At 33.5% G+C, this 57,671-nt stretch carries 51 protein-coding genes (2 of these 51 running past the window's edge); 38 read left to right on the forward strand and 13 right to left on the reverse strand.

Annotated features, from left to right (window positions below):
- From fabG to BKM63_RS17955, 5 genes are all read left to right on the forward strand, one after another.
- Nucleotides 1–173, forward strand: partial view of a 3-oxoacyl-[acyl-carrier-protein] reductase gene (gene fabG, locus BKM63_RS17935; RefSeq protein WP_071637930.1) — the final stretch only. 574 nt of this gene lie to the left of the window's left edge; the window shows 173 of its 747 coding nt (coding positions 575–747); its start codon lies beyond the left edge, outside the window; the stop codon is at nucleotides 171–173.
- Nucleotides 174–251: 78 nt separating this feature from the next.
- The gene (locus BKM63_RS17940; protein WP_071637931.1) at nucleotides 252–2,279 is read left to right on the forward strand and encodes a hypothetical protein; all 2,028 of its coding nucleotides are present in this window, start codon (nucleotides 252–254) and stop codon (nucleotides 2,277–2,279) included.
- A gap of 29 nt (nucleotides 2,280–2,308) precedes the next feature.
- Complete coding sequence (locus tag BKM63_RS17945; protein WP_071637932.1) at nucleotides 2,309–2,812, forward strand: tetratricopeptide repeat protein; 504 nt, start codon at nucleotides 2,309–2,311, stop codon at nucleotides 2,810–2,812.
- An 11-nt stretch (nucleotides 2,813–2,823) separates the two neighbouring features.
- Nucleotides 2,824–3,720 (forward strand): LysR family transcriptional regulator, encoded by an 897-nt coding sequence (locus tag BKM63_RS17950; protein WP_071637933.1) that lies wholly within the window; start codon nucleotides 2,824–2,826, stop codon nucleotides 3,718–3,720.
- Nucleotides 3,721–3,791: 71 nt separating this feature from the next.
- The gene (locus BKM63_RS17955) at nucleotides 3,792–4,757 is read left to right on the forward strand and encodes a YeiH family protein (protein ID WP_071637934.1); all 966 of its coding nucleotides are present in this window, start codon (nucleotides 3,792–3,794) and stop codon (nucleotides 4,755–4,757) included.
- A 178-nt stretch (nucleotides 4,758–4,935) separates the two neighbouring features.
- On the opposite strand, the gene BKM63_RS17960 is transcribed toward BKM63_RS17955, so the two are convergent.
- Nucleotides 4,936–5,883, reverse strand: a complete 948-nt coding sequence (locus BKM63_RS17960; RefSeq protein ID WP_071637935.1) for a hypothetical protein — start codon at nucleotides 5,881–5,883, stop codon at nucleotides 4,936–4,938.
- A gap of 282 nt (nucleotides 5,884–6,165) precedes the next feature.
- Between BKM63_RS17960 and BKM63_RS17965 the strand changes: the two genes are divergently transcribed.
- Nucleotides 6,166–7,179: a glycoside hydrolase gene (locus BKM63_RS17965; protein ID WP_071637936.1), complete on the forward strand. Its 1,014-nt coding sequence runs from the start codon at nucleotides 6,166–6,168 to the stop codon at nucleotides 7,177–7,179.
- A 180-nt stretch (nucleotides 7,180–7,359) separates the two neighbouring features.
- Nucleotides 7,360–8,358 carry a zinc dependent phospholipase C family protein gene (locus tag BKM63_RS17970; protein WP_071637937.1) on the forward strand — a complete coding sequence of 333 codons (999 nt, stop codon included), beginning with the start codon at nucleotides 7,360–7,362 and terminating at the stop codon, nucleotides 8,356–8,358.
- 207 nt (nucleotides 8,359–8,565) lie between these two features.
- On the opposite strand, the gene BKM63_RS17975 is transcribed toward BKM63_RS17970, so the two are convergent.
- Nucleotides 8,566–10,656 (reverse strand): LTA synthase family protein, encoded by a 2,091-nt coding sequence (locus BKM63_RS17975; protein ID WP_071637938.1) that lies wholly within the window; start codon nucleotides 10,654–10,656, stop codon nucleotides 8,566–8,568.
- 314 nt (nucleotides 10,657–10,970) lie between these two features.
- On the opposite strand from BKM63_RS17975, the gene BKM63_RS17980 reads away from it, so the two are divergent.
- From BKM63_RS17980 to BKM63_RS18030, 11 genes are all read left to right on the forward strand, one after another.
- Nucleotides 10,971–11,636, forward strand: a complete 666-nt coding sequence (locus tag BKM63_RS17980) for a response regulator transcription factor (RefSeq protein WP_071637939.1) — start codon at nucleotides 10,971–10,973, stop codon at nucleotides 11,634–11,636.
- A gap of 3 nt (nucleotides 11,637–11,639) precedes the next feature.
- The gene (locus BKM63_RS17985; RefSeq protein ID WP_071637940.1) at nucleotides 11,640–13,037 is read left to right on the forward strand and encodes a HAMP domain-containing sensor histidine kinase; all 1,398 of its coding nucleotides are present in this window, start codon (nucleotides 11,640–11,642) and stop codon (nucleotides 13,035–13,037) included.
- Between the two features lie 309 nt (nucleotides 13,038–13,346).
- Entirely contained in the window at nucleotides 13,347–14,204 is an 858-nt protein-coding gene (hisG, locus tag BKM63_RS17990; RefSeq protein ID WP_071637941.1) for an ATP phosphoribosyltransferase, read from the forward strand.
- Between the two features lie 104 nt (nucleotides 14,205–14,308).
- A complete protein-coding gene (hisD, locus tag BKM63_RS17995) occupies nucleotides 14,309–15,592 on the forward strand; it encodes a histidinol dehydrogenase (protein WP_071637942.1) in 1,284 nt (427 codons plus the stop codon).
- 84 nt (nucleotides 15,593–15,676) lie between these two features.
- Nucleotides 15,677–16,726, forward strand: coding sequence for a histidinol-phosphate transaminase (gene hisC, locus BKM63_RS18000; RefSeq protein WP_071637943.1), 1,050 nt, complete (start codon nucleotides 15,677–15,679; stop codon nucleotides 16,724–16,726).
- Nucleotides 16,727–17,079: 353 nt separating this feature from the next.
- Nucleotides 17,080–18,216: a bifunctional histidinol-phosphatase/imidazoleglycerol-phosphate dehydratase HisB gene (gene hisB, locus BKM63_RS18005; protein WP_071637944.1), complete on the forward strand. Its 1,137-nt coding sequence runs from the start codon at nucleotides 17,080–17,082 to the stop codon at nucleotides 18,214–18,216.
- Nucleotides 18,217–18,285: 69 nt separating this feature from the next.
- Nucleotides 18,286–18,876 (forward strand): imidazole glycerol phosphate synthase subunit HisH, encoded by a 591-nt coding sequence (hisH, locus tag BKM63_RS18010; protein ID WP_071637945.1) that lies wholly within the window; start codon nucleotides 18,286–18,288, stop codon nucleotides 18,874–18,876.
- 89 nt (nucleotides 18,877–18,965) lie between these two features.
- Nucleotides 18,966–19,694 carry a 1-(5-phosphoribosyl)-5-[(5-phosphoribosylamino)methylideneamino]imidazole-4-carboxamide isomerase gene (gene hisA, locus BKM63_RS18015; protein WP_071637946.1) on the forward strand — a complete coding sequence of 243 codons (729 nt, stop codon included), beginning with the start codon at nucleotides 18,966–18,968 and terminating at the stop codon, nucleotides 19,692–19,694.
- Between the two features lie 81 nt (nucleotides 19,695–19,775).
- Nucleotides 19,776–20,531, forward strand: coding sequence for an imidazole glycerol phosphate synthase subunit HisF (hisF, locus tag BKM63_RS18020; RefSeq protein ID WP_071637947.1), 756 nt, complete (start codon nucleotides 19,776–19,778; stop codon nucleotides 20,529–20,531).
- A gap of 93 nt (nucleotides 20,532–20,624) precedes the next feature.
- On the forward strand, nucleotides 20,625–21,221 hold the full coding sequence (gene hisIE / locus BKM63_RS18025; RefSeq protein ID WP_071637948.1) for a bifunctional phosphoribosyl-AMP cyclohydrolase/phosphoribosyl-ATP diphosphatase HisIE: 597 nt from the start codon (nucleotides 20,625–20,627) through the stop codon (nucleotides 21,219–21,221).
- 106 nt (nucleotides 21,222–21,327) lie between these two features.
- Nucleotides 21,328–21,933 (forward strand): hypothetical protein, encoded by a 606-nt coding sequence (locus BKM63_RS18030; RefSeq protein ID WP_123907092.1) that lies wholly within the window; start codon nucleotides 21,328–21,330, stop codon nucleotides 21,931–21,933.
- Between the two features lie 172 nt (nucleotides 21,934–22,105).
- Here BKM63_RS18030 and BKM63_RS18035 read toward each other — a convergent pair whose 3' ends face one another.
- On the reverse strand, nucleotides 22,106–22,804 hold the full coding sequence (locus BKM63_RS18035) for a carbohydrate-binding family 9-like protein (protein WP_071637950.1): 699 nt from the start codon (nucleotides 22,802–22,804) through the stop codon (nucleotides 22,106–22,108).
- A 164-nt stretch (nucleotides 22,805–22,968) separates the two neighbouring features.
- Here BKM63_RS18035 and BKM63_RS18040 point away from each other — a divergent pair, with 164 nt between their 5' ends.
- Nucleotides 22,969–24,624 (forward strand): M1 family metallopeptidase, encoded by a 1,656-nt coding sequence (locus tag BKM63_RS18040; RefSeq protein WP_071637951.1) that lies wholly within the window; start codon nucleotides 22,969–22,971, stop codon nucleotides 24,622–24,624.
- Nucleotides 24,625–24,738: 114 nt separating this feature from the next.
- Here BKM63_RS18040 and BKM63_RS18045 read toward each other — a convergent pair whose 3' ends face one another.
- Nucleotides 24,739–26,283 (reverse strand): hypothetical protein, encoded by a 1,545-nt coding sequence (locus tag BKM63_RS18045; RefSeq protein ID WP_071637952.1) that lies wholly within the window; start codon nucleotides 26,281–26,283, stop codon nucleotides 24,739–24,741.
- A gap of 155 nt (nucleotides 26,284–26,438) precedes the next feature.
- Between BKM63_RS18045 and BKM63_RS18050 the strand changes: the two genes are divergently transcribed.
- The 7 genes from BKM63_RS18050 to acs all read left to right on the forward strand — a co-directional run bounded on the left by BKM63_RS18050 (nucleotide 26,439) and on the right by acs (nucleotide 37,092).
- Nucleotides 26,439–27,614 (forward strand): 2-isopropylmalate synthase, encoded by a 1,176-nt coding sequence (locus BKM63_RS18050; RefSeq protein WP_071637953.1) that lies wholly within the window; start codon nucleotides 26,439–26,441, stop codon nucleotides 27,612–27,614.
- A 90-nt stretch (nucleotides 27,615–27,704) separates the two neighbouring features.
- Complete coding sequence (gene leuB, locus BKM63_RS18055; protein WP_071637954.1) at nucleotides 27,705–28,823, forward strand: 3-isopropylmalate dehydrogenase; 1,119 nt, start codon at nucleotides 27,705–27,707, stop codon at nucleotides 28,821–28,823.
- Between the two features lie 268 nt (nucleotides 28,824–29,091).
- Nucleotides 29,092–30,765 (forward strand): dihydroxy-acid dehydratase, encoded by a 1,674-nt coding sequence (ilvD, locus tag BKM63_RS18060; RefSeq protein ID WP_071637955.1) that lies wholly within the window; start codon nucleotides 29,092–29,094, stop codon nucleotides 30,763–30,765.
- A gap of 62 nt (nucleotides 30,766–30,827) precedes the next feature.
- Nucleotides 30,828–32,525, forward strand: coding sequence for a biosynthetic-type acetolactate synthase large subunit (ilvB, locus tag BKM63_RS18065; protein WP_071637956.1), 1,698 nt, complete (start codon nucleotides 30,828–30,830; stop codon nucleotides 32,523–32,525).
- An 85-nt stretch (nucleotides 32,526–32,610) separates the two neighbouring features.
- Nucleotides 32,611–33,141, forward strand: coding sequence for an acetolactate synthase small subunit (gene ilvN / locus BKM63_RS18070; protein WP_071637957.1), 531 nt, complete (start codon nucleotides 32,611–32,613; stop codon nucleotides 33,139–33,141).
- A gap of 79 nt (nucleotides 33,142–33,220) precedes the next feature.
- Nucleotides 33,221–34,690, forward strand: a complete 1,470-nt coding sequence (gene ilvC, locus BKM63_RS18075) for a ketol-acid reductoisomerase (RefSeq protein ID WP_071637958.1) — start codon at nucleotides 33,221–33,223, stop codon at nucleotides 34,688–34,690.
- A gap of 491 nt (nucleotides 34,691–35,181) precedes the next feature.
- Nucleotides 35,182–37,092, forward strand: coding sequence for an acetate--CoA ligase (gene acs, locus BKM63_RS18080; protein WP_071638166.1), 1,911 nt, complete (start codon nucleotides 35,182–35,184; stop codon nucleotides 37,090–37,092).
- A gap of 116 nt (nucleotides 37,093–37,208) precedes the next feature.
- Here acs and BKM63_RS18085 read toward each other — a convergent pair whose 3' ends face one another.
- The 3 genes from BKM63_RS18085 to BKM63_RS18095 all read right to left on the reverse strand — a co-directional run bounded on the left by BKM63_RS18085 (nucleotide 37,209) and on the right by BKM63_RS18095 (nucleotide 40,929).
- Nucleotides 37,209–37,805 carry a 3'-5' exonuclease gene (locus BKM63_RS18085; protein ID WP_071637959.1) on the reverse strand — a complete coding sequence of 199 codons (597 nt, stop codon included), beginning with the start codon at nucleotides 37,803–37,805 and terminating at the stop codon, nucleotides 37,209–37,211.
- Between the two features lie 3 nt (nucleotides 37,806–37,808).
- Nucleotides 37,809–39,722, reverse strand: a complete 1,914-nt coding sequence (locus BKM63_RS18090) for a DUF294 nucleotidyltransferase-like domain-containing protein (RefSeq protein ID WP_071637960.1) — start codon at nucleotides 39,720–39,722, stop codon at nucleotides 37,809–37,811.
- 790 nt (nucleotides 39,723–40,512) lie between these two features.
- Nucleotides 40,513–40,929, reverse strand: a complete 417-nt coding sequence (locus tag BKM63_RS18095) for a hypothetical protein (RefSeq protein ID WP_071637961.1) — start codon at nucleotides 40,927–40,929, stop codon at nucleotides 40,513–40,515.
- A gap of 140 nt (nucleotides 40,930–41,069) precedes the next feature.
- Here BKM63_RS18095 and BKM63_RS18100 point away from each other — a divergent pair, with 140 nt between their 5' ends.
- A complete protein-coding gene (locus BKM63_RS18100; protein WP_071637962.1) occupies nucleotides 41,070–42,299 on the forward strand; it encodes a multidrug effflux MFS transporter in 1,230 nt (409 codons plus the stop codon).
- A 125-nt stretch (nucleotides 42,300–42,424) separates the two neighbouring features.
- Here BKM63_RS18100 and BKM63_RS18105 read toward each other — a convergent pair whose 3' ends face one another.
- The 4 genes from BKM63_RS18105 to BKM63_RS18120 form a co-directional block, all read right to left on the reverse strand.
- Nucleotides 42,425–43,693, reverse strand: a complete 1,269-nt coding sequence (locus BKM63_RS18105; RefSeq protein ID WP_071637963.1) for an NAD(P)/FAD-dependent oxidoreductase — start codon at nucleotides 43,691–43,693, stop codon at nucleotides 42,425–42,427.
- Nucleotides 43,694–43,775: 82 nt separating this feature from the next.
- The gene (locus BKM63_RS18110; protein ID WP_071637964.1) at nucleotides 43,776–45,110 is read right to left on the reverse strand and encodes a DEAD/DEAH box helicase; all 1,335 of its coding nucleotides are present in this window, start codon (nucleotides 45,108–45,110) and stop codon (nucleotides 43,776–43,778) included.
- A 170-nt stretch (nucleotides 45,111–45,280) separates the two neighbouring features.
- A complete protein-coding gene (locus BKM63_RS18115; protein ID WP_071637965.1) occupies nucleotides 45,281–46,819 on the reverse strand; it encodes a DEAD/DEAH box helicase in 1,539 nt (512 codons plus the stop codon).
- Nucleotides 46,820–46,927: 108 nt separating this feature from the next.
- Entirely contained in the window at nucleotides 46,928–47,461 is a 534-nt protein-coding gene (locus tag BKM63_RS18120; protein WP_071637966.1) for a DUF6155 family protein, read from the reverse strand.
- Nucleotides 47,462–47,564: 103 nt separating this feature from the next.
- Between BKM63_RS18120 and BKM63_RS18125 the strand changes: the two genes are divergently transcribed.
- Complete coding sequence (locus tag BKM63_RS18125; RefSeq protein ID WP_071637967.1) at nucleotides 47,565–47,858, forward strand: DUF3817 domain-containing protein; 294 nt, start codon at nucleotides 47,565–47,567, stop codon at nucleotides 47,856–47,858.
- Nucleotides 47,851–49,110 carry a mechanosensitive ion channel family protein gene (locus BKM63_RS18130; RefSeq protein WP_071637968.1) on the forward strand — a complete coding sequence of 420 codons (1,260 nt, stop codon included), beginning with the start codon at nucleotides 47,851–47,853 and terminating at the stop codon, nucleotides 49,108–49,110. The genes BKM63_RS18125 and BKM63_RS18130 overlap by 8 nt, the downstream gene beginning before the upstream one ends.
- A 180-nt stretch (nucleotides 49,111–49,290) precedes the next feature.
- On the opposite strand, the gene BKM63_RS18135 is transcribed toward BKM63_RS18130, so the two are convergent.
- Nucleotides 49,291–49,719 (reverse strand): hypothetical protein, encoded by a 429-nt coding sequence (locus BKM63_RS18135; RefSeq protein WP_071638167.1) that lies wholly within the window; start codon nucleotides 49,717–49,719, stop codon nucleotides 49,291–49,293.
- Between the two features lie 159 nt (nucleotides 49,720–49,878).
- Between BKM63_RS18135 and BKM63_RS18140 the strand changes: the two genes are divergently transcribed.
- The 3 genes from BKM63_RS18140 (at nucleotide 49,879) to BKM63_RS18150 (ending at nucleotide 51,949) form a co-directional block, all read left to right on the forward strand.
- A complete protein-coding gene (locus BKM63_RS18140; RefSeq protein WP_071637969.1) occupies nucleotides 49,879–50,286 on the forward strand; it encodes a glyoxalase in 408 nt (135 codons plus the stop codon).
- Nucleotides 50,287–50,323: 37 nt separating this feature from the next.
- Nucleotides 50,324–50,899, forward strand: coding sequence for a Crp/Fnr family transcriptional regulator (locus tag BKM63_RS18145; protein ID WP_071637970.1), 576 nt, complete (start codon nucleotides 50,324–50,326; stop codon nucleotides 50,897–50,899).
- A gap of 78 nt (nucleotides 50,900–50,977) precedes the next feature.
- On the forward strand, nucleotides 50,978–51,949 hold the full coding sequence (locus BKM63_RS18150; protein WP_071637971.1) for a quinone oxidoreductase family protein: 972 nt from the start codon (nucleotides 50,978–50,980) through the stop codon (nucleotides 51,947–51,949).
- Between the two features lie 160 nt (nucleotides 51,950–52,109).
- Here BKM63_RS18150 and BKM63_RS18155 read toward each other — a convergent pair whose 3' ends face one another.
- A complete protein-coding gene (locus tag BKM63_RS18155; protein WP_071637972.1) occupies nucleotides 52,110–54,086 on the reverse strand; it encodes an alpha-ketoacid dehydrogenase subunit alpha/beta in 1,977 nt (658 codons plus the stop codon).
- A 169-nt stretch (nucleotides 54,087–54,255) separates the two neighbouring features.
- On the opposite strand from BKM63_RS18155, the gene BKM63_RS18160 reads away from it, so the two are divergent.
- The 6 genes from BKM63_RS18160 to BKM63_RS18185 all read left to right on the forward strand — a co-directional run.
- On the forward strand, nucleotides 54,256–55,206 hold the full coding sequence (locus tag BKM63_RS18160) for an isopenicillin N synthase family dioxygenase (RefSeq protein ID WP_071637973.1): 951 nt from the start codon (nucleotides 54,256–54,258) through the stop codon (nucleotides 55,204–55,206).
- A 124-nt stretch (nucleotides 55,207–55,330) separates the two neighbouring features.
- Nucleotides 55,331–55,663 (forward strand): translation initiation factor, encoded by a 333-nt coding sequence (locus BKM63_RS18165; RefSeq protein WP_071637974.1) that lies wholly within the window; start codon nucleotides 55,331–55,333, stop codon nucleotides 55,661–55,663.
- Between the two features lie 109 nt (nucleotides 55,664–55,772).
- The gene (locus BKM63_RS18170) at nucleotides 55,773–56,642 is read left to right on the forward strand and encodes a nucleoside phosphorylase (protein ID WP_071637975.1); all 870 of its coding nucleotides are present in this window, start codon (nucleotides 55,773–55,775) and stop codon (nucleotides 56,640–56,642) included.
- Between the two features lie 47 nt (nucleotides 56,643–56,689).
- Complete coding sequence (locus BKM63_RS18175) at nucleotides 56,690–57,082, forward strand: VOC family protein (RefSeq protein ID WP_071637976.1); 393 nt, start codon at nucleotides 56,690–56,692, stop codon at nucleotides 57,080–57,082.
- Entirely contained in the window at nucleotides 57,082–57,555 is a 474-nt protein-coding gene (locus tag BKM63_RS18180; protein ID WP_071637977.1) for a DUF4265 domain-containing protein, read from the forward strand. Before BKM63_RS18175 ends, BKM63_RS18180 begins: the two co-directional genes overlap by 1 nt.
- Before the next feature lie 51 nt (nucleotides 57,556–57,606).
- Nucleotides 57,607–57,671 carry the beginning of a substrate-binding domain-containing protein gene (locus BKM63_RS18185; protein WP_071637978.1) on the forward strand. 787 nt of this gene lie beyond the right edge of the window, so only the first 65 of its 852 coding nucleotides appear in the window; its start codon is at nucleotides 57,607–57,609; its stop codon lies beyond the right edge, outside the window.

The following is a 57,671-nucleotide window of genomic DNA, read 5'->3' on the forward strand; positions in this document are numbered from 1 at the left end:
AAATGACTGCAAAATTATCTGAAGATGTAGTAAAAGGATGGAGAGAAGGAATTCCGTTGAAACGCGGCGGAACAACAGAAGATGTAGCAAATGCTTGTCTTTTCTTAGCTTCAGACATGAGTGCTTACATTACAGGACAAGTTCTTAATGTTTGTGGAGGAATGCTTACTTAATAAGTTGATTGTTAATGGTTTTTTGTTTATTGTTCTGCAACCAAAAACTATAAACTAAAAACTATAAACCAAATATATATGACTACAAACACGATTTTATTATTATTGCTTTCTTTAGTAATAGCGGGTGGTTTGTCGTATTTTCAATATTTTTTTAAAGCCAAAAACAAATCAAATCTGATTTGGTTTTTGGCTTTTTTACGTTTTCTGGCCATTTTCGGATTATTGGTTTTACTTATAAATCCGATAATTTCTAAAAGTTCGCTGGAAATTACAAAAACACCTTTGGCAATTGCCGTCGATAATTCGAGCTCTATTGCTGTTTTAAAATCAGATACGAAAGCTGTTGAGTTGTATCAAAAACTAATTTCAAACCCGGCGCTAAAAGAAAAGTTTGAAATTCAGTCTTATCAGTTTGATGCCGATTTTAAAACTTCAGATAAATTTGATTTTAAAGGAAAACAAACTAATTTAGACGAAGTTGCTAAAAACCTAAAAAGCATCAATAAAAACCTGACTTTCCCGACCGTTATTATTACCGACGGAAATCAGACTACAGGAAACGATTATGTATATCGCTTTGATCCTGTCAATAAAGTTTATCCTTTGGTTGTGGGAGATACAACCACTTTTCTTGATTTAAAAATAAATCAGTTAAACGTAAATAAATACGCTTTTCACAAAAATAAATTTCCTGTTGAAGTTTTTCTGCAGTACGCAGGAGATAAACCCATAACTGCTGATTTTACAATTTCACAGGGAAATTCGGTTGTGGCAAAAGAGAAAGTTTCTTTTTCGCCATCTAAAAAAACAGCCACTTTAAATTTGCTTTTGCCGGCAGATAAAGTAGGATTACAAATTTTTAAAGCATCTATTACTTCAGGTGCAAAAGAAAAAAACAGTTACAATAATATCAAGAATTTTGCCGTAGAGATAATCGACCAAAAATCGACTATCGCCATTGTTTCTTCTATAAATCATCCGGATATCGCCGCTTTAAAACGTGCAATAGAAGTTAATGCGCAGCGTAAAGTGATTTTAGTTAAACCAAATGATATTAGTCAGTTACAAGAAGCTTCGGTTTTGGTTTTATACCAGCCAAATACAGCTTTCAAATCAATTTTTGAAAACAATAAAGCAGCAGGAAGAAACACTTTTATCATTACCGGAAACAGCACCGATTTTAATTTTTTAAACCAGCAGCAGAGCAATTTGAACTTTAAAATGAGCGGACAAGTCGAAGATTATTTGTCTGAATTTCAATCCCAGTTTAATTTGTTTGCAATAGACAATATTGGTTTTGAAAATTTCCCGCCGTTGCAAAATCTATTCGGAACAATTACTGCAAACGGAAATGTATCGGTTTTGCTTTCGTCAAAAATTAGAAATGTCTCTACAAATGCTCCTTTATTGGCTTTCGCCGAAAATCAAGGAAAACGAACTGCTTTTCTTTTAGGAGAAAACAGCTGGAAATGGCGTTTGCAAAGTCATATCGACAATCAGTCATTTGAAAAATATGATGTTTTTATTGATAAAATCATTCAGTTTTTATCAACATCTGCTTCAAAAAAATCGTTGGTCGTAACACACGAAAGTTTTTATAATTCGGGAGAAGAAATTGTCATCAATGCACAATACTTCAATAAAAACTACGAGTTTGACGAAAAAGCAAGACTAACCATTACCGTTACTAATGTCGAAACCAAACAGGCTAAAAACTACGATTTATTAAAAGGAAATAATTCCTTTTCTGTAAACTTAGAAGGTCTGACAGCCGGAAAGTATAATTTTACAGTAAAAGAATTAAATTCGAACACCTCTTATTCAAGTCATTTTGAAATTTTAGATTTCGATATCGAAAAGCAATTTGTAAACCCTGATGTTTTAAAATTGAAACAATTGGCCTTACAAACCAACGGAAAAGCTTTCTTCGAAAATCAAGCAGATGATTTGATCAATACACTTTTAGAAAACAAAGAATACAAATCGATCGAGAAAAATGTCGCAACCAAAACCCCAATTATAGACTGGGTTTGGTTATTGATTTTAATCGCTGTATTATTGACAACAGAATGGTTTGTTAGGAAATATAATGGGTTGCTTTAAAGGTTAACTGAAAAATATTTTAAATTGAAATGAAAAATGTTTTAAAATGGGCTTTGTTTTCTTTATTAATGTTTGGTTGTCAAGGAGATGATTATTATAATTTAGGTGTTTATGAGGCTAAAAGTGAGAACTACGAAAAATCAATTTATTATTTTTCAAAAGCAATAGATGAAAATCCTAATGATAATGAAGCTTACTTTAGTAGAGCCTATTCTCAGCAAAAAATAGGTGGTAAAGAACGAAATGTCATTTTGGATTACTCAAAATCTTTAGAATTAAATCCAAACGATTTTGAAGCTCATAATAATCGTGGTGCTGCATATATGAAAATCAAAGATTACAAAAATGCACTTTCTGATTATGAAAAGACTATTGAACTAAATCCTAATTATTCTCTTGCTTTTTATAATATGGGAAATTTATTTGTCCTAATTAATGATAAGAAAAATGCTTGTGAAAATTATAATAAAGCTCTTGAATTAGGATATAAGGCTGAAGATATAAAACTTAAGATAATGGCCAATTGTAAATAAAATTAAACACTATGGATTTCAGGCTAAAAGTATTTTACACCGTTGCGCTCCGCCTTAATTTTACTAAAGCGGCAACCGAATTGTATATTACACAGCCTGCGGTTTCTAAACATATTCAGGAACTCGAAGAAACCTATAAAACCAAGCTTTTTGAGCGAAATGGTTCTAAAATTGCACTGACTCCCGCTGGAGAAATTCTGCTAAAACACACAAAAGAAATTTTCGAAATTTATCGTGAAATAGATTTTGAAATGAGTTCTTTCATCAGTGAACGTCAGGGATTATTGAGGCTGGGAGCGAGCACTACCATTTCTCAATATATAATTTCTCCTGTTTTAGCCCGTTTTCATCAAAAGCAAAAAGATATCAAAGTCAATTTGCTAAACGGAAACACAGAACAAATCGAAAATGCTTTAATCAATAAAGAAATCGAAATTGGAATTGTCGAAGGGCAGTCCAAAAATCAATCTATAAAATATATTCCGTTTTTAAAAGACGAGCTGGTTTTAGTCTGCAGCAGCAGAAACCCTTTTGCAAAACAAAATGAAATTTCGGTAAACGACTTAAAATCAATGAAATTCATAACTCGCGAGCGGGGTTCAGGAACACTTGAAGTTATAGAATTTGCTCTTAAAAAAGCGGGATTAAAGTTTTCTGATTTACAAATAGAAATGCAGTTAGGAAGTACAGAAAGTATAAAATCGTATTTACTAAATTCAGATTGTTTTGCTTTTATGTCCATTCATGCTGTAAGTAAAGAATTGAAAAACAATGAATTAATTGTGTTAGATGTAGAGGCTTTATCTGTTGAAAGATATTTTTATATGATTACCTTAGTAGGAAAATCAGATCCGTTATCAGAATTGTTTATTCAAAATTTATCTTTTTACTATAACTTGAAGTTATAGTCGATTGTATTTTACGATTGGTAATTTCAATTTAAACGGCAGAACTTTGCAGTATAAATTATTAGAATATTTTGAAAACAAAACACCAATCATCGTCGCAGCTATTTGAAATTAATCAATACTTACAGCAAGTCATTTTTATTGGCATAATCTTTCTCTGTTTGTTATCGGTTATTTCACCTCCGGTTGCTTTATTACTTGGTGTTATAATGGTGAATGTTTTTGGAAATCCATTTGTAACGTTCAATCATAAAGCCATAACCATTTTATTGCAGTTTTCGGTTGTTGGTTTAGGTTTCGGAATGAATGCATCAAGTGCAGTTTCAGCAGGAAAAGAAGGATTTTTGCTAACCATTTTATCTATTTTCAGCACACTTATTTTTGGACTTCTTTTAGGAAAATGGTTTAACACCGAGAGAAAAACATCACATTTAATCTCATGCGGAACAGCTATCTGCGGTGGAAGCGCTATTGCAGCCATTTCTCCCATAATAAAATCTAACGAAAATCAGACTTCGATTGCATTGGGTGTCATCTTTATCCTAAACTCAATTGCTTTATTTGCTTTTCCTTTTATTGGCCATCAGCTTGATTTATCACAAAAAGATTTCGGATTATGGTGCGCTATTGCTATTCACGACACAAGTTCTGTAGTTGGTGCAGCAAATAAATACGGCGCCGAAGCTTTGCAGGTTGCCACAACGGTAAAATTAGCCAGAGCATTATGGATTATTCCAATTTCTCTTATTACAGCTTTAGTTTTTAAAAGTGAGTCTAAAAAAGTAAAAATTCCTTATTTCATTGGTTTATTTATCTTGGCAATGCTCTTGAATTCCTATGTTCCAAAAGTATCTATTGCAGCACCTTATATCGTAAATATTGCCAAAATTGGGTTAACCATAACTTTATTCCTAATTGGAGCAACATTAAACGTAAACACTTTAAAATCAGTGGGAGTAAAGCCGTTATTGCAAGGAATCTTTCTTTGGGTATTTATTGCCGCTTTAGGTTTGGTTTCAATACTTTACTTTAATTAAAATAACTCGTTGGTTTATAATAATAAGATAATCATTTAATACAGAGAGTATAAAAAGAAACAAGTTTATAACACATAGCTGACCTATATTTGTTTTAATAAGTGAAATGTCTTTTTGAGAGTACTAAATCTATGTTTCTATGTGTTTAAGATAATTGCACCCAACGGGTTAAAACAGTTTATTTTATGTTTGAAAACCTTACAATGGGTTTGTCAATCATTTTATAGAATTTACCTTTAAATGAAAAGCGTCTTTCAATTTCAAAATTAAATGATTTTTTAGTTTTGGCCATTGCAGCAATTTCTTCTGGAGGACTTACTTCAAAATCATCTTCAGCTTTTGCTGCTTTATCAAAAGATCCTTTGGTTTTAATAACAATATCTCTAAAATGTTTTTTCGTTCCATCATCAACGACGGTATAAGAACCAGACCATTTTAAACTCGCAGAATTGGTCAGCTGATAAGCAGGAACTTCCATTACTGGCTGATATTTACCATCAAAACCAGCAACGAGATATAAGTAACCTTCATAAGCACCGCCAGCACCGCCATTTACATGCAATAAAGTAAAAGCAAATTGATCCTCTCCAATTTGTAAAAGTTTAGGTTTAGGACATTGTGCAAATGCGCCAAAAGCAGTTACGGCAGGTTGAAAAGACCTCATTTCCCAAGTAGTACCATTTTTAGCAAATTTAGTTATACCGAGTAATCCGCCGGAAAAACGACCGGTTTGCAAACCATCTTCATCATGAACAGAATGATTAAATGCCAGTATTTTAAACTGATTTCCTTTAGAATCAACATAATCAATATTAGCCAGAAGTCTCGTAGCGACGCCTTGTTCATAAGGGAATAACTGATCGCCTTCGACACCATTTACATCTGTAAAAGCTGCAGGTTTACACGATTTACAATTCCAGCTTATAAAAGTATTATGATCTGAAAGGTTGTAAAGTTTGCCTGGAAACAATTGCTGCATTGTTTTTACAGCATCGAGGGGATCAGCTGTTTTCAGCGTTCTTTTTGGGTTTAATATAGTATCGCTTACATTTTTCAGCACTATATCTTGTGCATTGCAGACGGTTATAAAAAGAAATGAAAATAGTAAAGATTTGGTAAGGTTCATTTTGAAAGCAATATGGTATTTAAGCCAAATTTACATTCTTTTTCTTAAACTATTTGTACATATAATGTGTAAGTTTTTGAGAAAAAGCGTTTTGATATCGGATTGTTATTACTGTATGTTTTTAACAGTAATAGTAAAATAATTTGATTTTAAATGGTTCACAATGAATTATTTGTATTGTTATTTGATAAAATAGCATCGGTTTTATCTTACTTAAAGCTAAATATTTGCAAGGAAGTTTTTTCAAGGCCTTAAAATCTTCATTAACTAAAAAACTATCTTATGAAAAAACCACATTTTATTAAACAGAGTTTAAAATCAGTAAATGTTTTATTTTTAGCTGTAAGTGCTTCATTGTTTATAAGCTGCGAACAATCTGAATCAAATCAAAGCGATTCATCAGCAAAATTGACAATAGAAGAAACAACAGCAGTTTCAAAATCGAATTTAACTTCGAAAACGCCTTCTAGTTTTGGAGATATTGGAAACGGCGTAAATCTACAGCCTTCTTATTATAATGGAGGAAATTGCGATTTGGGCTGGAATTTAATGAAACAAAATACTAAGATTAAAACGGTTAGAATAGAAGTAGAGCCAGGTCAGGAAACAAATGCCAAAAGATGGATTTCTGAAGCAAAAGCAAATGGATTTACCGTAATTGTTTCGTATCATAAATCGAGTGTATTAGGTTCAGACAGTACAGCCGAACTAAATGCTGCAGCGACTTGGTGGAAAAATAATTACAGTTTTCTAGGAGGAAATTTTATCATTAATCTTACTAACGAGTGGGGAAGTCATAATATTACGCCATCAGCATTTGCAGCAGCTTACAACGCAGCTATAACCGAAGTTAGAAAAGTTTACAGCGGTACCATTATTATTGATATTCCGGGCTGGGGACAGGAAACAGCAACGGCTGCCTGCGCTGTAAAAGGCTGTTCTGCAGGACAGACAAAAATTAACGATACCAAAATTATTCTGTCGGCACATATTTATCCTGGTGCTTATAATCAGGCAAAAGGCAGATATGTAAATACTTCTGACATTGATGATCTGGCTTCATCAGGCAGACCTTGTATGATTGGAGAATTCGGAAACAGCGGTGGTTCAGGTGCGGACTGGTCTGGAATTGTAGATTATGCCAAAAACAAAGGCTGGACAATTTTAGGCTGGGCATGGAACGGCGACGGCGGTTCAATGAACATGATTACGCCGCAATTTCAGTCCTACACCAGCGGAAGTCCAAAGACTTATAATACAAGTTCTTATTTTAATGTTGTATACAATAAATTGTAATTAAATGCTTTTATGCCACAGATTTTAACCACGATCTCTCGATCAATAAAATCTGTGGTTGTAAAATTGATAGAATAACTCCAATTTTTCTACTGTTAATTAAATTAAGATAATCTTGACAGGTATTCTTTTAAATTATCCGTAAATAAGGTAAATTTGCATTTCAAATACAAAAACAAAATGAAAAATTACAAAATGAGACCAAAGTTGATCGCATTCTGCGCATTAATTATTGGTTTTTTTACCTTATCATGGGGAATTGTGGGTCACGAACGAATTAATAAAGCTGCCGTGATGGCTTTGCCAAAATCGCTTCAGGTTTTCTTTTACAATCATATCGATTTTATTACACAAGAAGCTTCTGTACCGGACATTCGTAAATATGCCTTAAATTATAAAGACGAAAATCCGAGACATTATTTCGATATGGAAAATTTTGGTTCTGCTGACAGTCTGCCAAAAACCATGGAAGAAGCAAAGAAAAAATACGATGATAAATTCCTAAACAACAACGGTATTTTACCTTGGTATATTGAAGACATGATGGTTAAGTTAACCAAAGCGTTTAAAGATAAAAACAGAGGTGAAATTTTATTTCTTGCCGCAGATTTAGGTCATTATATTGGTGATGCTCACATGCCTTTGCATACTTCTGCAAACCACGACGGACAATTGAGCGATCAAAAAGGGATTCACTCTCTTTGGGAAAGCAGACTTCCGGAGTTATTTGCTAAAAACTACAAGCTAAATGTTCCTGAAGCTCAATATTATCCTGATGTTCATAAAGCAACCTGGGATATGATTAATGACACGCACAGCTTAGTAAAACCGTTATTAGATATTGATAAAAAGCTAAGAACTGCTACTCCTGAAAATCAGGTTTTTAAAATGGATGCTGATGGAAAAGTATTAAAAAGCAAATACAATACGGCAGTTTTCTCTGATGAATATGCAAAAAAACTTCATCAGGATTTAAACGGAATGGTAGAAAGCCAAATGAAAAAAGCTATTACTGCAACTGCAAGTTTTTGGTATACTGCATGGGTAAATGCGGGTAAACCGGATTTAAGTGATTTAGATTCACCGGCAGTTACACAAAGAAACAATCAAGCTTTGAAAGATGATTTAAAATTGTTTCAAAACGGAGATTTATTCGGAATGAAAAATCAGAATGACTAAAAGGAGAGTTTTCAGTCTCAGTTTTTAGTTTTCAGATTGAAAATTAAACTTTATATAAAAGCCTCAAATTCATCTGAATTTGAGGCTTTTAATTTTATAATGTTCATTAATAAATGGCAGATTTAAATGGTATTAATAATTTGAAATACAGATGAAAAATTTGTTTAATTCAGCTAAATCTGCTCGCCATTTATCACATTTAAATCTTTATTTCTGATATTTCTTTTCCTTCAGCAAAAACGAAGCAGACTGATAATAAGAAATCGTTTCATTAACCAGGTTTGTTTTTTGTTTCTTTAAAGGTGTTTGATCATAATCAATTTGAAAATCTGATGAAACAGAATCTTTTGAATCTAATTTTAATGCAAATTGTTTTACCCCTTGTTTAGGTGACAAAATCGTTAAAACATTGTCTTTAATTAATCCCAAATCCTGATAAGTTGCAATAAAAGCCCTTGGTTTATAAGAAGGTTTTAAAACATCTTGTCCGAAAAATTTACTTTGATAATCAAAATGCAGCAATCCAAAAAGTGTTGGCATCAGGTCAATTTGAGACATGAGCTTATTGCATTTTTCAGGTTTTTGATTCGGAATATAAATAAAAGCCGGAATTCGGTATTTGTCTAGCGGCAGTTCTGTTTTTCCGGCACTTGAGGCACAATGATCCGCCACAATTACAAAAACAGTATTGTTAAACCAGGGCTGTTTACTAGCCATGCTGAAGAATTTTTTTAACGCATAATCTGTGTATTTTACGCCGCCGTCACGAGATTTTATATCACCCGGAATATCGATTTTATTATTCGGATATGTAAAGGGTCTGTGGTTGCTTACCGTCATAATATGATTAAAGAAAGGTTTGTTTTGTTTTCCTTCCGCATTCATTATTTTCACAGCCTTATTGTACATGTCCTCATCACAAACTCCCCAAACGTTAGAAAATGTGATTTCCTCTGGAGAAAAACTTGATTTGTCTACAATTTGGTAGCCATTTCCCGAATAAAAATCCTGCATGTTATCAAAAAAAGCATCGCCGCCGTACATAAATTTTACGTTATAACCTTTTTGCTTAAAGATTGCTCCGGTCGAAAATTTGTTTTTATTGTCTTCTCGCTTCACAACACTTTCGCCAGCTGTAGGCGGAAGACATAAGGTTACAGCTTCAAGTCCGCGTACAGTGCGGTTTCCAGCTGCATATAAATTGGTAAACAACAGACTTTTTTGAGCTAAACTATCCAAAAAAGGAGTTATGTTTTCTTGATTTCCATACGTTTTCATAAAATCGGCACTTAAGCTTTCAATTGTAATTAAAACTACATTTTTATGGCTTTCTGGAGAATCACAGATTATTTCCTGAGTAGTGCTTTTGCCTGATATACTTGGAAATTGTTCTTTTAAAATTGTAAAAGCTTCCTGAGTTGGGAGTGTTTTGTAAAACTTAAAGTAATCTAGTTTGTTATTTTGAAAAGCTAAGTAAAATTTATACAATCCGTTTGACTGCAGCTCGTTTACAAATAAATTTTTAGAGTTTTCAGTCTTTGCTAAAGTAGGAACAGCAAAAAGCGAAACTGCAAATAAAATGCTGTATATTAAAGTAATTTTTAGTTTTTCTTTTAAAGATGGAATTTCATCAATGTAACTCTTAGATTTTTGAACAATAAAATAAGTCACAATACCGCTAACCACAAACAGGGCTGAAAATAAGGGAACAACCGGATAAGACTGCATAATGTTTCCAATCACTTCATTAGTGTAAATCAAATAATTAACGGCAATGAAATTGTATTTTACACCAAATTCATTCCAAAAGAAATATTCGCTTAATCCGTTTTGAAGAATTAATAAAACGTATAAAAAAATTACAAAACTAAAAAGCCAGAATCTCAGTTTTCTTCTCCATTTTGGGAGTAACAGGAAAAGAGTAAAAAGAGCCGTTTTTATACCTATAAATATTAAAACAATTCGGGGTAATGCGCCTCCATATTCGTCGAGAATACTTTTTCCGGAAGCAACATACAAAAATAATACTGCCAGAAACCCCAGTATAATATAACCTGATGGCCTGCTATATTTAGAATCAGAGAGGAAAATGAGGTACAGCCAAAGAAAAATTCCTGCCAATACAAAAACGAAAGAATCTGAAATTAATCCAAGGATAAAAATCTTTAAACTCTCGAGAATTGTAAAAGAACTTTGCGTTATAGGATGAAAAATCAGGACAATTCTCAATATAAAACTTATCGAAAAATAGAAAATAGCCAAATTATAAAATGGAGAAAGCTTTTTGTAAAAAGTCATGATATTTTTATTTTATATAAATCAGAACACCTTTTAAGTCAAAAAAAGAATCAGAATTATTAGTTGTTTCAACGGTCTCACTAGCTGAAAAAAAGATAATTATGATGTTAGTTTTTTAAGAATTAACCACTTAGTGTTTTTATTCTCTGCAAAATTAAATCCGATTGATTAATTCGGGATTAAGTTCTGCTTTTACCTTACTTAGTGTTAACTTAATATTTACTTAAGATCAAATGTTTTTGTTTATTGAGATGATTTTGAGAGATTTCCAAGTTTGAAAATATTTATCTTTGACAAACTAAAAATAGAAAGAGATGCATATTTTGATAGTTGAAGATGAGTTGGGTATCGTTCAGTTTTTGCAGCAAGGTCTGCAGGAAGAAGGGTATTTGATTACTACTGCTAATGATGGTTCGAAAGGCTTTGAGTTAACGCAAAATCATAAGTTTGACTTGATTTTATTAGACTGGATGCTGCCTAAAATTAATGGTTTGGATTTGTGCAAAGCCATTAGAATTAAGGATCAGACCACTCCAATTATTTTTTTAACGGCAAAAGATACTGTACAGGAAACAATAGAAGGTCTAAAAGCAGGAGCCAACGACTATATTAAAAAGCCTTTTAGTTTTGAAGAGCTGGTAGAGCGTATTAAAATTCATTTCAGAAATAAAAAGAGCACTGAAAATCTGACACTTGGAGCGATTAAAATTGATTTGTCAAAACATATTGTACTTAAGAATGAAGAAGAAGTAATGTTGACACAAAGAGAATTTGAACTGTTAACTTATTTAATTAAAAATAAAGGAAAAGTCTGCACCAGAAATCAAATTTTAAAAGATGTTTGGGATATTAATTTTGAGTATGATACCGGTGTTATAGATGTGTTTATGAACGCAATTAGGAAAAAGCTAAAATTAAAAATCGAAGAAGATTATATAAAAACAATCCGCGGTATTGGTTATATCGCCAATGACTTGTAAACGATGCAGTTATCTTTTAAAAACAAAATTGCTTTAAACTACATTATCACAACCGGACTGCTGATATTGGTTGTTTTTTCAGTTATTTATTCTATAGTAAAACATACTGTTTACAGTCATATTGATGAAAATATTAAAGTTGAAATTCAAAATCATTTATCTGAAATTAAAGTTGAAAAGGGCAAGGTAATTTTAATTGATGAAGAAGAATGGAACGAACGCGAACACAATACGGTAGATGTAAATCCTGTTTTTGTGGAGTTTTTGGATTTAAACAAAAATATAATAGAAAAAGCTCCTAACCTTAAAACAGAAACCCTTGAATTTAAAGATTCTGTAGAAGATTATGAATTGTTTGATACCAAAATGGGAGATCACGCTATCAGGCAGATTCAGGTAGCGCTTCACGTTCAGAACAAACATATAGGATATATAATTGTTGCCATGTCACTCGCTGATTCTACAATGGTCTTGAATAATCTATTTGAGATAATGTGTTTGTCGTTTTTAGCCATTTTGGTACTGTTGTTTTTTATTGCTCGTTTCTTTGCCGGCCGAAGTATAAAACCAATAAATGCGATTATTAATACATCAAAAATTATTACAAAAGACAATCTAAAAGCGCGTATTCCATTACCAAAATCACGAGACGAATTGTATACGCTTTCTAAAACCATAAACAGTTTACTAAACCGAATTGAAGATGCAATAGAACGCGAAAAACAGTTTACTTCAGATGCTTCGCACGAACTTAGAACACCGCTAACTGTTATTAAAGGAACACTTGAGGTTTTAATACGTAAAACTCGAGATAGTAAAGAGTACGAAGATAAAATAAACTACTGTATAAACGAAGTAGATCATTTAAATTTACTTGTAGATCAGCTTCTTTTAATGGCTCGTTTTGAAAACCAAAAACAAAATATAGTTACAGAATCGGTTTATTTAAATGCACTTATTTTAGATGTTTTAACGTTGAATTCTGAGAAGATAAATGCTAAAAATATCAACATTAAGTTTGATGCCGAAACGGATTATTATATTGAGTCAGATAATTTTCTGGTCATTACTATTTTAAGAAATATTATTTCAAATGCTTTAAAATATACTTACAAAGACGGTGTCGTTTCTATTTGGCTTTCCAAAGAAAATGAAAAGACAATCTGTAAAATTTCAGATACGGGAATCGGAATTGCAAAACAAGATTTAGAAATGATTTTTAATCCCTTTTTTAGATCAAACTACACAGAACATCCCGAAATTAAAGGTGTTGGTTTAGGTTTGTCTATTGTTAAGAGAATTACAGAATTGCTTCATATTAAATTTAAAATTGAAAGCGAAATTGGTTTGGGAACGACAGTAATCCTAATTTTTAACGATAACATGAAAACGTTTTCGTGAATTTAAAAAAATCAACAAAAACGAGGCTTGAGCTTTTTTTTAACAATAAACTATCGTTAAGTTATATTAAAAATTGCTTTTTTATGAAATTAACTAGTATATTTGCAACCGAATCAAAGAATTATAAAATAAACCAAACAATGATTTCAAATCAATTACATCATCATCATTTTCATTATTGCTCTCAAGCGATGTGTTAATGGTATGCATGTAAATCATCATATTTTAAAACCCGTTTGAGTACATCAAACGGGTTTTTTAATTCCCAATTCTTTGTACTCAAACTATTAATCAGCAAAAAACTAAAAAATGAGTACTTTAAAAATTGCAATTCAAAAATCAGGTCGTTTAAACGAAGACAGCATTCAGATACTGAAAGACTGCGGTATTTCCATTAACAACGGAATCGATCAGTTAAAAGCCGAAGCTTCAAATTTTCCTCTCGAAGTTTTATATTTAAGAAATTCAGATATTCCTCAGTATTTAATAGACGGAGTTGTGGATCTGGCAATCGTTGGCGACAATCTTTTGGTAGAAAAAGGAAAAGAAATTGAAGTGGTGCAGCGATTAGGTTTTTCTAAATGCAAAGTTTCGGTAGCTGTTCCTAAAACTTTCGAATACAATTCGATACAAGACTTAGCGGGATTGAGAATTGCGACTTCTTATCCAAATACAGTTAACGAATATTTCAATTCTTTTGGGTTAAGTGTAGATATTCACCAAATCTCGGGTTCTGTAGAAATTGCGCCAAATATCGGCCTTGCAGATGCTATTGTCGATATCGTTTCCAGTGGCAGCACTTTATTTAAAAATAACTTAAAAGAAGTAGAAGTTATCCTGAAAAGTGAAGCAGTATTGGCTGTTTCTCCAAAAGTTTCTCCAGAAATTCAAAAGCACATTGATACCTTAAAATTCAGAATCCAGTCGGTTTTAAGAGCCAGAAATTCGAAATACATTTTGATGAACGTTCCAAACGACAAAATCGACGAAATTGGAAAAATCCTTCCGGTTTTAAGAAGTTTAACCGTTCTGCCATTGGCGCAGGAAGGCTGGAGCAGCGTGCACTCTGTTATCGATAAAGATACATTTTGGGATGTAATTGATAAGTTAAAAGAAGCCGGAGCAGAAGGAATTTTAGTTTGTCCAATTGAAAAAATGGTACTTTAATGCGCTTTGCGCGCTTTAGGCAATAAGCTTTAAGCTTTTGCCAGAGAAAATAAAGATAGTTCAAAAGCTTAAAGCCTACAGCTTATAGCATAAAGCATAAAAAAATGAATAAAATAGACAATCCAAAACCAGATACCTGGTCTGAAATATTAAAAAGACCAACTCAGACTATTGATGATATTGAGGTAACGGTAAAAGAAATTTTTAAAGAAGTACAGAAAAAAGGAGACGAAGCCGTAGCAAAATATACTTCAATTTTTGACGGAATTACTTTAGCGGATTATGAAGTTTCTTTAGAAGAAATAAACGAGGCAATTTCATTGATTCCAAATGAATTAAAAGAGGCTATTCAATTAGCAAAAGACAATATATATAAATTTCACAGCGCACAGAAAACGGAGAAAATTGAAGTTGAAACTATAGAAGGGGTAAACTGCTGGCAGGAAAAACGACCAATTCAAAAAATTGGTTTATACATTCCGGGTGGAACAGCACCTTTGTTTTCGACCGTTTTAATGCTTGCTGTACCTGCTGAGATCGCTGGCTGTAAAGAAATTGTTTTGTGTTCACCTCCGGATAAAACCGGAAAAATAAATCCGGCGATTTTATATGCCGCTAATTTGTGCGGTGTAACCAAGATTTTAAAAGTGGGCGGAATACAGGCAATTGCAGGAATGACCTTCGGAACAAAATCAATTCCGAAAGTATATAAAATTTTCGGACCAGGAAATCAGTTTGTAACCGTAGCAAAACAATTGGCTACTCAGTTTGGTGTTGCTATTGATATGCCGGCCGGACCTTCGGAATTATTAATTGTTGCTGATGATACTGCAGTTCCTGCTTTTGTTGCTTCAGATTTGTTGTCGCAGGCAGAACACGGAACAGACAGTCAGGTTATTTTGGTTTCGACTTCTAAAAAACTTATTGCCGAAGTTGAAAAGGAAATCCAGTCTCAGGTTGAAGTATTGCCAAGAAAAGCAATCGCTGAAAAAGCAATAGAAAATTCAAAATTAATTTATGTCGAAAACGACCAGACTGCATTGGATTTAATTAATGAATATGGTCCTGAGCACTTTATTATCTGCTCACAATATGATGATTTTTATTGCAACGGAATTGTAAATGCAGGTTCGGTTTTTATTGGAAATTATACTCCTGAAAGTGCTGGAGACTATGCTTCGGGAACCAATCATACTTTGCCGACAAACGGTTATGCGAAAAATTACAGCGGCGTAAACCTTGATAGTTTTATGAAATCGATGACTTTCCAAAAAATATCTAAAGAAGGAATTCAGAATATTGGTAAAGCGATTGAAGTTATGGCAGAAGCTGAAGGTTTACAGGCGCATAAAAATGCTGTTACTTTGAGATTGAAGAGTTTAGAGTAAAAGACAAAGGGAGAAGAAAGAGCAAAGAAGCAAGATTTTTTAAGTCTTCCATCTTAGTTCTTGTTTCTAAAAAAAATAAAGACAATGAGTACTTTCGATATAAATACAATAACACGTGAAAACGTAAAAACATTAAAGCCATATTCTTCAGCGAGAGATGAGTTTGAAGATTTTGATACTGCCGAAATGATTTTTTTGGATGCTAATGAAAATCCCTATCAAAATGGTGTGAATCGCTATCCGGATCCGCAGCAAAATTCGGTTAAAGCAATTTTAGCTAAAAATAACAACACAAAACAGAGTCAGATTTTGTTAGGAAACGGCAGTGACGAAGTTTTAGATTTGATTTTCAGAGCTTTCTGCGAACCAAAAACAGATAATATTATCACGTTGCCGCCAACTTACGGAATGTACAGCGTTTTAGCGAATATAAACGCGGTTGAAAACAGAGAAATATTACTCTCAAATGATTTCCAGCCCCAAGTTGAAAAGATTTTAGATACTGTTGATGCAAACACAAAAATCATCTTTTTATGTTCGCCAAATAACCCAACCGGACATTCTTTTTCTGATGAAAGTGTGGTAAAACTGCTTCAGAATTTTAAAGGGTTAGTGGTAATTGATGAAGCTTATATTGACTTTTCCGGCAAGGAAAGCTGGCTTACAGAGATTGACGAATATCCAAATTTGGTTATTACACAAACGCTTTCAAAAGCATACGGTTTAGCTGGAATTAGATTAGGAATCTGCTATGCTTCCGAAGCCGTAATTTCGGTTTTAAACAAAATCAAACCACCTTACAATGTAAACGAATTAACACAGCAAAGAGCAATAGAACGTTTAAAAGATTCAGATAAAATAAAACAAGAAATTACTTCTATTGTTGAACAAAGAGAAGAATTGCTTAAAGTATTACTTGAAGTTAATTTCGTGGAAAAAATTTACCCTACCGAAACTAATTTTGTATTGGTAAAAGTGGATGATGCCAATAAAAGATACGATCAGTTAATCGAAAAAGGAATTGTAATTCGAAACAGAACAACACAGCCATTATGCGAAAACTGCCTTCGTTTTACAATTGGAACAAAAGAAGAAAACGCTGTTTTGATTAAAGAATTGAAATTATTAAGCTAAAGTTTAACCACAAAGTTCGCAAAGAATTACACGAAGAACACAAAGTTTTTTGCCACAGATAAAACGATTTTTTCAAGCAGATTTTGCTGATAAAAGCAGATTTAATTTTGATTTTTAATAATGAATAAATCTGTGTGAATCTGCTCAAATCTTTAAAATCTGCGTGAAACAAAAATTAGCGAAAATTTCTGCAATTCGTGGCAAAAGAAAAATCTAAGATACCGGTTTGCGTGAGGGATAGAGGCGGTATCTCCCGATTTAGAAAAACAAGGCTTTTTAGCCGTAGTTTTTGTTAATCGGGAATATAGCCGAAAGCCCGACCCGGAGGGACACGCCCAAAATATAAATAAACTATGAAAAAAGTACTTTTTATCGATCGTGACGGAACGATTGTTTTAGAACCTGAAAATTATCAATTAGATGCTTTGGAAAAATTAGAATTTTATCCAAAAGCGTTTCAATATCTGGCTAAAATTGCAGCTGAATTAGATTATGAACTGGCAATGGTAACTAATCAGGACGGATTAGGAACGGATAGTTTTCCGGAAGATACGTTTTGGCCAACGCAGAATTTTATCCTGAAAGCTTTTGAAAATGAAGGTGTAGTGTTTGATGAAATTTTTGTAGACCGTTCTTTTCCAGAAGATAACGCACCAACCCGCAAGCCAAGAACCGGAATGCTGACCAAATATATTGACAATCCGGAATATGATTTGGCAAATTCTTTTGTTCTGGGTGATCGTTTAACTGATGTTGAATTGGCTAAAAATCTTGGTGCTAAAGCTATTTTCATGAACATGACTGATGGAATTGGCAGTAACGAAATATCGTCTAAACGTGAGGAATTAAACGATACTATCATTCTTCAAACTACAGATTGGAAACGTATTTATGAGTTTTTAAAATTAGAAGCACGTTCGGCTTCGATCACCAGAAAAACGAATGAAACAGATATTTACATCAACCTAAATCTTGACGGAACAGGAAAAAGCAAAATCGATACCGGAATTGCATTTTTCGACCACATGCTAGATCAAATTTCACGTCATGGTCAAATGGATTTGGAAATATTGGTAAAAGGCGATCTTGAAGTTGATGAACATCATACAATTGAAGATACCGCAATTGCACTTGGCGAAGTTTTTGCGAAAGCGCTGGGGAATAAATTAGGAATTGAGCGTTACGGTTTCTGTTTGCCAATGGACGATTGTCTGGCTCAGGCTGCAATTGATTTTGGAGGAAGAAACTGGCTGATTTGGGAAACCGAATTTAAACGTGAAATGGTGGGTAAAATGCCAACTGAAATGTTTTACCACTTTTTTAAATCGTTTACAGACGGGGCAAAAGCCAATTTAAACATCAAAGCAGAGGGCATCAACGAACATCACAAAATTGAAGCTATTTTTAAAGCTTTCGCAAAAGCGATAAAAGTAGCCGTAAAAAGAGATACTGAGAAAATGATTCTGCCTTCGACGAAAGGTATGTTGTAAAACGCTATAAGCTATAAGCAATAGGCATTAGGCCTAAAGCTTACGGCCTAAAGCTTAAAGCTTTTTTTAATGAAAATAGTAATTATAAATTACGGAGCAGGAAATATTCAGAGCATTATGTTTGCTATTGAAAGATTAGGTTTTAAAGCTGTTTTGAGCAATAATCCCGAAGAAATTCAGGCTGCTGATAAAGTGATTTTTCCGGGAGTGGGCGAGGCGAGTTCTGCGATGACAAAGCTTCGCGAAAGCGGATTAGACAGTTTGATTCCGAATTTGAAACAACCTGTTTTAGGAATTTGTCTGGGAATGCAGTTGATGTGCAACTCATCTGAAGAAGGAAATACTAAAGGTTTAGGAGTTTTTGATGTTGATGTTGTGAAATTTTCAAATCAGGTAAAAGTGCCGCAAATGGGATGGAATCAGATTTACAATTTAAAATCGGATTTGTTTAAAGGAATTGCTGAAAATGAGTTTATGTATTTGGTACATAGTTTCTACGTACCCAATTGCGATGAAGCCATAGCAACGACTAATTATGAATTAGAATATGCCTCGGCTTTGCAAAAAGATAATTTTTACGGAACACAATTTCACCCAGAGAAAAGCGGAGCTGTTGGCGAGAAGATACTAGAAAACTTTTTGAAGTTAAGCCTCAAATAATAAATCCTAATAAAAAATTAATTTAGAAATTCAGAGTTGCAAAGAAGACTTTATGACTTTAGATTTTTAAACTTTAAGACTAAAACAAAATGAGAATAATACCAGCCATAGATATCATTGACGGAAAATGCGTTCGTTTGTCCAAAGGTGATTATGATACGAAGATAATTTATAATGAAAATCCGCTGGAAGTGGCGAAATCATTTGAGGCGCACGGAATCGAATATTTGCATTTAGTAGATCTTGACGGTGCAAAATCGAGCAAAATTGTCAATTATAAAATCTTAGAACAAATTGCCTCGCAAACCAGTTTAAAAATTGATTTTGGAGGCGGATTAAAATCAGATGACGATTTGAGAATTGCATTTGAAAGCGGTGCAAACCAAATTACCGGCGGTAGTATTGCGGTAAAAAACAGAACGATTTTTGAAAAATGGATTTCAGAATACGGTTCAGATAAAATCATTTTGGGCGCTGACGCAAAAGATGAAAAAATAGCAGTTTCCGGCTGGTTAGAAGATTCAAACGAAGATTTGATTCCGTTTATCCAGGATTACCAAAGTAAAGGAATTCAGTATGTTATTTGTACCGATATTGCAAAAGACGGAATGCTTGAAGGTCCGAGTTTTGATCTTTACAGTAAAATTCTAGCCGAGGCAGATGGCGTAAAACTAATCGCTTCGGGAGGTATTTCTACCTTTGATGAATTGCCTAAATTAGCCGAATCAGGCTGTGAAGGAACAATCATAGGAAAAGCGATTTATGAAGGGAGAATTACTTTAAAACAGTTAGAGAATTATATTATTGGTAAAATGTAAAAAGTGAATTGTAGAATGAATGTTGTACGCTGTGCAGAAGAACATTTTACACCTTACATCTAACAATTAACAAAAAGAAAAATGTTAGCAAAAAGAATCATTCCTTGTTTGGATATAAAAAACGGAAGAACCGTAAAAGGTGTTAATTTCGTTGACTTGCGCGATGCGGGAGATCCTGTAGAACTGGCAGAAATTTACTCGGCTGAAGGCGCTGACGAATTGGTTTTTCTGGATATTTCGGCAACGGAAGAAAGACGTAAAACGCTGGTAAATATGGTGAGAAGCGTCGCAGAAAAAATCAATATTCCTTTTACAGTGGGCGGTGGGATTTCGTCTGTAGAAGATGTTGAAATTCTATTGAATAACGGTGCTGATAAAGTTTCAATTAATTCATCGGCAGTAAAAAATCCGCAATTGATTAATGATCTGGCTCAGAAATTTGGAAGCCAATGCGTAGTAGTTGCCATTGATGCTAAACAAATTAACGGCCAATGGATTGTACATTTGGTTGGAGGTAAAGTGCCTACAGAGCTTAATTTATTCGATTGGGCTGTAGAAGTAGCAGAACGCGGTGCCGGCGAAATATTATTTACCTCAATGGACAATGACGGAACGAAAAATGGTTTTGCAAACGAAGCTTTGGCTAAATTGTCAGCCTTAATCAATATCCCTATTATTGCCTCTGGCGGTGCCGGAAACATACAGCATTTTGTTGATTCTTTTAAAGAAGGAAAAGCAGATGCAGCTTTGGCAGCGAGCGTTTTTCACTTTAAAGAAATCGAAATCAAAGCTTTAAAAGAAGAATTGAGAAATAATGGTATTGAAGTAAGGCTTTAATAGAAACAAGAAGAAAGGCATTGTTTGATCTAAAATAACATGATATCAGAAATCTAAAATCTGAAATCTGAAATCAAAAATCTAAAATTAATTATGGAAATCGATATCAAAAGCGCACACGGATTAATTCCGGCTATAATTCAAGATTCAGAAACAAAAAATGTTTTGATGCTGGGTTATATGAATGAAGAATCGCTTCAAAAAACAATAGAAACGCAAAAAGTAACTTTTTTTAGTCGTTCCAAACAAAGACTTTGGACAAAAGGCGAGGAGAGTGGTAACTTTTTGAATCTGGTAAGTATTAAAAATGACTGCGATGGCGATACGCTTTTGATTCAGGCAAAACCGGTTGGACCAACATGCCACACTGGTGCTGATACTTGCTGGCAAGAGCCAAATGACGCGAATTACGGTTTTATTTCTCAATTAGAAAATACAATCAAAACCCGTAGAGAAAATGCTGATTCAGAAAAGAGTTACGTTGCTTCTCTATTTGAAAAAGGAATCAATAAAATTGCGCAAAAAGTAGGCGAAGAAGCTGTAGAAGTGGTTATTGAAGCCAAAGATGATAACGACGATTTATTCTTAAGTGAAAGTGCTGATTTATTATTTCATTATTTGATTTTATTGCAGGCAAAAGGCTTTCAATTAAATGATGTTGTGGAAGTTTTGAAAAAACGTCAGAAGTAAATAAAGGATTGCTTCAACCCAATCTTGTCAGACTGAGCGATCCCGAAGCCTCGGGATCGCTCAATCTGACAAAAAAAGTATTACTTTAGCTAAAAGCATAAGTCTTATGAAATTATTTGTATGCCTGTTTTTATTTTTGTTTCCAACTTTAAATTATGGATTCAAAAAACATGAATTGCCCTATTCAATTGTTATTGCAAAAGCAAATTTAATTGTTGATGGAACTATTTCTAAAGTTTCAAAAAATGAATACGAATTTACTATAAGTCAGTTTGTAAAAGGAAAATCAGGCTCAAAGATCAAGGTTTCAATTTGGAAAGAATGGATTTGTGATCCAAGAATTAAAGAGCTCAAAACTGGTCAAAGATTAATTTTGTTTCTAGAAAAAACGCCTTACGGTAATTTTAGTCCAATTAACGATAGCAGTGGAGAGATATACGTAGAAAATGACTCTTTTATAAATATATTTCTTCCAAAAGAGTTTACTAATCCTAAAGTTTTAAAAGAAGGAATTTCTATGTTTTTACAAACTTATAAAGTCTATGGCGATTTAAATGATAGGTTCTTACAAAATATTTATTTTCAATCCAGTAAATCTATATTTGAAATTTATAAAATGAAAGAAGATAATACAGCTTTTAAATTTTTGGCTGGTAATAGTGCGCTTTACCCTGAAGTCAAATATAATTTGATACCACAATTTATTAATTAAAGATTTAAAAAAAAAAGTACTTCACAAACCCAAGGTCCGTTTTATTGAATCACTTTGCAGGACTTCTCGCGAAGCCTCGGGATCGCTCAGTCTGACAATAATGACGATTAAACAATTAACCAAATAAACAGTTAACCAAATAAACGATTAACCAAATAAACGATTAAACCTCTTACTCCATAAACTCAAAAACAGCAAATTCCTTCGGTTGGTGAAAACCAAAATTCTTGCTTTTATAAGCTTGTAAAGCAAGGTATTCAGTTGTGTTACCGTAATCGATTCTAAAAGTATTTCCTTTCCATTTTATGCCTTTTTTTGGTTTAGAAAAATTAGCATTTTCGATTTTTTCCAGACTTGAAAAAGGGATTTTTATTTCGGTACAAAAGCCTTCGGCAGTTATTTTACTTACAGTTTCCAATCCGATAATATCAAGATTTAATGCCGTATTCCAGCCTCCACAATCAGGAGAAATACACTTTATCAGCATATCATAATTTGTAGAAAACGCATTGACTCCAATTTCGAGATAGTTTTTTCCATCACCGTCCGGATCAATAAAAATTTCTACTAAATCATCCGTATTAAAAATTGAAGAATCCTTTTTTTGATTAGAACCAATTATATTAGAATCTACAACTTTGTAAGCTATATATAGATTTTCGCCATTCCACGAAAGTGAAACCATGGTATTTTGTGTGGCTTTTTCAGCTGAATTATGAATTACAAACGGCCCCAGAAAAGGTGTTTTCCAATCTGATAAATCACCGTCAATTACAGGTTTTTCATTGATCTTGTAAACTGGAATTGTTTGTGAATATCCAAAAGAAGCATAAATGAATAAAACAAGTAATAAGGGCTGATATAATTTCATAAAAAGAGAATGGTTTTATCATGCTAAAATAGAGAACAATAATGGATTTTAACATACATTGTTTCGAATTGCATTTGTAAAATCAATAAAAACTTGATTCGAATGTTTACATTTGTTACCAGTTTTAATTCAATAAAAACCTGTTTATTTTATAATTCTAAACAATGAAAAAATACTTCGGAAGCATTTTTGCTGCTTTTTTAATTGGTTTTAGTGCCAATTCTCAAGGACTTCTCAGTAAGTCAGGAAAAGTTTTTACACATCAGGATACCTTACGCGGAAGCATCACAAAAGAAAGAGCGTGGTGGGATTTAAAATATTATCACTTGGATATAAAAGTTAATCCGAAAGAAAAAACAATTGCAGGATCAAATACTGTTCGTTATACTGTTTTGACAGAGAACAACAAAATGCAGATTGATTTGCAGGAGCCTATGCAGATTACTAAGGTTACGCAAAATGGTAAAGAATTAAAATTTGAAAGAGACGGCAATGCGTTTTTTATTACTTTAATTGAAAAACAAAAAGTTGGTGACACTAAAGAAGTTATTGTGTCATTTAACGGAAAACCAAGAGAAGCGGTTAACGCACCTTGGGATGGTGGAATCAGCTGGAAAAAAGATAAAAACGGAAAAGATTTTATTGCCTCATCTTGTCAGGGATTAGGCGCCAGCGTTTGGTGGCCAAACAAAGACCACATGTATGATGAAGTAGAAAATATGCTGATCAGCGTAAATGTTCCGGGAGATTTAACCGATGTTTCGAACGGAAGACTGCAAAGTGTTAAAAAAGAGAAAGACGGAACAAAAACCTTTAACTGGTATGTTTCCAACCCAATTAACAATTATGGCGTTAATATTAATATTGGGGATTACGTTAATTTTTCTGAGAAATTTAAAGGAGAAAAAGGCGATTTAGATTGTAATTATTATGTTTTGAGAGATAATTTGGCTTTAGCAAAAGAACATTTTAAAGATGCTCCAAAAATGCTGAAAGCTTTTGAAAACTGGTTTGGACCTTATCCGTTTTACGAAGACAGCTACAAATTGGTAGAAGTTCCTTACTTAGGAATGGAACACCAAAGTTCTGTAACCTATGGAAATCAATACAAACAAGGTTATTTAGGCCGCGATTTAAGCGGAACAGGCTGGGGATTGAAATTTGATTTTATCATTATTCATGAGTCGGGCCACGAATGGTTTGCAAATAATATTACGTACAAAGATATTGCAGATATGTGGGTTCACGAGAGTTTTACTAATTATTCTGAGAGTCTTTTTATTGAATATTACTACGGAAAAGATGCCGCTGCTGAATATGTAATTGGATGCAGAAAAAATATTCAAAATGATATTCCGATTATTGGTCATTATGATGTAAATAACGAAGGATCAGGAGATATGTATCCAAAAGGAGCAAATATGCTTCACATGATGCGCCAGATTATAAATGATGATGCAAAATGGAAATCAATCTTAAGAGGTTTAAATAAAACGTTTTATCACCAAACGGTTACAGGTAAACAGATTCAGGATTATATGAATGAGCAGTCCGGAATTAACTTTAATCGAGTTTATGCACAATACTTAAGCACAACTCAGATTCCGGTTTTTGAATATATGTTTAAAAATGGCACTTTTGGATATCACTGGACAAACTGTGTAGCTAAATTTGATATGCCGGTAAGAGTAAAATTAAACGGTGTTGAAACCTGGTTGAAACCCACTACAGAATGGCAGTCTGTAAAAACTACTAATGAAGATAGAAAAATAGAAGTTGATAAAGATTTTTATGTAACGACTTCTAATATTGTAGAATAAAATTTTTGAAAACCCCCATAAAAAATCCCAAATTCCAATTAACTGGAGTTTGGGATTTTTTATTTTTAGCTCTTTATTGGAATTTGGAATTTATCTATTAGAATCTATAAAGAATTATCGACTATTCAACTTCGCTTTTTCCTTAATTATATCAGCAATTTTTCTGTTTTCGATTTTACTTTCAAGCCATGAAATAATATCGAGGTACAAGAAAGCTCTTTTTTCGTAAGTATTCTTTTCCAGCTCCACAAAACGGGCATGCATTTTTTTGAATTCCTTTTTAATATCAGCCGGGTAAAAGTTGTTCAGGTTTCTTAAAAACTTGATTATTTCTTTTTGAACTTCGTGTAAGTCGTTCATTTTTAAAAGAAACTTATAAGTATTTTTAAGATGGTTTTCCAGGTAATAATCTTTTCCTAATTCATAATGGGCAATCAGTGATAAAAGTCTCGCAAAGCACATTAAATCTTCGCGCATCGTTAAGTTCTTATTATTAATGATTTTATCTAAATAATTGATGCATTCATTGTACTTTTCATTTCCAAAATAAATAGAAGCAATTTTATAGAAAAACAACATTTCATGATGTTCATCGAGATGCTCACTGTGCAGTTTTATTTTGTCAAGAATTTCCGGAATTAAATATTCGCTTTCGGCAAAAGTACCTTCCAGAATGTGAAGATTTAATTTATTGTTATAAACGTATAGAAATGATAGGGATGCAATGTTATCGTTTACCGGAAATTTAGGATCCTGAATGGTTTCTTCTAATAATGAAAGATATTTTTTAAAGTTCGAAGTATATTTCAACATATAAAGCGACTCCAAAAAGTAATGATTCCCTTTTAAGAAAAATACCGGATTCAAGTAAATCATATTTGGGTTATCATAAAAAAGCTGTACCCATTTATAGGCAAACTTATAACTTGCTAAAAAGTCCTGAACCAAGAAGCTTCGCCACAAATTAGCATTGTAGAACCAGTATTTTTCGCGGAAGCCAAATTTGCTTTCGTCTAATTTGGCGATATGTTTATTGAAGTAATCATCTATATATTTATATTCTTCATCACTTTTTACATAACCAGTTTTCAGCATTATTCCGTATAACTGCAGCGATAAGTTTGATAGTTTACTTGAAATTGTATTTCTATAGTTTAATTCTTTAGCCTGAATAACCAGTTCGTCAGCACGGCCTTGAATACTTCGGGTAATATACTGCGATTCTATCAGCTTTTCGAACTCGACGATTTCGTATGCCATATATTTTTCGTCATTTTCTAAAGCCTGTTGTTTTGTTTTGTCCAGAATCTTTAAACTCTGTTTGTACAAACCTTTATTATATAGAATAACCGCAAAATCTATTTGTTCCCGCAATTGATAACGAATATTCTGGCTGGGAATATTTAAGCGAATGCTTACCAGAATCTGCTTATACAAGTATGATTTTAAATTAGATAACTGTACTTTTTTGATGATACCGCTTTTCAGAATAAGCTTTTCATCGTAGGTTTCAGATTTATCTAAAATATTAAATAATTCAATGAATTTAGTATTCGAACTTGTCTCTAATCGGCTTGCAAAAATTTTAAACTGTCTTTTTTCAGATTTAGAAAGGGATTTTATTAAAACAAATAAGAAATCTTTTTGATGGTTAGCCATTGTAAAAAATAATAATATAACTTATTGATTATTAAATATTTAACTCGTTATAAATTGTGTTATGAACAGTATAATTTCATTAAAATGAATTTCGTACTGAAGAAGTACAACATATATTTGTTATCAAGATGTGAAATTACATTAAATAAATGAATATGAATAGAGAGAAAGTTCAAATTTTTGACACCACTTTACGCGACGGTGAACAAGTTCCAGGATGTAAGTTAGATACTAAACAAAAATTAGTTATCGCAGAACGACTAGACAAAATGGGAGTTGATGTTATCGAAGCCGGTTTTCCTGTGTCAAGTCCGGGCGATTTTTTATCGGTCTCTGAGATTTGTAAAATTGTAGAAAACGCAACCGTCTGCGGACTAACAAGAGCCGTGAAAAACGACATTGATGTTGCTGCAGCTGCTTTAAAGCATGCTAAGAAACCTAGAATCCATACCGGAATCGGAACTTCACAATCTCATATACTCCATAAATTAAATACCACTCCAGAAGATATTATTGCAAGAGCAAAATACGCTGTGGCACATGCAAAATCGTATGTAGAAGATGTTGAATTCTACGCAGAAGATGCAGGTAGAACAGATAATGCTTTCCTTGCAAAAGTTTGTGAAGAAGTAATTAAATCAGGGGCTACAGTATTAAATATTCCTGATACAACAGGATATTGTCTTCCGGAAGAATACGGAGCAAAAATTAAATATTTGAAAGAAAACGTAAAAGGAATCGAAAATGTAATCCTTTCATGTCACTGTCATAATGATTTAGGAATGGCAACTGCAAACTCAATTGCAGGAGCTATAAATGGTGCAAGACAAATTGAGTGTACTATTAATGGTATTGGAGAAAGAGCTGGGAATACAGCACTTGAAGAAGTGGTGATGATTTTCAAACAACATCCATACTTAAACCTAGACACAAACATTAATACAAGAGAATTAAACGAAATGAGCCGTTTGGTTTCTGAAAGTATGGGAATGATTGTGCAGCCAAACAAAGCAATTGTTGGAGCAAATGCTTTTGCACACAGTTCAGGAATTCATCAGGACGGTGTAATTAAAAACAGAGCAACTTACGAAATCATGGATCCGCTAGATGTGGGCGTAAACGAATCTTCTATCATTTTGACAGCAAGAAGCGGAAGAGCAGCATTGGCTTACCGTGCTAAAAAAGTAGGTTACGAATTAACAAAAGTACAATTAGATATTGTATATGTTGAGTTTTTGAAATTTGCAGATATCAAAAAAGAAGTGCTTGATGCTGATATTCATCAAATTATCGAAGCTTCTAAAATTGAAGGCGATTTAATCAGAAGCTAGTTAAAAAAGAGGATAGCAGAAAGAGAATAGAGGAAAGAGAATAGAAGAAAGAGAAAATTAAAGATTTAAATACATAAAGAACGAGACGTTATGAATTTGAAAATAGCTGTATTACCAGGAGATGGAATTGGACCGGAAGTAATTTCGCAGGCCAAAAAAGCATTATATGCTATAGGTGAGGTGTATAATCATGAATTTGTTTTTGAAGAAGCGCTCATGGGTGCGATTGCCATTGACAAAACAGGAAGCCCTCTCCCGGAACAGACTTTAAATCTTTGTTTAAATACTGATGCCGTTTTATTTGGTGCAATTGGAGATCCTAAGTACGATAACAACCCAAATGCGAAAGTTCGTCCGGAGCAGGGATTGTTGAAACTTCGTAAAGAATTAGGCTTGTTTGCCAACATTCGTCCTATTAAACCTTATAAGTCATTGGTTGAAGCATCTCCTTTAAAAAGAGAAATTATTGAAGGAGCAGATTTTACTATTTTCAGAGAATTAACAGGTGGCGCTTATTTTGGAGCTAAAACACTTAATGAAGAAGGAACACACGCTTCAGATTTATGTGAATATTCAGAAGAAGAAATTACCAGAATTGCACATTTAGCTTTTAAATCGGCACAAAACCGCCGCAAGAAGTTAACAATGGTTGACAAAGCAAATGTTTTGGAAACTTCAAGATTGTGGAGAAGAGTCGTTCAAAAAGTAGGAGAGAACTATCCGGATGTGATCTTAGACTTTTTGTTTGTAGATAACGCGGCAATGCAATTGATATTAAACCCAAAACAATTTGATGTGATTTTGACAGAAAATTTATTTGGAGATATTTTATCAGATGAAGCCAGCGTAATTACAGGTTCAATAGGTTTATTAGCATCGGCATCATTAGGAGAAAAAAATGCGCTTTTCGAACCAATTCACGGATCTTATCCTCAGGCAAAAGGAAAAAATATTGCCAATCCAATTGCTTCTATTTTATCAGCAGCAATGTTGTTGGAGCATTTCGGATTGTTCACAGAAGCAAATGTAATTTATCAGGCAATTGAAAAAGCGATTGAATATAAGGTAGTTACGGTTGATTTAAAACCAGATTCAAAATTTGGTACAAATGAAGTAGGAGAGTTTGTTTCTAATTTCATTTTTAGCAAAGATGACCTGTTATATTTCAATAATGACAATGTTTATATTGGTCAGTCAACAATAGTTTAGATTTTTTATTAAAATGATGAATTAAATAACAAGAAGTATTGAAAATGTTGAGATTTTATTTTTTTAGTTCTTAAAGTTTTTATACTTTTGTAACACTAAAAAAATAAAGGATGCAAATCTCAATTATTATTACTTCTGTCGTTGTTGTCAATGTGATTCACACATCTGCATCGGGAATGGTATAAATATAATTGAAAAACTATATTACAAACCTTCCAAATACTGGAAGGTTTTTTTTTGAATAAAAATTAAAAAAATAAATACAATAATGGAATTAAATAAGTACAGCAAAACCATCACTCAAGATCAAACGCAACCTGCAGCGCAAGCCATGTTGTACGGTATTGGTTTAACTGAAGAAGATTTGAAAAAAGCACAAGTGGGTATTGTGAGTATGGGTTACGATGGTAACACTTGCAACATGCATTTGAACGATTTAGCAAAAGATGTTAAAAAAGGTGTTTGGGATGCTGATCTGGTCGGACTTATTTTTAATACCATTGGTGTAAGTGACGGTATTTCTAACGGAACAGAGGGAATGCGTTATTCATTGGTTTCTCGTGATGTTATTGCAGATTCTATCGAGACTGTTGTGGGTGCACAATGGTATGATGGTATAATTGCAATTCCAGGCTGTGATAAAAATATGCCGGGAGCTTTAATTGCAATGGGAAGATTAAATCGTCCGGCAATGATGGTTTACGGAGGATCTATCCATTCTGGAAAATGGAAAGGAGAATCATTGAATATTGTTTCGGCTTTTGAAGCTTTAGGTAAAAAAGTGAGAAACGAAATTACTCCGGAAGATTTTAAAGGTGTGATTCAAAATTCCTGCCCTGGGCCTGGTGCTTGCGGCGGAATGTATACTGCCAATACCATGTCTTCTGCAATTGAAGCATTAGGAATGAGTCTGCCTTACAGTTCTTCAAATCCTGCTTTGAGTCAGGAAAAAAGAGACGAATGTGCAGCTGCGGGTGCGGCGATAAAAATTTTATTAGAAAAAGATATTAAGCCAAAAGATATCATGACTCGCAAAGCTTTTGAAAATGCTATTACCATTGTAGCAGTTTTAGGAGGTTCTACAAATGCGGTTATGCACTTAATTGCAATGGCACACTCTGTTGGCATCACAATTACTTTAGATGATTTTCAGGCAATTAATGACAGAACTCCGGTTTTGGCAGACATGAAACCAAGTGGTAAATATATGATGGAGGATATTCATGCAGTGGGAGGAATTCCGTCGGTAATGAAATATTTACTAAAAGTAGGGCTTATTCATGGAGATTGTTTGACAGTAACAGGAAAAACAGTAGCAGAAAATTTAGCTTCAACTCCAGATTTACAAGATGGGCAAGAAGTGATTCATGAAATTCAGAAAGCTTTAAAACCAACAGGAAATATTCAGGTTTTATACGGAAATCTTGCTTCTGAAGGTGCTGTAGCAAAAATCAGCGGAAAAGAAGGAGAGTATTTTGAAGGGCCTGCTGTAGTATTTGAAGGAGAATTTGAAGTAATTCCAGGACTTGAGGCCGGAAAAATAAAACCGGGCAGTGTAGTCGTCATCAGGTATTGTGGACCAAAAGGTGGTCCGGGGATGCCTGAAATGCTGAAACCTACATCTGCGATTATTGGAGCCGGATTAGGAAGCAGCTGTGCACTGATTACAGACGGCAGGTTCTCTGGAGGTTCACATGGCTTTGTCGTAGGACACATTACACCAGAGGCTTATGACGGCGGTGGTATTGCTTTAGTAAAAGATGGTGATTTAATCGCGATCGATGCTGTAAAAAATACAATCGACCTGAAGATTTCCGACGAAGAATTTGCAGCTAGAAAAGCGGCTTGGGTTCAACCGCCGTTGAAAGTTACAAAAGGAGTTTTGCTTAAATACGCAAGATCGGTTTCCAGCGCTTCTACAGGCTGTGTTACCGATAATTAATCGACAAAAAATGAATTTTGGAAATAATAATTTTTCTGAATTCTAAACAATAAAATTACCAAATGGGAACAATTAGAATATCAGGCGCTGAAGCCGTTATTAGATGCTTATTAGAAGAAGGAGTAGACTTAATCTATGGTTATCCGGGAGGAGCAATCATGCCTGTTTACGACGAATTATATAAATTTCAGGACCAGCTGCACCACGTTTTAGTTCGTCATGAACAAGGCGCAACGCACGCAGCTCAGGGATATGCGAGAGCAACAGGAAAAGTAGGAGTTGCTATTGCAACTTCTGGACCGGGGGCGACCAATCTGGTTACCGGAATTGCCGATGCTCAAATCGATTCGACTCCAATGGTTTGTATTACAGGTCAGGTTGGAAGACATTTATTAGGATCTGATGCATTTCAGGAAACAGATATTATCGGAATTTCAACTCCTGTAACAAAATGGAATTTCCAGGTTACGGAGGCTTCTCAAATTCCTGAAATTATAGCCAAAGCATTTTATATCGCGCGTTCTGGACGTCCAGGCCCTGTATTAATTGATATTACTAAAAACGCTCAGTTTGATGAGTTCGATTTTAGTTACGAAAAATGTACCGGAATCAGAAGTTATGTGCCAGTTCCAAAATTAAAGTTAGATAAAGTTGCCGAAGCTGCAGCATTGATTAACAGTGCCAAAAAACCTCTTATCGTTTTTGGTCAGGGAATCATTTTAGGTCAGGCTGAAGCTGAATTCAAAGCTTTACTTGAAAAATCAGGAATTCCGGCCGCATGGACTATTTTGGGACTTTCGGCTTTGCCAACAGATCATCCTTTGAATGTTGGGATGTTAGGAATGCACGGAAATTATGCACCTAACTTACTGACTAATGAGTGCGATGTTTTAATTGCTTTCGGAATGCGTTTTGATGATCGTGTTACAGGTAAATTAAGCACTTATGCAAAACAGGCAAAAGTTATTCACTTTGAGATTGATCCTGCGGAAGTTGATAAAAACGTTAAAACAGAAATCGCTGTTTTAGGCGATGTAAAAGAATCTCTGACGGCTTTATTGCCGTTAATTGATGCAAAATCTCACGATGCATGGCTTAATGAATTCAGAGAACTTCATAAAATAGAAATAGAATCTGTTATTAATGAAGAACTTAATCCAAGCAATGGCAAAGGTATTTCTATGGGAGAAACCATCGAAATGATTAATAAACACTCAAAAGGAGATGCTATTATCGTTTCAGATGTTGGCCAGCACCAAATGTTTGCGTGTCGTTATGCTAAATTTAATTCAACCAAAAGTAATATTACCTCGGGAGGATTAGGAACAATGGGATTTGCTCTTCCGGCTGCAATTGGAGCTAAAATGGGAAAACCAGAGCGCGAAGTTGTTGCAATTATTGGTGATGGCGGTTTCCAGATGACAATTCAGGAATTAGGAACTATTTTTCAAACTCAGGTACCGGTAAAAATTGTCATTCTAAACAATGAGTTTTTAGGAATGGTGCGTCAATGGCAGGAATTGTTCTTTGACAACAGATATGCATCTACAAAAATGATTAATCCAAATTTCACTGCAATTGCTGAAGGTTATCATATTAAATCTAAAAAAGTGACACAACGTGAAGATTTAGATGCTGCAGTTGCTGAAATGCTGGCTTCAAAAGATTCCTATTTCTTAGAGGTCATGGTAGAAAAGGAAAACAATGTTTTCCCAATGATTCCAACAGGAGCTTGTGTTTCAGAAATCAGATTAAGCTAAATTAAAGTTTCATGTTTCAAGTTTTTTGAGTTTCAAGTTGTAGAACCTGAAACCTGAAACTTGAAACAAAAAAAACTAAAAACAAATGGAAGATAAAACATTTACCATATCGGTATACTCAGAAAATAACGTGGGTTTGTTAAATAGAATATCAGGAATATTCTTAAAGCGTCACATTAACATATTAAGTCTAAACGTTTCAGAATCAGAAATAGAAAATGTTTCGAGATTTATCATTGTAGTAAATACAACTGAAAAATGGGTTCAGAATATCGTGGGTCAGATCGAAAAACAAATTGAAGTTATAAAAGCATTTTATCATACAGATGAAGAAACTATTTTTCTGGAAAATGCACTCTTTAAAATTGCTTCAAATTTGTTATTTGACGAGAAACAAATTCAAAATATTATCAAAGACAGTCAGTCTACGATTGTAACAGTTTCAAGGGATTTCTTTGTAATTTCAAAATCAGGAAGACGTTCTGAAATTGAAGAATTATACCAAAAGTTCAAACCGTACGGAATTATGCAGTTTGTTCGTTCGGGAAGAATTTCGGTTTCTAAACAAAAAATGGAGATTTCATCTCTATTAGAATCATTAACACAGAACAATTAAAAAACGATTTTTTAGAATCGTAATTATTTATAATATAATCAATTATTAAATTTCATTTCATTAAATATTTTAAAACAAAATGGCAAATTATTTCAACACACTACCACTTAGATTACAATTAGAGCAACTAGGAGTTTGCGAATTTATGGAGCAATCAGAATTTGCAGACGGAATTTCAGCATTAGCTGGAAAAAAAGTTGTTATCGTTGGATGTGGTGCACAAGGTTTGAATCAAGGTTTAAACATGAGAGATTCAGGTTTAGATATTTCTTATGCATTGCGTGCAGATGCAATTGCAGAAAAGAGAGCTTCATATAAAAATGCAACTGAAAATGGATTTAAAGTAGGTACTTATGAAGAATTAATTCCAACTGCTGATTTAGTTTGTAATCTTACTCCGGATAAACAACACACCGCTGTAGTTACTGCTATTATGCCATTAATGAAACAAGGATCTACTTTAGCATATTCTCATGGTTTCAATATTGTTGAAGAAGGAATGCAAATTCGTAAAGATATTACAGTTATTATGTGTGCTCCTAAATGTCCTGGTTCTGAGGTGCGTGAAGAGTACAAAAGAGGCTTTGGTGTTCCAACACTTATTGCAGTTCACCCTGAAAACGATCCAAACGGTTTTGGTTTAGATCAGGCAAAAGCTTATGCTGTAGCAACTGGCGGACACAAGGCGGGAGTTTTAAGATCATCTTTCGTTGCAGAGGTAAAATCAGATTTAATGGGTGAGCAGACTATTCTTTGCGGATTGCTGCAAACTGGATCTATTTTATGCTTTGATAAAATGGTTGAAAAAGGAATTGATCCTGCTTATGCTTCAAAATTAATTCAATACGGATGGGAAACTATCACAGAAGCTTTGAAACACGGAGGTATCACAAATATGATGGACCGTTTATCAAATCCTGCAAAAATTGAAGCTTATGAATTGGCAGAAGAATTAAAAGATATCATGCGTCCGTTATTCCAAAAACACCAGGATGATATTATTTCTGGCGAATTCTCGAGAACAATGATGATCGACTGGGCTAATGACGATGTAAACTTGCTAAAATGGAGGGCTGCAACAGGAGAAACTAATTTCGAAAAAACAGCACCGCAAGAAGCTCCAATCTCTGAGCAAGAATATTTTGACAATGGAGTTTTAATGATTGCAATGGTAAAAGCAGGTGTAGAATTGGCTTTTGAAACAATGACTGAGGCTGGAATTATCGAAGAATCAGCTTATTACGAGTCTTTACACGAATTGCCATTAATTGCAAACACAATTGCAAGAAAGAAATTATTCGAAATGAACCGTGTAATTTCTGATACGGCAGAATATGGCTGTTATTTATTTGACCATGCTTGTAAACCGTTATTAACTGAATTTATGAAAACTGTGGATACTAATATTATAGGAAAACCGTTTTCAACTTCAAATGGAGTAGATAATACAGTTTTAATTGCTGTTAACAAAGAAATTCGTCAGCACCCTATCGAAGAAGTAGGTGCTTGGTTAAGAGAGTCTATGACTGCAATGAAAAAAATTGGATAATAAATTTGTGAATTACCACACATTTAAATGAAGTGGAATTTGCTCTGTATCAATGTTTTGAATTTAATATTTTGAATTAGTAAGCACTTATTAAAAAATAGATATAGATGCATGTTGCATTCACTTAACTTCGTGAGGTTAGCAAGTTAAGTGAGGCTGATCCCTAAAAATGGGGTATACTTTTAGTATACTTGTTGAAATTTCTATTTTAATTAATAAAGATGCTGCTATTTTCAAAATAGATAAGTATTGTAATGCAGAATTACAAAATTAATTGTTATTGAAATTTGTTAAATAAAAAGGTGTGATAATTTGTTTGTCATGCCTTTTTTGTGATTTACATTTTTCTTTAAAACATGTTTTTTTAGAATAACTTTAAAAAAAACGTATATTTTATTTATTATATGTTTTTTTTTGACAAAATTTATGAATTAAATAATTTTAAGAATAGAAGCAGATTTAATACATTTATAAAAAAATTCCACAAAACTATGAGTTATTATAAAATTGAAAATTTAGAACAATATTTTAAACATTACAATAAGTCAATAAGAGAGCCGAGAAAATTTTGGGGGAAAATTGCTGAAGAAAATTTTACTTGGTATCAACAGTGGGAGAAAGTTGTTGATTTTAATATGGCCGATGCTGAAGTAAAATGGTTTACTGACGCAAAAGTTAACATTACCAAAAACTGTATCGATAGACACTTAAGCAAGAGAGGAGATAAAACGGCGATTATTTTTGAACCGAATGATCCATCTGAAAGTGAATTACATATAACTTACAACGAATTATATGAAAGGGTTTCTAAAATGGCGAACGTTTTGCGTGAGCAGGGAGTTCGTAAAGGAGACCGTGTTTGTATTTATTTACCAATGATTCCGGAATTGGCAGTTGCTGTATTGGCCTGCGCCAGAATTGGAGCAATTCACTCTGTGATTTTTGCCGGATTTTCTGCTTCTGCAGTTTCTGCAAGAATTAATGACTGTGAATGCAAAATGGTCATTACGTCTGATGGTGGTTACAGAGGAAACAAAACAATTGATTTAAAAGGAATTGTTGATGAAGCTTTAGATACTTGTCCATCTGTGACTAAAGTATTGGTTGTAAAAAGAACAAAAACTGAAGTTGCGATGAAAGAAGGCCGTGACATTTGGTTACAGCCTTTATTAGATGCGGCTTTAGATAACAGCGTTGCTGAAATTATGGATGCCGAAGATCCTTTGTTTATTTTATATACTTCAGGATCAACTGGTAAACCAAAAGGAATGGTTCATACTACCGCTGGATACATGGTTTATACAGCATATACATTCAAAAACGTTTTTAGTCACGAAGAAAATGATATTTTTTGGTGTACTGCTGATATTGGATGGATTACAGGGCATTCTTATATTTTATACGGACCATTGCTAAACGGTGGTACAACTGTAATTTTTGAAGGAGTTCCTTCTTATCCGGATTTTAGCCGTTTTTGGGAAATTATCGAAAAACATAAGATTACACAATTCTATACAGCGCCAACTGCAATTCGTTCATTAGCAAAAGAAAGTTTAGATTACATTCAAAAATATCCTTTGAAATCTCTAAAAGTTATCGGATCTGTTGGAGAACCAATCAACGAAGAAGCTTGGCACTGGTTTAATGATCACGTAGGAGATAAAAGATGTCCGGTGGTTGATACCTGGTGGCAGACAGAAACCGGTGGTATAATGATTTCGCCAATTGCTTTCGTTACGCCTACAAAACCAACTTATGCTACTTTGCCTTTGCCTGGAATTCAGCCAGTTTTAATGGATGAAAAGCGCAATGAAATCGAAGGAAATCAAGTTGTGGGTAGTTTATGTATTAAATTCCCATGGCCTGGAATTGCCAGAACAATCTGGGGAGACCATGATCGTTATAAAGATACCTATTTCTCTGCTTTCCCTGGAAAATACTTTACAGGAGACGGAGCATTAAGAGATGAAGTAGGATATTACAGAATTACGGGTAGAGTAGATGATGTTGTAATTGTTTCCGGGCATAATTTAGGAACTGCACCTATCGAGGACGCAATTAATGAACACCCTGCGGTGGCAGAATCTGCTATTGTTGGATTCCCGCATGATATTAAAGGAAATGCTTTATATGGTTATGTGATCCTGAAAGAAACTGGAGAAGTTAGAGACAGAAATAACTTAAGCAAAGAGATCAATCAATATATAGCAGATCATATTGGGCCAATTGCGAAATTAGATAAAATTCAATTCGTTTCAGGTTTGCCAAAAACACGTTCTGGAAAAATTATGCGTAGAATTTTACGTAAAATTGCAGAAGGAGATTTCTCTAATTTTGGAGATACATCAACACTTTTGAATCCGGAAATTGTAGAAGAAATTATGAAAGAAAGAATTTCTTAATTCAATTTATAAGCACAAAAAAATGCCTCTTATTAATTTAAGAGGCATTTTTTTTATAGTTTGTCATTTCGAGCAACAAGGAATCTTTGTGAGTAATTTGCTAAAGATTGTATAATCTATTTAATTCCTAATCTAGATTTCAGCTTTAAGAATAAAAGGCCAATTTTATAAGCATCTTCTGCAGATGAATTTCTGTCGCTTTTTGGGATTTTATAAATTTCGCACAAATCATTTAGAGAAAACTGTTTGTCATTAATATCTGTTAATTTGCGATACATAACATCAATATCCAAAGCTTCATTCTTTAGTCTTCCGCAGTCTAGTCTTTCTAAAGCAGCGTTTAACATTTCAATATCAAAATTGATATGATGACCAACTAAAACCGAATTACCAAGGAAATTAATAAATGCTTCTAAAGCCTCGGCTTCCGGCATTTTGGTCATTTTACTCTCTATGATAAATTCATTTGAAATACCGTTCTCTTCTAAAAATTTATACTGAAGTAAAACAGCTTCAAAATTTTCCTTAATTACAATACTGTCATCAATAACAGAAAAAGCGCCCAGAGATAAAATCACATCTTTATTAGGGTTCAATCCCGAAGTTTCGGTTGATAAAACCACAAATTTATTGGGTTTTGCTTCTAATTTAGTTAAGTAATCTTTCCAGAAATCCGGATATTCTTTATTGATATTTTTAAGCCAGTCTAGCATATTTTATGAGAATTGTGTAAGTTGAAATTTACTCTTAATTAGTTCCTCAAGGTCTTTCATCGGGGTCAAAGCATTTTTTAACTTCTCTTTGTCGGTCTTAGACATTTCTCTTAAATTGATATATTGTCCCGAGTCATCATTCTTTAAACCTTCGACAGTTCTGAATTTTGAAAGCGTTAGAAAAGCTTCGGCACAACTTAAATATATTTCGGCGTTTTTAGAATCGGTAATAGCTAATTGTTTGAATCTTAAGTAGGTATTTTTAATTCCTTTTATATTTGCACTTAAAATTAATAAACGGGCACTGTCAATTAATGGCATCAATGCGCGGGTTTTAATGTCAAATTTTCCTTTTTGAGGACCTTCTTCTTCAACAATGAATTTTTTGAAAAAACTCAAAGGAGAATTTCTTTTTAAAGCATCATTTCCTAAAAAGTCAAAGAATAAAGTATTGTTTACGGCATTCTTGAAGATAACATTTTCAATCACTTCTTCAATTTTTGGTTCACCAAAAACGATTTCATAATCGAAGAAAATACTGCTGAGATCATTGCTGTTTTCACCTGGAGTATTCATCCAGCTGTTGTATTGTTTTGTCCAGTCACTCAATGATTTACACCATAACATATTGCTTCCCATATGACCATTTGGACAATACTCGTAACCCACTTTTTCAAGTATGGCCGTAGTACGTTTTGCAAGTCTTAAAAAGTAATCTTTTACTTCTCTGTATTTTTCCGGAGCAACATCTTCAAAAATTAAAATACTGTCCTGATCAGTCAATAAAAGCTGTTCTTTTCTACCCTGACTTCCAATACTCAGCCAGGCAAATCTGGCAGGAGGGGAGCCTAAATCTAAAATAGACAATTCAACGGCACGTTTTATAATAGCCAGATTAATTTCGCTGGCAATATTGCTTACGTGGGATATAGGTATGTTTTTCTGAATCGAATTCTGAATCAAATCAGATAATCGATCACGAATTTGTTTTAAATCTTTTGGAAGCTGCGAACGTTTAATTTCTTTAATTAAAACACCTGGGTTACTGGCTTGAGCTACAATTAAATCGTGTTCAGAAATAATTCCTTTTACAGCAGATTTGCTTGTGCCGTCTTTTGTTACGCATAAGTGAGAAACGTTATGTTTCAGCATAAGAAGCTGGGCTTCGGCCAGGGAAACATTTTCAATTACGGTAACAACCGGTGATGACATAATTTTGTCAATCGTTTCAGTAATAGGATAGCGTCCGGTTGCAATTTTTGATGATAAATCAGCATTTGTAACGATTCCAATAGGGTTGTTTTTTTCTGTAACTACAATATTGTCTACCATAGATTCTGTCATCAAAATTGCAACATCTTTTACAATATGATGAGAATCAGTTGTTAATGGAGAATTATTATACGCCAGAGATTGGATATACTGAATTTCTGACTGCTGATCGATAAAATTATTATCAGAATCTAATTTTCCGTTAGAGCGAACATTATCTTTTGTATGTCTTGAATTTATAGCAAAACTCTCCAGTAAAAAGTTTAAAACATCCGAATTATTAGCTACAAATGGTCTAAAAACTGCAATAGGAATGGCGTAAATAATACTTTCTTCACGCGCTTTTGCAGTCATCATATAATTGTTTTTGGCAAAAAACGGGCGTAAACCAAAAACATCACCTTCATGACATTTATTAATAATCGTTTCCTCGGCATCAGCAATTGTGGTTAAATTAATAACACCAGAAGCCACGACATAAAAACTGTCGTGCAAAACATCATTAATTTGGAACAATACTGCATGTTTTTCTAAATTGATAACACGAATATTTGTAGCAATATCTGATAATTCCTGAAAGGTTAAATTATCAAACGGCGGGTATTCTTTTAAAAAATCTGCAATATGCTCAGCAATTGTATTCATATAATTGATAATTTTTTTAAAGTATCGAATGTAAAAATAATAAAATAAACTCTTAGAATGAAACCAACTTGACTAGAATCTAATTATTTTAAAGAAATGTTAAGATTTACTGAATTCAAGGCTTCAAAATATTTTTTTTACATTTTAAATTCCATATTTTATAAGGTTTAATTTCGTTTGTGATGTCATCAATAAAAGAGTATGAGCGTAATTCTTTTATCTCAATAAGTTTTGTTCGTAAGAAGCATATAATATAAAAAGAATTAGAGAAGAATGATTAAGCAGATATGTTTTTCTATAATTTCTATTTTACATAATATAAATTATAGTTCAAATGTGATTATGTGAAATTAGCAGACGCCCAGGCTTTATTTTTCGTATTCTCTTCAGTTCTATAGGAATTACTTAGGTTTGTCCCTTGTTCAGAAATCGCGTATTTCGAAAAATAATTTATTTTATTTCAAATATGAGATTTATGCGAATTCAAATTCGTAACATTTACAGCTTTAAATTTTCTCATATTTGATAAATAAAATTTTAGAATTTCAAATAATCGATTTATATGCAATAAAGATTATGTGATAATTTAATGTTTCAAATTTCTCGTATTTGAAAATTTATTTAATTTTTTTTCAAATATTGAATTTATAAAATCATCTGTGTATAATACGATGATTCAAATTTCGCGTATTTAGAATTTTTTTTATTTTTTTTCAAATAAACGGATTTTCGTTAAACCAAAAAAAAGCATCACGATGTGTGATGCTTTTTGTATATCAGATTTGATATTTTAGATTTTCTTTTGAAAAACAGATTTTCCGTTTAAAGAAACTTCAATGAGATCATTTTTTTCTGAAAAAGTTGTTCTGATAACATTTCCTTTAAAAACGGCAACATCACCGTAAACTTTTCCAGTTTCATCAGAAACATATTCAAATAATAGTTTTTTGTTATCTGGTTCAATTCCAAGTTTATAGCTTGAAAACTTTGTTCCTTTTAAATCGAATTGCTGCTGCGAATCGATAATTTTTCCATCAGCATAGAAATTCGTGATGGATTTGTTTAACGTAATGTCCGGATAATACTGGTTTACTTTGGTAAGCAATGCATATTGCTCAACATTTGCATCTTCTAATTTTGATGTAATTGTTTGTGCAAATGAAATTGTTGTAAAAACAAGAGCTAATAGTAAAGTGAATTTTTTCATAAATTTAATTTTTAAGTTAGTGTTTCAAAAGATCTTTAAAACTTCTATAATTACCGCTTTTATATTAAAAGTAATTATTATACTTAACAAGGTACTAAATATTTATCTTTGCACGAAATTAAAAGCAGTTTTTTAAGAAAATGACAACAAAAAAATATATTAAGCTCATTTTTATTTTGGGTTCTCTAACAGCACTTGGTCCTTTTTCAATCGACATGTATTTGCCTGGATTCTCTGGTATTGCGAAAGATTTAAATACTTCTGTTGCTAAAGTTTCAATGAGTTTATCGAGTTATTTTATTGGAATTTCTGCCGGACAATTACTTTACGGACCTTTACTAGACCGTTTCGGGCGCAAAAAGCCATTGTTTCTTGGTTTAATGGTTTACATTTTAGCTTCTCTAGGATGTGTTTATGTAGCTGATATTGATCAGTTTATACTATTGCGTTTTGTTCAGGCCATTGGAAGTTGTGCTGCTACAGTAGCCTCTGTAGCAATGGTTCGTGATTTGTTTCCTGTAAAAGATATTCCAAAAGTATTTTCTCTTTTGATGCTTGTTTTAGGACTTTCACCAATGCTGGCGCCTACAATTGGAGGTTATGTTACAGAAGATTATGGCTGGCACACGGTATTTTTGATATTAATGTTTATGGGAATTGCTATTCTAGTAGCGGCTCAAATTGGTCTGCCAAATAGCTACAAACCAGATACCTCAATATCATTAAAGCCAAAACCAATTATTTCAAACTTTTTAAAAGTACTTAAGGAGCCTCAGTTTTATACTTATGCATTTACCGGAGCAATCGCTTTTTCGGGATTATTTACTTATGTCGCGGCCTCACCTATCATTTTTATGGATATTTATCATGTTGATGCCAAAACTTATGGGTGGATTTTTGCTTTTATGTCGGTTAGTTTTATAGGCTCCAGTCAGTTAAATTCTGTTTTATTAAAGAAGTTTTCCAGTGAACAGATGATTTTTGGTGCCTTAATTCTACAATCTGTAGTGAGTATAATTTTTTTGGTACTTTCTCTAAATAATCTTTTAGGATTGTATGAAACTATAACACTTCTTTTTTTGTTTTTAGGCTGTTTAGGGATTTCAAATCCCAATACTGCTGGACTTACAATGGCTCCATTTGCCAAAAATGCCGGAAGTGCCTCTGCTTTGATGGGTGCTATTCAGTTGGGTTTAGGATCTTTGGCATCTTTTGCTGTTGGAATTTTTGTAAAAGATTCTACAGCGCCTATGGTTCTTATTATGACTGTAACAACTATTATTGCTTTTATAGTTTTGAATATCGGAAAGAGATTCATCAAAAATAAAGTAGAAATCAGTGCTGATGATGATATTGTGGTTGGGCACTAAATGGTTAAATTTCATTCTTTTAAAATTCTAAATTTGAAATTGTAATATATAAAAAGGCCAGAATTTATAAATTCTGGCCTTTTTATTGGAATTTGGAATTTAAAAAAAAATGAAAATTAATTTATTTACTCCATTTGTTGTTTTTTATCTGGTCTAATGATCATTCTTAAAGATTGGTCCCTTGCGAAATATGCGACCATCCAGTTCCAGAATGTATTTAATCTGTTTCTGTATGTAATTAAAGAAATTAAGTGGATAAACAACCAGATTACCCAGGCAAAGAAACCTTTAAAATGCCATTTCGGACTTGGTAAATCTACTACGGCTTTGTTTTTTCCAATAATTGCCATAGAACCTTTATCATTATAAGTAAATGGTTTCAATGGTTTATTTTGAGCCATTGCTTTAAAGTTTTTAGCCAAATTTAATCCTTGCTGAATAGCAACTTGTGCTACTTGCGGATGTCCGTCAGGGAAATTTTTATCTCCCGCTAAAATTGCAGTATCACCAATAGCATAGATGTTTTCTAAACCATTTACTTTATTATATTGATCGGTTGCCATTCTTCGGCCGCGACCGTAGCTTTCTTTTGGAATTCCGTCAAAAAGTTTAGCAGAAACTCCGGCAGCCCAAATTAAATTTTTAGTTTTAATCGTATCTCCGTTTTCAAAATATACTGTATCGTCAACGTAATCAGTTACACGAGTATGCAGTTTAACTACAACTCCAAGTTTTGTCAGCGCCTCGAGAGTGTCTTCTTGAGAAGCTTTGCTCATTGGTGCTAATAAAGCGTCACCGCCATCTACCAGGTAAACATTACTGGCAGAGGTTTCTAATTCCGGATATTCTTTCAAGAGTATATTTTTTCGCATTTCGGCAAACATACCAGAAACTTCTACTCCCGTAGGCCCTCCTCCGGCAACCACAATCGTTAATAATTTACGACGCTTACGGATGTCTTTTGTAATAGCGGCTTTTTCAAGGTTTTTAAGTAATGCATTTCGCATTTCGATGGCGTCATTTAAGGTTTTCATCGGAATGGCGTTTTTCATTACATTTTCCATACCAAAATAACTGGTTTCGGCACCAGTTGCAAAAACCAAATAATCGTATGTTAGTTCGCCGTTGTTCAGAATAATTTTATTTTCGGCAGGAACTACAGACTGCAGTTCGCCTAAACGAAACTGAAGATTCTTTTTGCCTGCAAAAAATTTTCTAAATGGATAACTAATGCTTGAAGGCTCTAAAAAAGCCGTTGCAACCTGATATATAAGAGGCGGGAAAAAATTATAATTGTTTTTGTCTACAAGGGTTACTTGTATATCTGGATGGTTTACGAGTTCTTTTGCGAGATTAATTCCCGCAAAACCACCTCCTATTATGACTATGTTCATATATGTTGTTTATTAAGTAGGATTATAAAATAATTCCTTATAAATATACAACTTTAATATGCAATGACAAATGTCATATTTACTACTTTTTGAATTTTTTAACAGGCTTTTCAGTAACCTCAATCTTATTTTGTAAGACGTAATTTGCTAACAATTTTTCAATCAATTCCTCTTTTGTAAGATGATGAAAAACGGTTTTTACTTTTGTTTTTAAATCAGTCGAAATATCATGATTGGGTTTTGTTTTGAAAATTTGTTTGGCCCATAAAAGAGTATTGTTTTCTTCAATACTCAATGCCGAAGGCTTTTGAAATTTGGTAAATTTAAGTCCTAATTCTCTTTCGAAATCAGCAATTTCAGCTACTTCTTCTTCCTGTAAGACCGTTAATGAAAGCCCCTTTGCTCCTGCTCTTGCCGTTCTTCCGCTTCGGTGAACGTAGGTTTCATAAGCATCTGGCAAATGGTAATTTACAACATACGAAATTTCTTTTACGTCGATTCCCCTCGCTGCTAAATCAGTGGCAACTAAGATATTAATATGTCCTTCTCTGAACTGCTCCATAATTCTGTCTCGAATTCCCTGCGATAAACTTCCGTGGATAGCTCCCGAAGAAAAACGGTTTATAGCCAGATTTTTTGCTAGTTTATTCACCGCAGCTTTTGTTTTGCAGAAAATAATACCGCGTTCGCCATCTTTTGAGTTTAGGAAATGCATCAAAACATCCAGTTTTTCAATTGGATCAACGACAATATATTCGTGGTCAATTCCTTCATTTCCAACAATTTCCATGCTGGCGCTAACCTGAACTACATTTTTGTTTAAGTAATTCTGAATCAATTGTTTTATAGTTCCCGGTAAAGTAGCTGAGAACAATAAAGTACGGTGTTTTTTAGGAAGTTCTGCTAAAATTTGATCCAGACTTTCTTTTAGAATAGAGACCATTTCATCGGCTTCGTCTAAAACTAAATACTGAGTTTGTTTTAAATCGACTGCTTTTCTTTCAACTAAATCCAATAAACGTCCTGGCGTGGCTACAATAATATGTGTCGGAGCTGTAAGTCGTTCAATTTGAGGTTTTATTGGAATTCCGCCGCAAGTTGCCGCGATAGAAATATTTGGAATATGTTTAGAGAAATCTTCTAAATTTCTAAAAATCTGATGTCCAAGCTCTCTTGTTGGAACTAAGATTACGGCCTGAACAAGGGGGGATTTGGTATCAATTAATTGTAGTAAAGGCAATCCAAATGCAGCAGTTTTTCCTGTTCCGGTTTTGGCTAAACCAACAACATCGTGGGTTTCAGACAATAAAAGCGGAATTGTTTTTTGTTGAATTTCAGTGGGTTCAACTATATTTAATTCGCCTAAAGCTTTTAAAATTGGCGCTGAAAGTCCTAATGTTGAGAATTGTTTAGACATGGTTTTGTTTTTTTGTTTCAGGTTTCATGTTTCAAGTTGCACAGAAGCCTTTTAAGTTTGACAAAAGGAGAAATCGCAATAAAATGCAATTTCTCCTTTTTAAAATATATTATGTTTAGATTCCAACAACTTGAAACATGAAACCTGAAACAATTAAAATTGGTGAATTATCAATCTGGTTCGTTCATGATTTTTTCACGATATTTTTTACCTACTAATAAGGTTAATCTTTGCTTGTAATCGTCAAGAAGCCACTCGCGGTAGTTTTTACTGCATTGGCTTAAACATTTTGCGTAACGCTTAATTCTGCATTCAATATCATCATCTAATTCTTTAGACAATGCTTTTGCTTCCTGCAGTGTTTCAGTATTGTCAACACACATTGCTGCGTGCTGCTCCAGTGATTTATCCAAAACAATTTTAGAACGTAAATTTTGTTTGATAGCCAGTTTATGTTCTTCATCTACATCAAAAGTAACATCGGCAGTTTTAGCAAATTTAGCTCTTAATTCAGCTGGCATGCTATATTTAAAGAACATTTCGATTTCGGTATCATCTCTAAGATTTTCCAGATAAAACTCAGGAGATTTAAAGATGTGCTGCCAGTTGACCGGCTCGCTCCATAATCCAAAACGAGCGGCATTGTTTCCTAAATCAATTACTGTAAACTCATCTTTACCAGGTAATTTACGAGATCCACGGCCAATCATTTGGTAATATAAAGTAAGCGATTTTGTTGCTCTGTTTAGAATAATAGTTTCGACAGTAGGCTCATCAAATCCAGTGGTTAAAATTCCAACCGAAGTTAAAATGGCATCCGGAGTTTTCTTAAACCATTGCAGGATATCTTTACGCTCTTCAGAACTGCTTGTATTGTCAAGGTGTCTGATGTCGTAACCGGCTTCTCTAAAAGTTTCATATACATATAATGAGGTATGAATACCGTTATTGAAAATCAAGGTTTTTTTACCCAAAGATCGTTCTGTATAAGCATGAAGCAATTTTTCCTGCATCATAGAATTGGTATACAAATCATCAGAAGATTTTACCGTATAATCTCCATTGATTCCCACTTTTAATGACGTTAATCCAACATCGTAGCTATAAGTGGTTGCCTTAGCCAGGAAACCTTTTTCAATCAATGAACCAATAGTATCACCCACGATAAGTTCGTCATAACTCTGGTGCATTGGTAATTTTATATTCGAACTCAAAGGTGTTGCTGTTACTCCTAAAATAAAAGCATTTTTGAATGAATTTAATAACTTTCTGAATGAATTGTAATGCGCCTCATCAATAATCACCAAACCAATGTTATCAAGATGTAATTTTTCATCATTGATACGGTTTTTTAAAGTTTCAACCATTGCCACGAAACAAGAATAATCATTCTGGTCCGGCAGTTCTTTTACTTTACTGTTGATTATTTTATTGCTTACGCCAAAACCTTTAAGCATTTTTGATGTTTGCTTGCAAAGTTCTATACGGTGTGTTAAAACAACCACTTTTTTGTCATTATTTGATAAATAACGACGCACAATTTCTGAGAAAATTACTGTTTTACCGCCTCCAGTTGGCAGCTGATACAATAAATGATGTTTCGGAGGAGCATTGTCTAAGCGGTCAAAAATGGCATCAATATCGCCTTTTTGGTATGCATAAAGTTCTTTTTTCTCTTCTCTTTCTATTTCTAAAGTGTTTTGAGACATTGTTTGTTTTTGGATTTTTGCAAAAATACACCGAAAAAACAGTTATTCATCTTATTTTAACCTAAAATAAATGTTTTTTTTAAATAAGATTTTTTATAGGAAGTGCTTTTAAAAGTCTATTTTGTCTAGAATTGCTTCAAAATCATGCCTGTTTTTCCATTTTTGCTGCAAAGTTTCTTGATAAACTGCCTCAACTCTTGCTTTAAATTCAGCTAAAATTCCGTTAGAAATTACAAAATTTACTGCTTGTTCAAATGAATTAAAAATGCTTTTGTAGAATAATTCCTGCTTTATGTAATTATTTGACGAATACGTTTGCGCAATTTCGACATTATAAAACATCAAATCGGCGATAACAAACGGATCGACTCCCAGCATTATAAAATGTTTAATGATTTTTTGAGCGACAGACCGACGCATTTTGGCTTTTGGACGCCATTTTGCATTTGGCTTTTTTATCGGAAAATATTCGTGTGAGATTTTGACTTTTGATTCCTGCAAAAGTTTATCTTCTTTGGGGTTAAAAACAAAGTCATAATACACTTTTACAGGACTGAATTTCTCATACAATTCAATAAGCTGTTCTTCGAGTTGTTCTTTGTTTAATTCGGCCAGATATTTTTTTAAATCACGTTTGCTCATTATCAAAGTTTAAGAATACAAAAGTAAATTACTTTCCTGAGACATAACTTAAAAACCAACCATAATACTTAATTTTGCTTATATAATCTCAAAAAATATATACATGCTCAAGATTTTCAAAGTTACCGCTATTTTAGAAGGAATCTCGTATTTAGTTTTATTTGCGAATATGCTAATTATTAAAACTAACAATCCTGAACTTTACCATACTTTATTAAGACCATTAGGAATGACACATGGCATTCTTTTTATTGGCTACATTATTCTTGCCTTTTTGTTGAAAAAATCTCAAAATTGGGATTTAAAAACGTTTGCCATCATACTAATAGCTTCTCTTATTCCGTTTGGAACTTTTTACATCGAGAAAAAATACTTAGAAAATAAAGCAAATGCATAAGCTTTTGGATAAAATATTTAATTTTTTATATCCGCTTTTCCGGGATTGGGGAATGAACCGCAATTTTGCATCATACATCAGCCTGGTCTTTAATATTGTCATTATGGTGGCAATGGCTTATGCCATTTATTATGTCGCGAAATTTGTTTTGGTAACGCTTACAGCGATTTTTGCCCAGCGTACCAAAACGAAATTCGACGATTATTTAATTCACAATAAAACAACAAAATACACTGCTTATTTAATTCCATTTTTCTTTATTTATAAAGCGGTTCCAATTATTTTGGACCGATATGAATATTGGGAATTGCTTTTTGGTAAAATCGTTGGTATTTATATCGTTTTAATCAGTTTATGGATTATCAGAACGATTTTTAATGCCCTGCGCGATTATTTAAAACAAAAACCGGAATACAGCGACAAACCTATTGACAGTTTTGTTCAGGTTATTATGATTGTTCTTTGGATTTTTGGGGTTGCCATGATTATTTCAACCTTATTCGGAATCAAAAAAGGCGAATTATTAACCATTTTAGGAACTCTTTCGGCTATTATTATCTTGATTTTCAGAGATACTATTTTAGGATTTGTTTCAAGTGTTCAGGTTGCCATAAATGATATGGTTCGTATTGGTGACTGGATTACAATGGATAAATTTGGTGCCGATGGTGACGTAATTGAAATTAATCTGACAACAGTAAAAGTTCGAAATTTTGACAATACGATTACTACGATTCCAACCTATGCGTTGAGTTCAGATTCATTTCAGAACTGGCGAGGCATGCAAAAGTCAGATGGAAGACGTATTAAAAGGCATATTTTGATTAAAAGCAGCAGTATTCGTTTTCTTAACAATGACGACTTAAGTCACATGAAAGGGATACAGCTTATCAATTCTTATATCGAAACCCGGCAGGCTGAAATTGAAAAGTACAATGATCTTAGGGGAGTTGATAAATCACTTTTGCTTAATGGCCGCAATATGACCAATTTAGGTTTGTTCAGGAAATATATCATGCAGTATTTATTAGATCATCCGGGACTTAATAAAAACATGCATATTATGTGCCGTCAGCTGCAATCTACCGCTCACGGAGTTCCCTTGGAAATTTATGTTTTTTCAAGCGATAAACGCTGGGCAAATTATGAATATATAATGTCTGATATTTTCGATCACGTTATGGCTTCTGTCATTTATTTTGACCTTGAAATATTTGAGCTGCCATCGCAGATTGGACGTTTGGATAGGTGATGTTTTGTTTTAAGTTTTAAGTTTCAGGTTTCAAGTTTCGCGTGGAGCTCAACGTTTGTCAGGTTGAGCGAAGTCGAAGCCCTTTATCGCGAGCCATTCGACTTCGCTCAGCCTGACAAACTACAAAACCTGAAACTTAAAACTTGTAACCTGAAACCTGAAACCTGAAACAAAGAAAAACTACTTCACCACTTCTTCAAAAACGAATTTAGGATCATTATAATTCAAAGTTCCCTGAATAAAGCATGGCAGGTTCATGTAGGTTCCTACTACTCCATTTCCCAGAATCATTTTGTTTTCTTTTTTCAGCAAAGCTAATGGTATTCTTTTCCAGCTTCCTCCGTTTGAAATATAATGGAAATCACCAGTTAAGGTGTTTTCTTTTATATCCCCTCTTACGTCTCCGGAATCTTTTCCTATTTTATAATACGATATTTCATAACGCCCGTAAAAGCGTTTATCGCTGATATTAAGATCTAAGGTCGCCGTATCTTTATTATTTACTGCCCGATATAAAATTTGTTTGTATTCTTTTTTTTCTTCTTTAGAATTGCAAGAAAGGATTACCATTAAAACTAAGGCAAGAAAAAATAAAGATTTTATATTCATAACGTAATTTTTTTTTGAAACTATATAAGTCATTTTGTTTCGTTAAGTTAAAACTAAATAAATTTTTCCAGTTATAATCGGGATAAAGTAAAAACTTGAATTTCTTATATGTTTAAATAAATTTTGTATTATTTTTTTTTCTAAATTTAAAGAAAAAACATGGCGGATAGAGACACTTTTTTAAAAGAATTCAGAGGCGAAACTTTAGGAACCGTAAGTGCTCAATCTTCAGCTGATGAGAACTTTCAAAACCAGACGATTAGACCTATTTTAAAGCTTCAAAATGATTTGTTTATTGCGGTTTTCATCAACTACATAAATAAAAACAAACCCGATTTTTATTCTTATTCAGTTGAGAAAAAACTTCAAACCATCGAAAATTCAATTCAAAAAGATATTAAGTTCCGAAATTCCTTAAAAGGAATTGTGATAGCGCTTTTTACGATTGAAGAATACGATACTTATATTCAGAATTCATCGAGTTTAAACAAGCGTATGATGAATTTATTAATTGACCGATTGAAAAGTCAGGTGCAGTTGTTTGAAGTGGAATCAGATTTGAAGTAAATTTTATTGAATGGAATTTAAAAATTTATTGTAAAAGATGTTCAATCGATTCCGAGATAAATTCCCCATAACCAATGAGAAGTGGAATGAATATACGAGTTATTTCAATCGTATTGAAGTTGCTTCCAAAACAGTTTTGATAGAAGAAGGAGAAGTTTCTAAAAAGCTTTTTATAATCGAAAAAGGCTGTGTCAGAGTTTGGTTTAATAATAACGGAAAAGATTTAACTTCGCAGTTCTTTTTTGAAAACCAAAGTGTGGCTTCTATCGAAAGTTTCATGAAAAAGTTTCCGAGTCCGGTTGTGGTTGAAACCATCGAACCTTCTGTTTTATGGTGGATTCATAAAAACGATCTGGATAAAATTATCGAAGAAATCAAGGAAATTCCGGAACTTCGGGACAGATTAATTGATATGCTTTTTCAGAGAACATTCGATTATATGAAACACTTTTTTTCTTTCATAAAAGACTCCCCTTCTCAGCGTTATCTTAGTTTAATTGAAGAAAAACCTCAAATTGTACTGCGCGTTCCGCAACATTACATTGCTTCTTATCTTGGTATAAGTACGGTGCATTTAAGCCGAATCAAAAGTAAATTAGTTCAGAAAAAATAAACTCCGGTCATTCGATAACAAATGTTATCGTCTGCCCATAAACGGCTTTATAATTTTGCTTCATAAAATTTAATAATTATGAAAGCAGCAGTAGTTTATACAAAAGGCGAATTGCCAAAATATGCAGAATTTCCAGAACCAATCGCAGCAAATGAAAACGAGGTTTTAATCTCGGTTAAAGCCGTTGCGATTACCAATTTAGACAAAGGAATTGCCGGCGGAAAACATTATTCTTCTGAAAATGAAAATCAAAACGGAATTGTAATTGGAAGCGACGGTATTGGTTTTCTGGAAAACGGAACAAAAGTCTATGCCCGGGGAATTTCAGGAACAATTGCCGAAAAAGCTTTAGTTGAGAAAAACAGAATGGTTGCATTGCCTGATGGAATTGATGATGCGACAGCCGCCGCAATGCCAAATGCAGTAGCAGGTTCTGCTATGGCGCTTCGTTTTAGAGCAGGAATAAAACCTGGAGAAACGGTTTTAATTAACGGCGCAACTGGCTTTACGGGGCAAATGGCAATTCAGATTGCTAAACATTACGGAGCAAAAAAGATAATTGTTACCGGAAGAAACGAAAAAACACTTCAAAGTCTTTTAGAATTGGGTGCTGATGAAATTGTTTCTTTAAAGCAAAATGATGAAAACTTTATTTCGCAGCTTAAGGAAATTCACCAAAATACACCTATTGATATTGTTTTGGATTATTTATGGGGACACTCGGCTGAACTTATTCTTTCTGTTTTAAAAGGAAATGGAAATTTCACGCATAAAACCCGATATGTTTCTATTGGTTCGATGTCTGGTGATATCATTCAATTGTCAACTCAGATTTTACGAAGTGTTGATTTGCAATTATCCGGATCTGGTTTAGGAAGCTGGACAAAAGAAGAAGTGAAACTATTATTTTCTGAAATTCTTCCTGAAATGTTTCTTTTGGCTTCTCAAAACAAATTAAAAGTCAATATCGAAAAATTCAATTTAACCGATATTGAAAAAATGTGGAACGCCGAAGTTTCTGATGGGAAAAGACTAGTGGTGTTGATTTAAATTGTTTTTAAACACATAGAAACATAGGTTCTATTTCTTGAAAAAGAATATAAAAAGAAACCAGTTTCTCGCACATAGCTATGTTTGTTAAACTAAGTGAAACGCCTTTTATCGGTTACTAAAACTATGTTCTATGTGTTTAAATTTTATTTATAATGTTTTAATACGCTAATAATTCCTTTAAAACTTCCTCAAAACGATCCTTAGGTAAAAACTGATCTTCCAGTGCTTTTGTAAACGGAATTGGTGAATCTAAACTCGCCACTCTTTTTACCGGAGCGTCTAAATATTGAAAACATTCTTCCATTATTAAAGCTGAAATATCGCTTGCAATCCCGCCAAATAAGGTGTCTTCCTGATAAATAATAGCTTTTCCTGTCTTTTTAACCGAAGCAAAAATAGTTTCGGTATCAAGTGGCTGCAGGGTTCTTAAGTCAATTAAATCAGCATCGATTTCAGGATGTTTTGCTAAAGTTTCCAAAGCCCAGTGAACCGGAGCTCCAAAAGCAATAATAGTTACGGCATTTCCTTCTTTTAATAAAGCTGCTTTTCCAAACGGAATTGTATAGTAATCTGTCGGAACATCTTGGTAAATGCTTCTGTACAATTGTTTGTGTTCGAAGAATAAAACCGGATTAGGATCATTGATCGCTGTATTCAATAAACCTTTTGCATCGTAAGGAAACGCCGGATAAACTACTTTTAATCCGGGAGTTTTGGTAAACCAGGCTTCGTTTGTCTGTGAGTGAAACGGCCCGGCTTGTGTTCCTCCGCCGCAAGGCATACGAACAACAACATCGGCTTTTTCGCCCCAGCGATAATGAGATTTAGCTAATAAATTTACAATTGGGTTAAAACCTGTTGAAACAAAATCAGCAAACTGCATTTCTACAATTGCTTTGTAATTATTGATTGATAATCCCATTGCAGTCGAAACCACAGCACTTTCGCAGATTGGTGTATTGCGTACCCGGTCCTTGCCGAAAGCATCAACAAATCCTTCTGTAATTTTAAAAGCACCTCCGTATTCGGCAATGTCCTGACCCATTATGACTAAGTTTTTATTGCGCCACATAGATTGTTCTAAACCATTTCGGACAGCATCTATAAAACGAATATTTTTTACTTCTTCACCATGAGTATATTCTTCATATTCAAAGTCTTTATAAACATCATCTAATTCTCCGCTGTAAGTTGGTTCAATTTCTGGTTCGGCATTTGCCATGGCCCAGTTTTCATCAATTTCCTGCTTAATTTCGCTGTGAAATTGTTCGTCAAGTTCAGTTGTCAGAACTCCAATTTCAGTTAAATAATTTCTATAATTCGCAACCGGATCTTTTGCCTGCCATTCGTCCATTAACTCCTGCGGTACATATTTGGTGCCGCTCGCCTCTTCGTGGCCGCGCATTCTAAATGTTTTAAATTCCAATAAAACCGGATGCGGATTTTCGATCATATCTTCTTTCAGCTTTGACAGTTTATTATATACTTCAAGAATATTATTTCCGTCAATAATCCAGCTTTCAATTCCGTAGCCAATTCCCTTGTCGGCTAAATTCTCGCATAAATACTGCTCGTTTGTTGGCGTAGAAAGCCCGTAACCATTATTTTCGATAACAAACATGACCGGAAGTTTCCAAACTGCGGCAATATTCAGTGCTTCGTGAAAGTCACCTTCGCTGGTAGCACCTTCTCCGGTAAAAACGGCAGTAATTTTATTATTTTTTTGAAGTTTATTGGCTAAGGCAATTCCGTCAGCAATTCCAAGCTGCGGGCCTAAGTGAGAAATCATTCCGATAATATTATATTCCTGGGTTCCAAAGTGAAAACTTCTGTCACGTCCTTTTGTAAAACCATTTGCTTTTCCCTGCCATTGCGAAAAAAGTCGGTTAAGCGGAATATTTCTGGTAGTAAAGACTCCCAAATTTCGGTGCATTGGCAATACATATTCAGAATCGTCCAGAACGGCAGTAACTCCCACAGCAATAGCTTCTTGTCCAATTCCGGAAAACCATTTTGAAACTTTCCCCTGTCGAATCAGAATAAGCATCTTTTCTTCGATCAAGCGTGGCTTTAGGATTTTTTTATATAAATCTAGTAATTTTTCATCAGTTAGTTTTTGTCTGTAAAAGATCATTGGGTTAGTGAGTTTAGTTTGTATCAAAGATAAAAAAATCAAACAATTTCGATTATTTTAGTTGTATTTTTTCAATTTTATTAAAAGATTTAAAATTCAAATCTAAAATATTATTTACCTTTGTTATAGAAAGGTTTAATGCCTTTTTTCTTAAATAAAAATGTAAAGTATGCAAAACATTCCTAGTGTAGACTTACGTGATTTCCTTTCGGACGACCCGAAACGTAAACAAAAATTTGTAAATGAAATCGGCAGTGCATTTGAAAACATTGGCTTCGTAGCCCTAAAAGGTCATTTCTTAGATGACAAATTGGTAGACGAACTTTATGGTGAAATTAGAAAATTTTTCGCCTTGCCAGTAGAAACTAAGCATAATTATGAAATTCCCGGAATTGGCGGACAAAGAGGTTATGTTTCTTTTGGAAAAGAACATGCTAAAGGACGCAAAGAGGGAGATTTAAAGGAATTCTGGCATTTTGGACAGTATGTTGACAAGGATTCTAAATGGGCTTCAGAATATCCTGAAAACGTAGAAGTTAAAGAATTACCACGTTTTAATGAAGTAGGTAAAGATGCTTACCAAATGCTTGAAAAAACAGGTATTTATGTTTTAAGAGCATTGGCTTTACACCTTGGTTTGGATGAGTTTTATTTTGATGAATATGCAAAAGAAGGAAACTCCATTTTAAGACCAATACATTATCCTCCAATTACTTCTGAACCGGAAAATGCTATTCGTGCAGCGGCGCATGGCGATATTAACCTAATCACATTATTAATGGGAGCTCAGGGTAAAGGACTTCAGGTTCAAAACCATGATGGAGAATGGATTGATGCTATTGCAGCTGATGACGAATTGGTAATTAATGTTGGAGACATGTTGTCCAGACACACTAATAATAAACTAAAATCAACAATTCATCAGGTGGTAAACCCGCCAAGAGAATTATGGGGAACTTCTCGTTATTCTGTCCCGTTTTTTATGCATCCGGTAAGCGATATGCGCTTAGATTGTCTTGAAAAATGTATCGACGAAGAAAATCCTAAGAAATTTGAAGATATTACAGCGGGTGAGTTTTTACACGAACGTTTAGTAGAATTAGGTTTAATTAAAAAATAAACGCAAAATAAATTTCTCCCGAAGCTTCGGGATTAAAATTCCAAATTCCAAACTCAACATTGGAATTTGGAATTTAATTTTTAAAAACATTAATATTTGTAGTTTATTTTTAGAATAAAAAAGTATGGATTTTAAAGATCAATTAAAAAACTTATTTCCGGATCACATAGAATCGAACGAACCAGAAGAAATTCAGGAACAGGAACATGTTTTGTATGTTCAGAAAGAACCGATGATTTGTAAATTCGAAAAACGAAAAGGAAAAGCCACCACGATAATCGAAGGTTACGAAGGAAGTGATGAAGATTTTAAATTATTAGCCAAAGAAATAAAAACAAAATTGAGCGTTGGAGGTACGTTTAAAGATGGTTCTATTATCATTCAAGGCGATTACCGCGACAAAATCATGGCTATTTTAAAAGAAAAAGGATTTAAAACTAAAAGAGTTGGAGGTTAGAAAAATTGTTTAAAGTTTCAGGTTTCAGTCTGCGCAGTCTTAAACTCTAAACCTGAAACAAAAAAAACGCAGAACCTTAGCATCTCAGCAACTTAGCACCTTATAAAAAATGATAAAGCAATCAGAATTAATACTTAACCCGGACGGAAGCGTTTATCACCTAAACCTTCGTCCTGAGCATATTGCCAACGATATTATTTTTGTTGGAGACCAAAACAGAGTAGAAAAAATTACTCAGTTTTTTGATACTATAGAATTTTCTACTCAAAAAAGAGAATTTAAAACCCAAACCGGAATCTACAAAGGAAAAAGAATCTCTGTAATGTCAACCGGAATTGGCCCGGATAATATTGATATTGTGGTCAATGAGCTGGATGCTTTAGTAAATATCGATTTAAAAACACGTCAGCCGAAAGAAAAGTTAACTTCTTTAAACATCATCAGGATTGGAACTTCGGGATCTTTACAGGCTGATATTCCGGTAGACAGCTTTGTAATGTCGAAATTCGGACTTGGATTGGATAATATGCTCCGCTCCTATTTAATTGACGAAGTTTCAAATACAGCACTTGAGGATGCATTCATTCTTCATACCAATTGGGATATTAGAAAAGGAAGACCTTATGTAATTCCATGTTCAGAGAAACTGGAAAAAATTATCGAATCAGATAAAATTTTCAAGGGAATAACAGCTACAGCCGGAGGGTTCTACGGTCCGCAGGGACGTGTTTTACGTTTGAATATTCAAGATTCAGCATTAAATAGTAAAATGGATAACTTTAATTTTAATGACCACCGAATCACTAATTTGGAGATGGAAACGGCAGCAATTTACGGACTTTCTTCGCTTTTAGGACATAATGCCTTATCTTTAAATGCAATTATTGCCAATCGTGCTTCGGGGACTTTTAGTGAAGATCCTTATAAAGCTGTAGATGAATTGATTACTTATACGCTGAATAAACTGGCTGGTAATTAATTGAGAAAATTTGTCAATTGAAATAAGATAATTTAAAATTTTAGATTATGTTTTTAAGAGTGGCCCGGCATACAAATGATATAAAGAAGATTGAAGATTTTTATGTCAATATCTTGGGTTTTGAGCAGCTTGGAGGTTTTGAGAAACACAATAATTACGACGGTATTTTTATTGGAAAATCGGGTTTAGACTGGCATTTTGAATTTACACAATCTGAAGTAAAAGCCAGTCATTCTTTTGATGAAGACGATATTATCGTGCTGTACCCTAAAACAATTTTAGATTATAACGAATTAATAAATAAGCTTATACGCCATAATATTTCAACGATAACTGCTGCTAATCCTTTCTGGAATGAAAACGGAAAGATGATTCAGGATCCAGATGGTTACCGCATTGTAATATCATCCTTAAAAGCCATAATAAACGAAATAGAATAATGCAGGAAACACATAAAAAAATATTATTTAAATATTATAGTGATCTGCTGGAAGATACAGTTGTAGAAACCATGTGGGCAGAAATTATAGATTTAGAAAAAGGACTTTTTAAATTAGATAACATTCCTTTTTTTGGTCCCTTAATTGCCACAGATGATATTTTCTTTGCAGAATATGATGAAGATGAAAAACGCCTTGTTTACAGAAAAACCATAGAAAGTTTTGGAAATTCGATTATTCAGGTAATAATTTTAGAAAAAGAATTTGATAAAGAAATTATCAGAGAAAAACTAAAAGCAGTAAACTGTTTGTCAGAAGTTTTAAATGAAACTTTATTTGCTGTAGAAGTACTAAGAGATGTGGATTATTCATTTGTGCGAAGCATTTTAAGTGAATATGAATCTGAAGAAATTATTGAATATGCAGAGCCCTGCCTTTCTGATAAACACCGGGCAGATCTATTAAAAAACTAAACAAACAAACTTAAGAATACGCATACCAAACTTAACTTAAACTCAACTAGAATGAAAACTGTAAAAATTGTAGGTGTTCCCGAACACTTCAATCTGCCATGGCATTTATGTATTGA

This window comes from Flavobacterium johnsoniae (assembly GCF_001879205.1).
Classification (GTDB): Bacteria; Bacteroidota; Bacteroidia; order Flavobacteriales; family Flavobacteriaceae; genus Flavobacterium; species Flavobacterium johnsoniae_A.

What these genes read in the sequence shown, in the direction of transcription:
- BKM63_RS18105 (WP_071637963.1), bottom strand. Translation starts at nt 43,693, where the DNA reads ATGAACATAGTCATAATAGGAGGTGGTTTTGCGGGAATTAATCTCGCA.
- hisD (WP_071637942.1), top strand. Translation starts at nt 14,309, where the DNA reads ATGAATAAAATAGACAATCCAAAACCAGATACCTGGTCTGAAATATTA.
- BKM63_RS18090 (WP_071637960.1), bottom strand. Translation starts at nt 39,722, where the DNA reads ATGAATACAATTGCTGAGCATATTGCAGATTTTTTAAAAGAATACCCG.
- BKM63_RS18085 (WP_071637959.1), bottom strand. Translation starts at nt 37,805, where the DNA reads ATGCTAGACTGGCTTAAAAATATCAATAAAGAATATCCGGATTTCTGG.
- BKM63_RS17980 (WP_071637939.1), top strand. Translation starts at nt 10,971, where the DNA reads ATGCATATTTTGATAGTTGAAGATGAGTTGGGTATCGTTCAGTTTTTG.
- BKM63_RS18140 (WP_071637969.1), top strand. Translation starts at nt 49,879, where the DNA reads ATGGCGGATAGAGACACTTTTTTAAAAGAATTCAGAGGCGAAACTTTA.
- ilvB (WP_071637956.1), top strand. Translation starts at nt 30,828, where the DNA reads ATGGGAACAATTAGAATATCAGGCGCTGAAGCCGTTATTAGATGCTTA.
- ilvN (WP_071637957.1), top strand. Translation starts at nt 32,611, where the DNA reads ATGGAAGATAAAACATTTACCATATCGGTATACTCAGAAAATAACGTG.
- BKM63_RS17940 (WP_071637931.1), top strand. Translation starts at nt 252, where the DNA reads ATGACTACAAACACGATTTTATTATTATTGCTTTCTTTAGTAATAGCG.
- ilvC (WP_071637958.1), top strand. Translation starts at nt 33,221, where the DNA reads ATGGCAAATTATTTCAACACACTACCACTTAGATTACAATTAGAGCAA.
- BKM63_RS18170 (WP_071637975.1), top strand. Translation starts at nt 55,773, where the DNA reads ATGATAAAGCAATCAGAATTAATACTTAACCCGGACGGAAGCGTTTAT.
- hisB (WP_071637944.1), top strand. Translation starts at nt 17,080, where the DNA reads ATGAAAAAAGTACTTTTTATCGATCGTGACGGAACGATTGTTTTAGAA.
- hisF (WP_071637947.1), top strand. Translation starts at nt 19,776, where the DNA reads ATGTTAGCAAAAAGAATCATTCCTTGTTTGGATATAAAAAACGGAAGA.
- BKM63_RS17965 (WP_071637936.1), top strand. Translation starts at nt 6,166, where the DNA reads ATGAAAAAACCACATTTTATTAAACAGAGTTTAAAATCAGTAAATGTT.
- ilvD (WP_071637955.1), top strand. Translation starts at nt 29,092, where the DNA reads ATGGAATTAAATAAGTACAGCAAAACCATCACTCAAGATCAAACGCAA.
- BKM63_RS18165 (WP_071637974.1), top strand. Translation starts at nt 55,331, where the DNA reads ATGGATTTTAAAGATCAATTAAAAAACTTATTTCCGGATCACATAGAA.
- BKM63_RS18045 (WP_071637952.1), bottom strand. Translation starts at nt 26,283, where the DNA reads ATGGCTAACCATCAAAAAGATTTCTTATTTGTTTTAATAAAATCCCTT.
- BKM63_RS17970 (WP_071637937.1), top strand. Translation starts at nt 7,360, where the DNA reads ATGAAAAATTACAAAATGAGACCAAAGTTGATCGCATTCTGCGCATTA.
- hisA (WP_071637946.1), top strand. Translation starts at nt 18,966, where the DNA reads ATGAGAATAATACCAGCCATAGATATCATTGACGGAAAATGCGTTCGT.
- BKM63_RS18130 (WP_071637968.1), top strand. Translation starts at nt 47,851, where the DNA reads ATGCATAAGCTTTTGGATAAAATATTTAATTTTTTATATCCGCTTTTC.
- hisC (WP_071637943.1), top strand. Translation starts at nt 15,677, where the DNA reads ATGAGTACTTTCGATATAAATACAATAACACGTGAAAACGTAAAAACA.
- BKM63_RS18155 (WP_071637972.1), bottom strand. Translation starts at nt 54,086, where the DNA reads ATGATCTTTTACAGACAAAAACTAACTGATGAAAAATTACTAGATTTA.
- BKM63_RS18145 (WP_071637970.1), top strand. Translation starts at nt 50,324, where the DNA reads ATGTTCAATCGATTCCGAGATAAATTCCCCATAACCAATGAGAAGTGG.
- BKM63_RS18095 (WP_071637961.1), bottom strand. Translation starts at nt 40,929, where the DNA reads ATGAAAAAATTCACTTTACTATTAGCTCTTGTTTTTACAACAATTTCA.
- BKM63_RS18100 (WP_071637962.1), top strand. Translation starts at nt 41,070, where the DNA reads ATGACAACAAAAAAATATATTAAGCTCATTTTTATTTTGGGTTCTCTA.
- BKM63_RS18135 (WP_071638167.1), bottom strand. Translation starts at nt 49,719, where the DNA reads ATGAATATAAAATCTTTATTTTTTCTTGCCTTAGTTTTAATGGTAATC.
- BKM63_RS18175 (WP_071637976.1), top strand. Translation starts at nt 56,690, where the DNA reads ATGTTTTTAAGAGTGGCCCGGCATACAAATGATATAAAGAAGATTGAA.
- BKM63_RS17960 (WP_071637935.1), bottom strand. Translation starts at nt 5,883, where the DNA reads ATGAACCTTACCAAATCTTTACTATTTTCATTTCTTTTTATAACCGTC.
- leuB (WP_071637954.1), top strand. Translation starts at nt 27,705, where the DNA reads ATGAATTTGAAAATAGCTGTATTACCAGGAGATGGAATTGGACCGGAA.
- BKM63_RS18050 (WP_071637953.1), top strand. Translation starts at nt 26,439, where the DNA reads ATGAATAGAGAGAAAGTTCAAATTTTTGACACCACTTTACGCGACGGT.
- BKM63_RS18160 (WP_071637973.1), top strand. Translation starts at nt 54,256, where the DNA reads ATGCAAAACATTCCTAGTGTAGACTTACGTGATTTCCTTTCGGACGAC.
- BKM63_RS17950 (WP_071637933.1), top strand. Translation starts at nt 2,824, where the DNA reads ATGGATTTCAGGCTAAAAGTATTTTACACCGTTGCGCTCCGCCTTAAT.
- acs (WP_071638166.1), top strand. Translation starts at nt 35,182, where the DNA reads ATGAGTTATTATAAAATTGAAAATTTAGAACAATATTTTAAACATTAC.
- hisG (WP_071637941.1), top strand. Translation starts at nt 13,347, where the DNA reads ATGAGTACTTTAAAAATTGCAATTCAAAAATCAGGTCGTTTAAACGAA.
- BKM63_RS18180 (WP_071637977.1), top strand. Translation starts at nt 57,082, where the DNA reads ATGCAGGAAACACATAAAAAAATATTATTTAAATATTATAGTGATCTG.
- BKM63_RS18120 (WP_071637966.1), bottom strand. Translation starts at nt 47,461, where the DNA reads ATGAGCAAACGTGATTTAAAAAAATATCTGGCCGAATTAAACAAAGAA.
- BKM63_RS17975 (WP_071637938.1), bottom strand. Translation starts at nt 10,656, where the DNA reads ATGACTTTTTACAAAAAGCTTTCTCCATTTTATAATTTGGCTATTTTC.
- BKM63_RS17985 (WP_071637940.1), top strand. Translation starts at nt 11,640, where the DNA reads ATGCAGTTATCTTTTAAAAACAAAATTGCTTTAAACTACATTATCACA.
- BKM63_RS18030 (WP_123907092.1), top strand. Translation starts at nt 21,328, where the DNA reads ATGAAATTATTTGTATGCCTGTTTTTATTTTTGTTTCCAACTTTAAAT.
- BKM63_RS18150 (WP_071637971.1), top strand. Translation starts at nt 50,978, where the DNA reads ATGAAAGCAGCAGTAGTTTATACAAAAGGCGAATTGCCAAAATATGCA.
- BKM63_RS18040 (WP_071637951.1), top strand. Translation starts at nt 22,969, where the DNA reads ATGAAAAAATACTTCGGAAGCATTTTTGCTGCTTTTTTAATTGGTTTT.
- BKM63_RS17945 (WP_071637932.1), top strand. Translation starts at nt 2,309, where the DNA reads ATGAAAAATGTTTTAAAATGGGCTTTGTTTTCTTTATTAATGTTTGGT.
- BKM63_RS18115 (WP_071637965.1), bottom strand. Translation starts at nt 46,819, where the DNA reads ATGTCTCAAAACACTTTAGAAATAGAAAGAGAAGAGAAAAAAGAACTT.
- hisH (WP_071637945.1), top strand. Translation starts at nt 18,286, where the DNA reads ATGAAAATAGTAATTATAAATTACGGAGCAGGAAATATTCAGAGCATT.
- hisIE (WP_071637948.1), top strand. Translation starts at nt 20,625, where the DNA reads ATGGAAATCGATATCAAAAGCGCACACGGATTAATTCCGGCTATAATT.
- BKM63_RS18125 (WP_071637967.1), top strand. Translation starts at nt 47,565, where the DNA reads ATGCTCAAGATTTTCAAAGTTACCGCTATTTTAGAAGGAATCTCGTAT.
- BKM63_RS18035 (WP_071637950.1), bottom strand. Translation starts at nt 22,804, where the DNA reads ATGAAATTATATCAGCCCTTATTACTTGTTTTATTCATTTATGCTTCT.
- BKM63_RS18110 (WP_071637964.1), bottom strand. Translation starts at nt 45,110, where the DNA reads ATGTCTAAACAATTCTCAACATTAGGACTTTCAGCGCCAATTTTAAAA.